The following is a 56,073-nucleotide window of genomic DNA, read 5'->3' as shown; positions in this document are numbered from 1 at the left end:
CCGGCCTGCTCATCTACCTGGCCTATGTGGTAGTGCAGCTGGTGCTGGTCATTGCGGGCCTGGTGATTGGGATCGTTATGCGCAAGTCTCTGACCCTTCGGCCTACCCCCGAGGAGCTGCCCCGGGAGGGTCGGGTCAAGACGGTATACGCCAATGTGGGCTTTATTCTGTTTGTCGTGGTCTGTGTTGTGGTCTTTAGCTTCAACTTATAACATGACATGAAAATGCCTGGAATCCTCGGATTCCAGGCATTTTTTATGGTCTCACAGAGAGACGATACAGCTCGCCCTGCTGGGCCATGAGCGCTTCCCAAGAGCCCTGTTCTATGAGCGCCCCATCCCGAAGGACGAGGATGGAGTCAAAGCGTTTCAGCCGCTCTCCATTCAGGTCGTGGGTGATGGCCAGCAGCCCTACGCCCTCCAGGGCCAGCACCGTGTCCATCAGTGCTCCGGCGGTCTGGGGGTCCAGGGCGGAGGTAATCTCGTCCAGAACCAGGAAGGCGGGATGTCCCGCCAGACACCGGGCCAGGGCTACCCGTTGGGCTTGGCCGCCGGAGAGATTTTTCCCGTTTTCCTCCACAAGAGTCTGGGCTTGCTGTGGAAGCTGTGCCACCCAGTGGGCCAGTTGCACCTGTTGCAGCAGCTGCTTCCAGTCTTCCGGGGAGAGAGAGCGGCCAAGGAGAATGTTGTGCTCCAGAGTGTCCCGGAAGAAGGTGTTGTTCTGACTCTGGTAGCCCACTGCACGGTAGAGAGAATCGGCTTCTATCTGGTCCAGAGGGATACCGTCCAATGTGACGGAGCCCTGGGTGGGGGTGAGAAACCCCAGCAGCAGCTTGGCCAGGGTGCTTTTCCCGCTGCCGCTGGTCCCCACCAGGGCGTACTTTTTGGTACAGTCCAGACGGAGACTCAGGTTTTCCACCAGCGGGGGCCGATGGGGATAGGCGAAGGAGACGCCGTGGAGGGCCAGCTGTCTGGGAGGGTGGGGGAGAAGCTGGACGCCGGGGGTGTCCAGCCCACTTTGCAGCTGCTCCAGATTGGAGTGGAACAGCCGCTTTCCCGTTTGCAGGGCCATCCAATAGCCGGGCAGCACCTCAAAGGGAAACATGACCCCGCCCAACAGCTGGGTGAGGGACATGGTATAGCCCACACTGAGCTTGCCCTGGATGACCAGCACCATGGCCCCAGCCAGCAGGAGCACAAAACTGAGCTGGCTGATGGCGCTGCCCAGGGTGTTCATCTGCTGCCGAACTACTTGGCGGCGGTTGTCCGCACGTTCCACCTGAGTGGCGGCGTTGCCGTAGCGGGCTTCCTGTTCCGGGGCCAGCCCATACAGGCGGATGAGGAGAAAGTTGGCCAGTATCTCCTGGGCCTGGGCCAGATGGGTGCGGTTGGCGTCCAGATATGCCGCCTCGGCCCGGTCGGCGCTGCGCTGGAGGAGTTTGGGCAGGGACAGGGAGACCAGGGCACAGAGCACTGCCAGAGCTGCCAGTTCCCAGCCTGCCGCTGCCAGCACCGCCAAAGAGGCAATCAGGCTCCAGGCGCTGCGGTACAGGTCCAGGGCGTTGCCCAGATAGCCGGAGGAGATGAGAGGGGCGTCGGCGGTGAGCTTGGAGAGATAGACGGCGCTGTCCTGGCCTTGGAGCCGCTCCACCTTTTGGGCCAGAATTTGGTGCAGGTAGTGTTGGCACAGCCTGTTGGTGCAGCGGTGGACCAGGGCCGCCTGTCTGCAAACCGTCCAGTGGTTCAGGGCCAGATCCACCGCCCCCAGGAGGAAGGCGGCCAGACAGGCAAGCCCGAATCGGGCCAGGTCCCCGGAGAGTCCGGTGTCCACCACAGGCTGGAGGGACAGGGCGAAGAGGGAGGAACACAGGGCGGACAGGGGGGCCAGAAGGGCATAACAAACCAAAGCGCCAGGGCCAGCCAGACGCCAAATCGAAGTGCAATTTGTCTTGTTCATATTTGGGGAGTCCTTTCCGAAATTTCCTTAGCGGATGTGGAAAGACTCCCCCTTGTAAATATTCACCGACATGGTGCTCCCTCCTAACAGGATACCCCCGCTGGAGGAGCGGGGGTAATGGTGTGATATCTTCGATGATATTTTACTGCACAGAGGAAGGCAAGTCAATGAGGTTCCGTCAGGGAGAGGGTTACAGTGACGTCCCCGTGGCCCAGAGCCTCCTGCCATCCGGTGAGGTCGGTGACCTGGCCCAGGCGGGTATAGCTCCAGGCGTTGGAGCCGTAAAAGAGGACGATTTGATTTCCTTGGTACAGCACAATGTCCCCGGACTGGGTGGACATGTGGGTGTTGCTGGTGGGGAGGGACTGGCCCAGGCTGCCCACCTTTTCAAAGCCGCCGTAGTCTTCCAGGGAGAGGGTGAGGGGGCCATCGGTGAGCAGGTCCGCCAGGGCCTCGGCGCCCTGGTTGTCCGCAAAGGTGGCGGGGAAGGTGACTCCCTCCACCGTGAGATAGAAGGTGTGCGTGTCCACAGTGGTATCCTCCCTTGGTTCCGGTGAAATGGTAGAGGTGGGACTGGGGTGGGAGGCGGTGGAACAGGCCACCAGACACAGAACCAGCACCACAGCCCACAGGGCATATCCAATCCGCTTCATGGGTTATTGGGCGTCCGAGCCGCAGAGAATCTCGCCCCGGGACTCCGGGTCGTCCCGGATGATCTCTCCCACAGAGGGCACCACAATGCGGCCGGAGCGAGGGTTCTTGATGCTCACCACCGGGGTGAGCACCGTGGCCTCCACCTCACTTTTTTCAAAGGCCAGGTCGGTGTCCTCCATGCGACAGTCCACCAGCTTTAGACCCTTGCAGTAGCACAGAGGCTGGGTGCCGATGATAGTGCAGTGCTCAAAGGTCACGTTTTCACAGTACCAGGCCAGATATTCGCCTTTCACCACGCTGTTGCGCACCACCACGTTTTTGGCGTGCCAGAAGGCGTCCTTGGTGTCAAAACGGCAGTTGTCGAAGATGGCGTCCTCGATATACTGGAAGGAGTATTTGCCCCGGAAGGTCACATCGGTGAAGCGCAGATGGGTGGAGCGCATCATAAAATATTCGCTCTCTGCGGTGCAGTGGTCCATGGTGATGTCGTGGACCGACCAGCCAAACTCCGGGGAGATGATGTCACAGTCCCGCAGGGTCACCTGGCCACACTCCCGCAGCGCCTTGATGCCGTGGAGTTTGGTGTTGGTGATCTCAATATGGTGGGAGTACCACAGGGCCGCCCGGCACATGGGGGTCAGCTCACTGTCCCGAATCACCAGGCCGTCGTCGTGCCAGAAGGGATAGCGCAGGTTGAAAAAGCAGCGCAGGGCCTGGATGTTGGCCCCCTCTTTGAAGGCGCTCTCCCCGTCGGCGGGGCCGTCAAAGGCGCAGTCGGTGACCTGAATGTCCCGCTGGCCGTACAGGGCCCGCTCCTGGTCAAAGGTTTCATGGTGGATGTGTCTCATGGTGTCGTTCCTCCATTTCTAGAACTGGTGTGGGGGTCAGCGGGGCGGCGCTGAATCCGGTAGACCAGATAGTCCAGACACCCAATCTGTTTTTCCATCTGGTGCACTCGGTCCAACAGGGCCGCCCGGTGACGGGACAGAAGCTGTAGCTGCTGGGCGGTGTTTTCCGCCTGTGCGTAGGCCAGGTACTGCTCTACCTGTGGGGCGTCCAGCCCGGCGGCTTTCAGATTCAAGATCAGGTCCTGTGTGGTCATCCCTTGCTCACCTTCCATTTCGATACCCAGTATACCGAGGAAGTTTCTATATATCAAATACTTATACTGAATGATGAGATATAGTTGAAAGCTATGGCTGTGGGTGGTATACTGGGGAAAAAGGAGGCGAGAGGCGTGGAACTGCGGGTGTTACAATATTTCCTGGCGGTGGCAAGAGAGCAGAGCATTTCCGGGGCGGCGGCATCGCTGCACCTCTCCCAGCCCACCCTCTCCACCCAGCTCAAGGCTCTGGAGGAGGAGCTGGGGAAACAGCTGCTCATCCGGGGCACCAAGGGGTCCCGAAAGGTGCTGCTCACCGAAGAGGGGATGATTTTGCGCAAGCGGGCAGAGGAAATTTTGGAGCTGGTGCAGATCACAGAGCGGGAGATCTCCCTGTCCGACGAGGTGGTGGCGGGGGATGTGTACATCGGGGCGGGGGAATCGGATATGATTCGTCTGTTTGCCCGGGCGGCCAAACAGCTTCAGGCCAAGTACCCCGACATCCACTACCACGTGCGCAGCGGCAATGCGGCCTTTGTCCAGGACTACTTGGACCGGGGGCTCATCGACTTCGGCGTGGTCTATGGCCCGGTGGACACCAGTATCTACAGCTCGGTGAAGGTGCCTGTTCATGACACCTGGGGGGTGCTCATGCGCAAGGACGCCCCGCTGGCAGACAAAGAGTATATTCAGCCTCAGGACCTCTGGGATAAACCCCTGATTGTCTCCGCCCAGAAGGCGGACAATTGGTCTCTGACCAAGTGGTTTGAGCGGGACTATGCCAAGCTGAACATCGTGGCCACCTATAATCTGGTGTTCAACGCCTCCCTGATGGTGGAGGAGGGGCTGGGCTATGCCCTGTGCTTTGACCAGCTCATCAACGTCAGCGGGGACAGCCCCCTGTGCTTCCGGCCTCTGTCTCCCACCATGCGGTCGGAGGCGTCTATCATCTGGAAACGCTACCAGGTGTTCTCCAAGGCGTCGGAATGTTTTTTAAAGCAGCTCAAGGGGCTGCTGACAGACCAAGAGACAGAAAACTCCCCGGAAACTGTATGAGTTCCGGGGAGTTTTTTCAGGCACATCGGAGATAAGACGCCTTTTTCTGTTCGTGAACCTTCAGGGCTTTGGTCACACGCAGGACCAGATAACCACCGAAGATGGCGGTGTAGAGGATGATGTCCAGATATTTGTGGGAGAACTGGGGGACAAACAACACCATCACATGGGCGTAAATCAGCCCAAAGAAGAGATAGGCCAGGCGCTGCAACCGTTTCCAGCTGGCGGCGCTCATGCGGCGGCGGACACGGGAGAAGGATGTCACCATGAGAGGAATCATAAGGACGATCATGAGAAGGGAGAGAATGGCTGCCACCAGGGTGGTGGGCCGCATGGTTTCCGGGGCCACAAACAGCATGACAAAATGCCGGATGCCGTACATGAGGTTGTGGCCCAGAGTGAGAATGCAGGCCATAATGGACAGAGGGCCTCGGATGGCCAGCAACTTGCGCACCAGCGGTCTGCGGTGGTCCAGCGCCCCCACATACATCACCACCATGAACAGGGCGGTGGGCAGCGTGCCCCGGGTGAAGAGATTGACGATGTAGGTGTTCACCCACTGGGGGGCCGTGGCCCGAAGGCCCAGGCTGTAGTAGAGCACTTCACCCACCACCAACAGGATGGCCAGGGCGTAGAAGGCACCGGGGCGCTTTCGGATAGCCCCGTGACAGCTCACAGCAAAGAGCAGGGCCAGGGCGATGGATACCAGAATGTAGGGGTACATACCATTCCTCCTTGGGAAAATCTTTGTTTTTAGTGGTTAGCAAAAGCTAACTGAACGAGAGTATACAGTACCCTACCTGGTTTTGTCAACCCTGATTTTCTAAGGAGGTTAGTTTGTCATGCCAGCTTGAAAGAGCCGGAACACCTGTTGAGCGGTGGCGGCCAGGTTGGCCCGGGCGGTGTCCGGCTCCATGGCCTGCTCCAGGGAGCAGGGGCCGGGGAGGATGGGGAAGAAGGCGTCGATGCCCTGGGTGTGACAGGCGGTGGCGTCTGGGGTGACGCAGCCCGCCAGAGCCACCACCGGCTTGTGGTACCGTTTGGCCAGCTGGGCCACTCCCACGGGAGCCTTACCCATGGCGGTCTGGCCATCCAGCCGTCCCTCTCCGGTGATGACCAGGTCGGCATCCCGGATGAAGTCCTCCAGATGGGTTTCTTCCAGCACGATGGAAACCCCAGGCTCCAACGCCCCACGGAGGAAGGTTTGGAAGGCAAAGCCCAGCCCTCCGGCGGCACCGGTGCCCGGTGCGTCGGGGTGGGCGGTGTCTGGGCACACGGCCCGGGCCAGCTGGGCGTAATGGAATAGCCATTGGTCCATATCCTGAATGGTTTCAGGTGTGGCCCCTTTCTGGGGACCGTAGACGGCGCTGCAACCCTGGGGGCCGCACAGAACATTGGTGACATCGCAGGCCACCCGGAACTCACACTGGGCCAGCTGGGGGAGAACTCCGTCGCAGGTGATGCGGGCCAGCTGGGAAAGCCCCTGGGCACCGTGGGGGATGGGGCGGCCCTCCGCGTCGAAAAAGCCGTAGCCCAGGGCCTGGAGCATCCCCACACCGCCGTCGTTGGTGGCGCTGCCTCCGATGCCCACCAGGAAACGGCGGCAGCCCTTGGCGATGGCGTCTCGGATGACCTCCCCCACACCGTAGGTGGTGGTGTACAGGGGATTGCGCTGGAGCTCCGGCACCAGGGTGAGACCCGCAGCCCCGGACATCTCCACCACCGCGGTGCCTGTGGCGGGGAGAATGCCATAAGAGCACACCACGGGAGCACCCAACGGCCCGGTCACGGTCACCTGCTGCCATTGGCCGCCCATGCCGGAGATCAGAGCTTCCACGGTGCCCTCGCCGCCGTCGGCCAGAGGACGGACGGTCACCGATACGCTGGGGTCTGCCTGGGCGATCCCTGCCCGGACGGCTTGGCCCGCCTCCATGGAGGAGAGGCTGCCTTTGAACGAGTCCATGGCCACCACAATGTTCATAAAGAGGCCTCCTAAGCTGGAAATTTTCTTGGGTTCATGATACCACAGGGAGTTTCCCCATACAAGACGAACACCCCCGGAACGAGTGTTCCGGGGGTGTATGGAGCTATTTTGATAGATATTCCGCAAAGGAACAGAGAATCCCTCGGGCGGACCCGTCCATGGTGGCACGTTGACGGGCCACCATGGCATCGCACTGGGCCTGGTCGAACAGAAGGTCCATGGCAACTGCCATGAGCTGGTGGGGGTCCTGACACACTTGGCTCATGCCATGGGTGTGGAAGTATTGGGCATTGCAGGTTTCACAGCCGGGGATAGCTGCTGTATGCAAAATGGGAATGCCGCATACGGCCGCTTCGGTGGAGGAGAGTCCCCCGGGTTTTGTGACAAACAGGTCCGAGGCCCGCATATAGTCTGCCATGTCCTGGGTGTACCCCACGATCACGGTGTTTTTAGGGCGTTTTTCTGTGAGGGCGTTGTACAGCTCTTGGTTGTTGCCGCAGACAACCACCAGAGACACATCCTGACGTTGGGCAACCCCGTCCATCAGTGTCTCTATGGTCTCTCGGATGGTGCCGCCGCCCATGCTTCCTCCTGCCGTCAGGATGTATTTTTTGTGGGGGTCCAGATGCAGGCGTCTGCGGGCCTCCTCCTTGCTCTGGCGGTTGGAAAAGACGGGACTTGTGGGGATACCCAAGGGGTGCAGCTTCTCTAACGGAACGCCTCGGCGCACATAGTCGGAGGCCAGGTCCGGGGCGGGGATGACATAGGCGTCGCAGTTGGTCTCCTCGGTAAAGGGAATGCAGACGTAGTCGGTGGAGACAAAGATGGTTTTGGGAATCTGCAAGTCCCGGTTCTTCATATTGGTGAGGATTTCTGCTGGATACAGGTGGGTGGTAATAATCACGTCATAGGAATGGCTGGCCAGATACTTTTTCATAAATGGAACCATCCGATGATTGACGTGATACACCGGCGACCGGCACGGCAGTTTCCGGTACAGCTCCCCGGCGGTGTAGACGGCGCCAAATAGCCGGGGCGTGTTCTGTACCATGGAGATATAGGCGCCGTTGATTCTCCGGGCAAGGGACTGACTGCGCAGAGTGTAGGGATTGAGCATGACGGCGTGATGGCCTCGTGTGCGCAGTTCTTCCACAATCGCCTTTGCGGCGGAGTCGTGTCCACCTCCGGTGCCACAAGAGAGAATCAGCGCGTCCATACCCATTTCACCTCAATTTGTTCTCTCTGCTCCTTGCTCATATGCAGCCGCAACAGGACCACCCCAGAGATGACCAAAAATCCCATCCAGATGGCGGGAATCTTCACGATGAAAATCATGTGGACCAGGGCACAGAGATAGGCCACCAGGGTGCGGTAAAAGTGGGGGCTGATTTGGAGCACGACAGAAAATAATATGAAATACATGGCCAGCGTCGCCACTGGCTGCCAGATGGGGAGGAGGCCCAGCAGGCAGCCGAAGGTGACGGCAATGCCCTTTCCGCCCTGAAAGCGGTAAAACGCCGGGAAGGCGTGTCCAATCACTGGGGCGGCCAGCACCAGGGCACAGGCAATGGGGTCTGGCTTAGGCCCGGCCAGGAAGGCGAACACGGGGATAAAGCCTTTGAGCAGATCACAGACAAGGGTGAGCACACCGCACCAGAAGCCGCCGTACTGGAAGGCGTTTGCGGTGCCGGGGTTGTGGTCGTTGCTCCGTTCTATGAGGTCTGGCTTGTGGAAAAGCCTGGCGAATATCTGGGCATACAGCACGCTACCCGATAGATACGCCAACAAGGCGTAAAGGATGGTTCTCAAAACAGTCGTCCCTTTCAAACAAAGAATGGATCATGAATTCATAAAAAGGCATTTTACAACGGTCTGCTCCATTTGTCAAACGGACATGTCCACATAAAAGAAGGATCAATAACGAAGGAATAGCATAGAATACATAGAAAAATCCCGGAAACCATATAGTTTCCGGGATTTTGAAAGGATATAGCCAGAAATCAGCGCTTGCTGAACTGCGGAGCGCGACGGGCAGCCTTGAGGCCGTATTTCTTGCGCTCCTTCATACGAGGATCGCGGGTCAGGAAGCCAGCAGCCTTCAGAGAGGCGCGGAACTCGGGGTCCATCTCCAGCAGGGCGCGGGAGATGCCGTGGCGCAGAGCGCCAGCCTGACCGGTGACGCCGCCGCCGGTGACGGTGGCAACCACGTCCACCTTGCCGATGACGCCGGTGGTGTTCAGGGGCTGACGGACCACCATCTTCAGGGTCTCCAGGCCGAAGTACTCCTCGATGTCACGGCCGTTGATGGTGATGGAGCCGGTGCCGTTGGGGAACAGGTGCACACGAGCCACGGAGGACTTCCGACGGCCGGTGCCGTAGTGATAGGGCTTCTTGCTCTTATACATAGTCGGTTACCTCCTTATTCAACAGTCCAAGCCTCGGGCTTCTGAGCCTCGTGCTTGTGAGCGTCGCCACGATAGATCTTCAGGCGGCTCAGAGAGTCCTTGGTGATGATGTTGCGGGGCAGCATGCCGCGCACAGCCACACGCATAGCCAGCTCGGGCTTCTCCTGCATCAGGATGCGGTACTTGGTCTCCTTCAGACCGCCCACGTAGCCGGAGTGGGTGCGGTAGAACTTCTGCTCGCCCTTCTTGCCGGTGAGGACGGCCTTGTCAGCGTTGATGACGATGACGAAGTCGCCGCAGTCGGCGTGGGGGGTGTACTCGGGCTTGTGCTTACCACGCAGCAGGGTAGCGGCGGCGGCAGCGGTCTTGCCCAGAGGCTTGCCGGCAGCATCGAGAATGTACCACTTGCGCTCGATGTTACCCTTGTTTGCCATAAAGGTAGACATATCGGTTTCCTCCATTTATCTTGATTTATTATAAAAAAACACGGGGTTTCCTTCCTTTACAAGAAGGCGCAGGATGTATTATAATACGGGGGTTGCCTGGTGTCAACAAAAAAACATGCTTTTTTTAATTTGTGTTTTATATACTCTTGTATTCTCGTGTATTCTCTTGAATACTCTTAAAATCTCGTTTTCATTTTGCTATTTGGAGGTCAAATAAATGCAGCTGATTTTATCCCATTTGCGCCGTTGTATTGAGGATTATGATATGATTCAGCCCGGAGACCGTATCGCTGTGGGGGTTTCGGGGGGAAAGGACTCCCTGGTGCTGCTCACCGCCATGGCCCGGCTGCAAAAGTTCTACCCCGTGCCCTTTGAACTCCACGCCTTGACGGTGCATCCCGGCGTGCCGGAGATGGACTTCGGCCCGGTGCAAACGCTGTGTGACCAGCTGGAGGTGCCCTATCATATTATCCCGACCCAGATCTTTGACATTATTTTTAATGTACGGAAAGAAAAGAACCCTTGTTCCATGTGCGCCAAGATGCGCCGTGGAGCCCTCCACAATGCCATGGCCGAGTTGGGGCTGAATAAGATTGCCCTGGGCCACCACTACGATGATGCTGTGGAGACCTTCTTCCTCTCCCTCTTCTATGAGGGGCGGCTGTCCTGCTTCCAGCCTGTGACCTATCTGGACCGCATGGGCATCACCCAGATTCGCCCCCTGCTCTACTGCGGGGAGGGGATGGTGCGGGGAGCTGCCAAGCGGCACAACCTGCCCATCGTCCACAACCCCTGTCCGGCGGATGGTAACACCCGCCGCCAGGAGGTGAAGGAGCTGGTGGCGGAGCTGTCCAAGACTTACCCCAATCTGAAAAACTATGTGTTTGGGGCCATGCAGCGTTTGCCCCTGCCCGAGTGGGGGCCCAGAGAGTATCGCCGCCGCCCCTTGGCCGAGGAGCCCACAAAAGAACATTGACCAGAAAAATGCCGTGGTGCTTGGTTGCACCACGGCATTTTGAGTCCATCAGGCTTTTTTGCGTTTCCACACCAGCCAGCCCACGAAAGCCACAACGGTGATACCGCCTAGCCCCAGGCCCAGGGTCAGCCCGGGCGAGGTGTAGCGGAAGGTGACCTGGTGGGTGCCGGGGGTGAGTTCCACGGTGAGGAAGGTGTCCCAGCACACCCCGGTGTCCACCTTTTTCCCGTCCACATAGGCGGTCCAGCCGTCCTCGGCGGGGATGGTGGTGACCAGAGTGGAGGGTGTGTCAGTGGTGGCCTGGAGGGAGACGCGGGAGTTGTTGACTGTGTCCACCTGGGTGTTGTCCAACAGGGCCAGCGCATCCCGGAGGGCGTCCTGGTCCAGCTGCTGCACCAGGGCCTCCCAGTCCAGGTTGGACAGGGTGGTGTTGCAGGCGATGGTTACCTCCAGGGTCTCACCCTCAGCAGGAGTGCCCAGGTAGTGGATGCGCTGCTCCTCATAGGGGGTGAGGGAACAGCGGTGCTCGCCGTCCACAGACAGAGCGGTGAACCCGTTTTGGTCCAGATAGGCGTAGACGGGATTCCCGGTGCCGTGGATGCGAAGGATGATCTGCCCCTCACCCTCTTGTACCTCCAAATCAATGGGGGAGAATACCTCTTGGGTGGACCCGGTGAGCTGGTTGAGCAGATACGTCTGGGTCTCAAAGGGAGTGTACCCACGGGGAAGAATGGTGGAAACCTGTCCCTGAGCGACGTAGGCCAGGGGCAGAGCGTCCGGATTTTTCCATAGGGCCAGACTGCCGCTGTGGCCCGCCTCTTCATAGCCGGGGAACTCCTGGTCGCTGAGGACATAGCGGATGCCCAGCAGGCTGTCGGTGACGGGGGTGGAGCCGTAGTAGACGCTCCACATCCAGCCCTGTGCAAAGCCCAGCTGCTTTAAGAAGGTGTTGACCTGTTTGTTATAAATGCTGCTGTAATGGGTGATACCGGCATAGCCGAAGGAGAGGGGGCTGTTGTCGCCCCGGTCGTAGGTGGCCCCCATGCGGTAGAAGTCGGTGTCCGCCTCCTGGGCCTGTTCCACCAGGGCCTCATTATCCTGGTAGTAGGACACATAGTCGGCGTAGGACTGGCAGTGGAATACCTCCCGAATGTCCAGCATGGTGGTCTGGGTGTTGTAGCCCAGCTCCCAGGCGGTGAGACAGAACAGCACCAGGGTGACCACCGGGGCCAGCCTCCAGGTGGTGAAGGACTTTGGCAGGGCGGCCAACACTTGGCCAGCCAGAACCACCAGGAAGAAGGAGAAGACGAAGCTGTACCGATAGGGGAACCAGTTGGGCATTTTAAAGAGGTGCCACACCTTGTCCAGGGGGGACAGCCACAGAGAGAGCACCAGCACCATCAGCACCGCCCCAGCGGCCAGCTTGTTCCGGCCGGAAATGGCGGGAGAGAAGAAAAAGATCAGGGCCAGCATCAAGATCACTGTGCCGCAGAACAGATAGGGCGGGGCGAAGTTGGTCAGTCCCGCTGACTGGCCGGAGAACAGGCGGCTGGGCAGCTGCCACAGGGGAAAGTTGGTGAGGCTGGAGTAGTCCATGGTGGCGTCCCCCAGCTTTCCGCTGAAAATGGCCAGCAGGGAGGGCACCCACATCCAGGCGGTGACCCCCAGGGCGGCCAGAGCGGAGAGGAGGAAAGACCGGATGTGGCGCAACAGGTCCTTCCACGCAGGGACCTCACACCACTCCCGATAGACCAGCCACACACAGCAGAAGATACCGATCATATAGGAGATGTACCAGGTGGAGACAAAGCACACCACCAAGCTGCCAAAGAACAGCCAGGGCCGCTGTCCTGCCAGAATCCGCTCCAATCCCAGGAGGATGACAGGCAGCCAGATGAGCCCATCCAGCCACATGATGCACAGGGAGTAGGCGGCGGTGTAGGAGCACAGGGCGTAGCAGGTGGAGAGCATGGGGAGAAACAGGGCGCTGTGCCGGAGGTAGGAGCGCAGGAAGATGCAGCAGGTCAGCCCCGCCAGCCCCACCTTCAACACCGTGAGGAACATCAATCCCATGGGCATGTACTCATTGGGGACCAACAGGGTGAGCAGGGACAGGGGGCTGGAGACGTAGTAGGAGAACACCCCGATGTAGGAGGTGCCCAGGGCCTTGGACCAGGAGAAAAACACATCCCTGTGCTTCAAGGCACAGAAGAACTCCACATACTGGGAGGACATGTCGGACATCAGGATGGTGTTATCCCCCCAGGGGGCCAGCCCTAAGCGGGCATAGACCACCAGCAGGAGCAGGGCGGGGATGAGAAAGGCCAGAGCGTATAGCAGGGGCGTGGGCTTGATACGGGATTTCAACAAAATCACCTCTTGTGGTGGAAGTAAGAAAACAGAAAAAGGCCTGTTGCAAAATTGTGATTCTGCAACAGGCCTGGCCATGTCTGTCAATCCCTCCGACCCGGCATACGCCGGGCCACCTCCCTTTACACAAGGGAGGCTTGGGGTCCGGTGCTGCCCTTAGGCCCCCTTGTGTAAAGGGGGCTGTCACCGCAGGTGACTGGGGGATTGTCTGCCCATGCGGTTGGGCAATGGGCGTATGTTGCGACAGGTCTGGAAAGGTCAGCGCCGTCCGCCGCCTCGGCCACCGCCGAAGGAACGGCCTCCACCGCCGCCAAAAGAGCGGCCACCTCCGAACGAACGCCCGCCGCCCCCGAAGGAGCGACCGCCTCCGAAACTGCCGGGGCGGCTGGAGCGTCCACCGCCGAACCCGCCGCTGGGACGGGGACCGCGGAAGGAGGTGGAGGGGCCATGTCCAGGCCGTCCACCCATGGGCCGACCGCCACCCATAGGACGCCCACCCATGGGCGGGTGAGGGTGGTGGTGATGATGGTGATGGGGACGAGGGGGGAACATCCAGAAGGGACGGTACATGTAGTTGGGGCCGTAGTAGCCGCCCCGATACTGGCGGTACCGGGAGCCCTCCCTCAGGGCCAGCACCACAAGTATCAGCAGGAAGATGATTAAGATATCCATAATACCTCCCAAGTTAGGCCAGATAGTGGGTCTGATACCACTGGGTCAGAGCGTCGGAGAGGGAGAGCAGGGCTTGGGTGTAGTCTCCCTTGGCAAAGGGCTCCTCCATATACTCATGGGCGTAGGCGGCGCAGTCGTCGTCGGTGAACAGGTCGGTGAGGCCGCTGCCCTGAATGAGCCAGTAGTTCTCCCCCGAGATGTCCAGCACCACCATAAAGTCGTTGGCGCCCAGGCCCATTTTTTCTGCCTGTTCCATGGCGTAGTTGCCCAAGTCGGCTTTTCCGTAGTTGCAGGTGAGACAGCCGATGACCACACCCATGGAGCTGTCCAGAGAGCGGTTGTTGCTCTCCAACTGCTTGATGCCGGAGGAGCTGAGCACCCCGGCTTGGTCAGAGACGAACCACGGGGCATCTTGGGTGGTGGCAACGTGTCCGCCGCTGCCGGGTCGGCGGGCCAGACCGATGCCCACCGCCAGGATGATCATCATGACGGTGAGTAGGACGGCCACGCCGGTTCGTTTGAATAGTTTCATCCAAGGTCACCCCGGGGATCAGCCCCGCAGTTCCAGCAGCTTCTGCTTCAACTCGCCCTCGATGCGCTGAAGCTCCACCTCTGCCTCCCGGCGCTTCTGTGCGCCCTGGGTCTGGATGTCCATGACCTCGTCCAGGGTGGCGATGAGCTGCTGGTTGGTGTGTTGAAGGGTCTCCAGGTCCACAATGCCCCGCTCGGACTCTCGGGCGGCCTCCACGGTGCCCATGTGAAGCATCTCTGCATTCTTTTGCAGCAGCTGGTTGGTCATATCCGACACAGCGCTCTGGGCTGCGGCGGCCTGACGGGAGTGCTCCAGGCCCAGAGCCAGCACCATCTGGCTCTTCCACAAAGGAATGGTGTTGACCAGAGAGGACTGAATCTTCTCCAGCATCAAGGCGTCGTTGTTCTGAATCATCCGGGTCTGGGGGCCCATCTGGATGGACACCATGCGGGTCAGTTCCAGATCGTGGAGCTTCTTTTCAAAGCGGTTGCACAGATTGGCATAGTCGTTGTACTTCTGGGCTGCCTCCTGGGTTTTGGTCTGGGTGGCAGTCTGCTGGAGCTGGGCCAAGGTCTCGGTGCGGGCCTTGTCCAGAGCCTTCTTGCCCGCCAGGATATACATGGTCAGCTCCTTATAATATTTGGTGTTCAGATCGTACATCTGGTCCAGCATGGCGATGTCCTTCATCAGGGTCAGCTGGTGGTTTTCCAACACCGCCACAATCTTATCCACGTTGGCATCGGCCTTGTCAAAGCTGGCCTTCAGGGCCATGGCCTCCTTTTTCTTCTTCTGGAAGAAGCCGAAGATGCCGCTTTTCTCCTCCTCGCCGAAGGTCTTCAATTCCACCACCAGGGAGGACAGGGCCTGACCCACCTGGCCCAGGTCCTTGGTGCGCACGTTGTTCAGGGCGTTTTCCGAGAAGTCGGCAATGTTCTTCTGAGCGGCAGCGCCGTACTGGAGCACCATGGCGGTGTCGGTGAGGTCAATTTTCTGGGCAAAGTCTTCCACCATCTGCTGCTCCTGGGGGGAGAGCTGAATCTCTGCCATGGCCTCCTGGGGGGCAGGCGTGGGAGCGGCAGGCGCAGCGGGGGCAGAGGAGTCCAGGGTGGGATTCAAGGTGAGGGTGGGGGTGAAATCGGGATGGTCGTTCATGGTACATTCCTCCTACGGATCATTTTTGGGTGTCGTCGGCGGACAGATTCATATCGCCCAGGCCTTCCCGGGCCAGCATCTGTTCCAGTACGTCGATGTCGGTGCTGATGTCCATGGCCTCCTGGCCGTACAGGGCGTCCAGTTGGCGGTCAAAGGCGGTGCAGATGGTGGACATGATGTCCTCAATGCGCCCTTTGGTGCCGTCGATGTTGGCACCCTCCACCCCGGTGGCGTCCATGCGGTCATAGGCGTTGAGCAGTTTCAGGGTGGTGGGGAGATAATAGTTGAGGAAACGGCGGATTTGAGGCAGCTTGTCCGGGCTCTTGGCCACCGCGTCCATGATCTTCTGAGTGGTGTGCTCCAAGCGGTCGATCTGCTGGGAGAGGGTTTGGTCCTGAATGGAGTCGTTGAGTCGGCGCATCTCGGACAGGGCCCGGTCCCGCTCCTGGAGCAGCTGCTGGACCTCGGGGCTGACCGGCTCGGCCTGAGTTTTCTGGGCCTGGGGCTCAGAGGCCTCCTCTTCCGGGTCATCCAGTTCGTAGCCCCGGTCCGGGAAGATGATCTTGCCCAGATAGTACACCGCCGCAGAGGCCAGACCGGCCATAATATAGTGGGTGGGTTTATACAGAGGGGCGGCCAGAGACCACACCAGCCAGGTGCCTCCCACCATATAAATGGGGAGGACGCTTTTTTTGCGAATGAAAGCCACAGCGCACGCTCCTTTCTACCAGCGTGATATTGGCTTTATTGTAACGCACTAAAGTGGAGGTGTCAAGAAAATGCAGCGCAGGTCAAGGCATTGACTTTCCCCATTTGGTGGGTTAAAATGAGAACCTGAATGATAAAATAGGCAGGTGTACAGCCATGATGACCCTAGAAAATTTCAAACAGGCCAGAAAGGTCCTGGAAGGTGTGCTCCACCCCACGGACCTGATTTACAGCACCTTCTTCTCCAAGTCCACCGGCAACCATGTCTACATCAAGCCGGAGAACATGCAGGTGACCGGGGCCTACAAAATCCGGGGCGCTTACTTTAAGTGCTCCACCCTCACCCAGGAGGAGAAGGAGCGGGGGCTGATTACCGCTTCGGCGGGCAACCACGCCCAAGGCGTGGCCTATGCGGCTCAGGCCGCCGGCATTCCCGCCACCATCATCATGCCCACCACCACGCCCCTGGTGAAGGTCAACAACACCAAGGACTACGGCGCCCGTGTTATTTTGCACGGGGAGACCTTTGATGATGCAGCATCTATGGCGACCCTGATGAGCCAGGAGGAGGGGTACACCTATGTACACCCCTTCAACGACCTCACCGTGTCCACAGGCCAGGGCACCATTGCCTATGAGATTTTCAAGGACCTGCCGGATGTGGATGTGATTTTGGTGCCCATCGGCGGCGGCGGTCTGGCCGCTGGCGTGGCCACCCTGGCCAAGCTGCTCAACCCCTCGGTGCAGGTCATCGGCGTAGAGCCCACGGGGGCGGCGTCCATGAAGGCCAGCATTGAGGCCGGGCACGTGGTCACCCTGCCCACCGTGAACACCATTGCCGACGGCGTGGCGGTGAAGACCCCCGGCGACCTGGTGTTCCCCTACATCCAGAAGAACGTGGACGACATCCTCACCATTGGAGATGGAGAGCTGGTGGATGCCTTCCTGGATGTGATGGAGAAGCACAAGATGGTGGTGGAAAATGCAGGTCTGCTCACCATCGCCGCCCTGCGCCATCTGGAGTGCAAGGGCAAGAATGTGGTGTCGGTGCTCTCCGGGGGCAATATGGACGTGATCACCATCTCCTCCCTGGTGCAGCACGGGCTCATCAACCGGGGCCGCATCTTCACCTTCTCGGTACAGCTGCCCGATCGGCCCGGCGAGCTGCTCCGTGTGGCGGAGCTGGTGGCCCGAGAAAACGGCAACATCATCAAGCTGGACCACAACCAGTTTGTCAACATCAACCGTCAGGCTGGTGTGGAGCTGAAGGTGACCCTGGAGGCCTTTGGCCACCAGCACAAGGAGGAGATTCTGTCCTCCCTGGCCAAGGCAGGATATCAGGTGAGCGAAGTGGCCACCTCCTGCGTCTACGAATAACTTCCAATTGCCGTCCGGCAAAGGGGAATCCTTTGCCGGACGGCTATGCCAATGCGGCACACAGTCGACCCGGAGACCGGGCGCGCGTGGGAGATGGGGGGAGAACGCCCGGGCAGCCGACCGCGGTATCCGCTTGTGGTATCCTATGAGGATGGCCCGTGGGCGGTGTGCTCCCCCAACCCCTGAGAGAAGGTAAAAGAATCGGATAAGAAAGACAAAGGTGAAAGAGAACATGGTAAAGATTGCGCCATCCATTTTATCAGCAGATTTTTGCAATCTGGAGCGGGAGATCCAGCGGGTCCAAACCGCCGACCTGCTCCATGTGGATGTGATGGATGGGGCGTTTGTGCCCAACATAACCCTGGGCCTTCCGGTGGTTCGGTCCATCCGCAAGCACACGGACATGCAGTTGGATTTACACTTGATGATCGACAAGCCGGTGCGGTATGTCGCCCAGTTCTGTGAGGCGGGGGCGGATTTGGTGAGTGTTCACTTGGAGTCGGACCACCCTCAGAATATCCAGAAGGCCCTGGATATCATGGGAGAATACGGCGTGAAAAAGGCGGTGGCCCTGCGGCCCATCACCTCCCCGGAGGCCATTCTGCCCTATATTGACCAGCTGGACATGGTGCTGGTGATGACGGTGGAGCCGGGATTTGGCGGCCAGCCCTTTATGGAGTCCCAGTTGAAGACCATCACCCGGGTCCGGGAGATCATCCAGGCCCACAACCCCAGCTGTGACCTGGAGGTGGACGGTGGCATCAACCCTTCTACCGCACGGCTTGTGGTGGAGGCGGGCGCCAACGTGCTGGTGGTGGGCTCTGCGCTGTATGAGGCCCCGGACCTTTCCGCCGCCATGGCAGCGCTGCGGGTGACAGAGTAAGAAGTACAAGATCTGGAGGCAAGAGCATGGATTATTTTCCCCCGGCTTTGGAAAACTTAGTGGAACAATTTGCAAAACTGCCCGGCGTGGGGCGTAAGAGCGCCCAGCGTCTGGCCCTGTACGTGTTGGGCCGCCCGGAGGAGGAGGCAAAGGCCTTTGCCGACGCCATCCTCCAGGCCAAGGGGAGCATCGGCTACTGCCCCAAGTGCCAGAACCTCACCCAGGGGGAGGGGCTGTGCTCCCTGTGTAGTTCGCCCCGGCGGGACCAGCACACCGTGTGTGTGGTGGCCGACCCCAAGGACGTCATCGCCCTGGAGCGGGCCCACGAGTATCAAGGCGTGTACCACGTGCTCCACGGGGTCATCTCCCCCATGAACCACGTGGGCCCCGACGACCTGCGCATCGCTCAGCTGGTGGAGCGGGTGTCTGGGGGAGAGGTGGAGGAGGTCATCATGGCCACCAACCCAGATACGGAGGGGGAGGCCACCGCCATGTACCTCTCCCGGCTGCTCAAGCCCTTCGGGGTGAAGGTCAGCCGTCTGGCTTACGGCATCCCGGTGGGCAGCCACCTGGAGTTTGCCGACGATGCCACATTGATGCGGGCTATGGAGGGCCGCCGAGAAATGTGAGAAGAAAAAGACCGTTGCAGAGGGGTTCTCTGCAACGGTCTTTTTGCGCTTTGGCTGATTATACCTGGTCGTCAGTCTTGACCTCGGGCTTCTCAAAGTCGGTGGCATCGGCGTCGTCCGCCTGGGTCTCTGCTTCTGCCTGGCCAGCGGTGGCCTGGGCATCCTCGGTGGGGGTGTTGCCCACGTACTCCCAGTCGGCGTCCTCGAAGTCGGCCTCGCAGGCGTGCTCCACTTCCTCGTCGGTGAGGTTGCCGGAGGACTTGAGATCGGTAATGCGCTGCTCGTTGACCTGAATCTGAGCCTTGGACCGGGTGATCTTGTCGCACAGATCCGCATAGGCGGCCTCGGGAGCGGAGCCCCGCTCGGCGTAGTACAGACGGCCCAGGTCCATATAGGCCCGACGAATGGCGTCCTGCTCGCTGAGGTTGAGTACCTTGAGCTTGCTGATTTCAGCCAGCTGCTTGGCCTTGGACACGCCGGTGTCGGTGAGCTCCAGGGCCTTGGCCATGCCGCTTTGGGCCAGATCCTTGGCGCGCTCCTTCAGGTCGTTGAGATCGATGTTGATATTCATAACGGTGCCTCCTTATAGGGGATGGTTCCCATAGTCTCTTTGAGGCTATTTTATGCTGAGTTGGACGAAAAAGCAAGGACTTTCTAGGACAGACTCAGTCTTGTTCGTCCACCACATCCTGGACAAGGAAGCGGGGACGGCCTTTGGCCTCCATGTATAGCTTGCCCACATATTCGCCAATTACCCCCAGAGAGAGCAAAATGAGCCCGCCAATGAGCCACACCGAGCAGGATAGGCTGGCCCAGCCCGTGACGGTGTTGCCCGTGACCCAGCGGATGATGTTGTAGAGAATCATAAACAGGGAGACGAGAAAGACGAAAAATCCCAGCCCGGTGATGAGGCGCAGGGGCTTCACCGACAGGGAGGTGATGCCCTCCAGTGCAAAGGCCAGCATTTTTTTCAGCGGATACTTGCTCTCTCCGGCAAACCGCTCGCCCCGCTCGTAGGTGACCACATCGGTGCGGTAGCCGATCATGGGGACGATGCCCCGCAAAAACAGGTTCACTTCCCGGAACTGGGACAGCCCTTCCAGGGCTCGCCGGGACATGAGGCGGTAGTCGGCGTGGTTGAACACCGTCTCCGCCCCCAGGGTGTTCATAAGACGGTAGAAGGCTTCGGCGGTGGTGCGCTTAAAGAAGGTGTCCCGCTCCCGGCTGGAGCGCACACCGTACACGATGTCCACCCCTTCCAAGTACTTGTCCACCATCTCGTCCACGGCGTCAATGTCGTCTTGCAGGTCGGCGTCCATGGAGATGGCCATGTCCGCCCGGTCCTTGGCGTACATCAGACCTGCCAGCAGGGCGTTCTGGTGGCCCCGGTTGCGGCTGAGGTTGAGGCCGGAAAAGAGATGATTTCCGATGTGCAGCCGTTCAATGATCTCCCAGGTTCCGTCCCGGGAGCCGTCGTTGACAAAGAGAATGCGGCTTTTGCGGCTGATGCGGCCGCGATTCATCAGGTATTGCAGCTTGTCCCGCAGCCGCCGCGCGGTTTCGGGCAGCACCTCCTGCTCGTTGTAGCAGGGGACCACCACGTAGAGGGTATTTTGCATGGGAACCCACACCCTTTCCTTGGGATAGACTGAATTAACTGTTATTATAGTCTATCCCACGGTGGTTGGCAAGGACTCTTCGGTGAGCCACTCCCGCAGGTGCCCAATGGCCCGCCGCTCCATGCGGGAAATCTGGACCTGGCTGACCCCTAAAATCCGGGCGGTGCGCTCCTGGGTGAGATTTTTGTAGAAGCGCAGCAGGATGACCTTTCGCTCCCGGTCCGGAAGGGCGTCAATGGCCTGGCGCAGGGCCAGCCGCTCCACCACTTCCTCCTCCATGCCGTCGCAACCCAGAATGGACTCCAGGGTGAAGCCATCCTCTCCCGTCTGGCTCTGGAGGGAGGCCACCGAGAGGGTGGCGGTCTCGGCGGCGGCGATGTCCTCCGGCTCCAGTCCGGTGGCCTGGGCCAGCTCCCCCACGGTGGGGTCCCGGCCCAGGCGGTGGTACAGGTCCTGGCGACACTGGCGCAGGGCCATGGCCCGCTCCTTGATGCCGCGGCTGACCTTCACCGAGCCGTCGTCCCGGAGGAAGCGGCGGATTTCCCCGGCGATCTTAGGCACCGCGTAGGTGGAGAACTGGGTGCCGTAGCTGGTGTCGAACCCCCGCACCGCCTTGAGAAACCCCAGACAGCCCAGCTGGTACAGGTCTTCCGGGTCCACCCCTCGGCCATAGTAGCGGCGGGCCACCGACCAGATGAGGCCGCTGTTTTCCAGCAGCAGCCGCTCACAGGCGTCGTTGTCTCCGCCCCGGGCGGCGTCCAGCAGAGAGAGGGTGTCCAGGGTGTTCATTGCCCTCCACCCACCCGGCGGGCGATGCGGCGGCGCATGGTGACGGTGGTGCCCTTACCCACGGTGGAGCGCACCTTCACCGTGTCCATAAAGCTCTCCATGATGGTAAAGCCCATGCCGGAGCGCTCCTCATTTCCAGTGGTGAATAGAGGTGTGCGGGCCTGCTCCACATCGGGAATGCCCACGCCGCTGTCCTTGATTTGAATTTCCAGCTGGAGGTCCTCCAACAGCCGCATGCGCATGGTGATCTTACCCAGGGTGTTGGGGTAGGCGTGGACAATGGCGTTGGTCACCGCCTCAGACACGGCGGTTTTGATGTCGGCAATTTCGTCCAGGGTGGGGTCCAGCTGGGTGGCAAAGCAGGCCGCCACCGCCCGGGCAAAGCCCTCATTGGCGGACCGGGAGGTGAACACCACGGTGGTCTGATCCAAAGCTTTCACTATGTAGCCCTCCTTATTCCAATGTGATGAGCCGTCCGATGCCGGCGGCGTCCAGCACCCGGCGGGGCTGGGGCGGAATTCCCACCACCCGCAGATTTCCGCCCAGCTGGTCCATCTGTCTGAGGGCACGGAGCAGGACGGCGATGCCGGAGCTGTCCATGAAGGTGACGCTGGACAAATCCAGCACCAGGCGCATGGGCAGGGCAGAAGAGATGGTGTGGTCGATGTTTTCCATAATGGTACGGGCGCTGTGGTGGTCGATCTCGCCGCGGACGGAGATGACGGTGGCCCCGTTTTGCTTGTCAATGGTAATGGGCATGGCTTGTCCTCCTGAACTGAGATTGTTCTCATTATATCCAGCGCAGGACGGGAACCGTGGCGAAGCCTGCCAAAAAGCAAAAAAATTCCGGGGTGTGCCACGCACACCCCGGAATAGGGAAGCAAATGTTTAGTTCATTGCGCTGAGTTGCTCTTCAATCTTGGCAATGAGTACCTTCAGCTTCTCGGCCCGGTCCTTCTCGGCGGCCACCACGTGCTCGGGGGCCTTGTTTAGGAAGCCGGGGTTGGACAGTTTGCCTTCCAGGCCCTTGAGCTCACCCTGCTTCTTGCCCAGGTCCTTCTCCAGGCGGGCCTTCTCCTTGGCCAGGTCCACCAGCTCAGCCAGAGGCATATACAGCTTGGCCATGTGGGTGATGTCGCACACCATGCCGGCGGTGTCGGTGAGGTCCTCCTGCTGGACGGTGACAGAGGAGCACCAGGCCAGACGCTTCAGGTGGGCCTCGCCGGAGGCGAAGATGTCCGCCTCGTTGGTGACGATGGTGAGAGCGGCCTTCTTGGAGGGGGGCACGTTCATCTCGGAGCGGCGGGCACGGATGGCACGGATAACATCCATGACGGCCTCCATGGACTCCTTGGCCTTCACGTCGCTCCAGGCGGGATCGGCCTTGGGCCAGGACTGGAGCATGAGGAAGTCGCCCTGGTGGGGCAGAGCCTGCCAGATCTCCTCGGTGATGAAGGGCATGAAGGGGTGGAGAAGCTTGAGGGTCTCGGTGAGCACGTACACCAGCACCTGCTGGGCCTGCACCTTGGCGGCCTCGTCCTCGCCCTGCAGGCGGGCCTTGGTCAGCTCGATATACCAGTCGCAGTAGTCGCTCCAGATAAAGTCGTAGACCTTGGCGGAGGCTACGCCCAGCTCATAGGCCTCCATGTTCTCGGTCACTTCATTGATGACCTCGCCCAGGCGGCAGAGGATCCACTTGTCCTCCGGCTCCAGGGTGTCGGGCAGCTGGTTCTCGGTGATGGTCAGGTTCATCATCACGAAGCGGCTGGCGTTCCAAATCTTGTTGGCAAAGTTGCGCATGGCCTCGCACTTCTCCACGTAGAAGCGCATGTCGTTGCCGGGGCTGTTGCCGGTGATGAGGTTGAAGCGCAGGGCGTCGGCGCCGTACTTCTCCGCCATCTCCAGGGGGTCAATGCCGTTGCCCAGGCTCTTGGACATCTTGCGACCCTTGTCATCCCGCACCAGGCCGTGGATGAACACGGTGTGGAAGGGGGTCTTGCCGGTGTGGGCGCAGCCGGAGAAGATCATCCGGGCCACCCAGAAGAAGATGATGTCGTAGCCGGTGACCAGCACGTCGGTGGGGTAGAAGTACTTGAAGTCCTCGCTGTTCTCATCCGGCCAGCCCAGGGTGGAGAAGGGCCACAGGGCGGAGGAGAACCAGGTGTCCAGCACGTCCTCTTCCTGAGTGATGTGTTTGGAGTGGCAGTGCTCGCACTCGGTGGGATCGGTCTCAGACACAGTGATGTGGCCGCACTCCGAGCAGGTCCAGGCGGGGATTTGGTGGCCCCACCACAGTTGACGGGAGATACACCAGTCGTGGACGTTCTCCATCCAGTTGGTGTAGGTTTTGGTGAAGCGCTCGGGGACGAACTTGGTCTCGCCGTCCCGCACCACCCGCAGGGCCTCCTCGGCCAGGGGGCCCATCTTCACAAACCACTGGGCGGAGATGATGGGCTCCACGTCGGTGCCGCAGCGGTAGCAGGTGCCCACGTTGTGCTGGTGATCCTCGATCTTCTCCAGCAGGCCCAGTGCGTCCAGGTCGGCCACGATGGCCTTCCGGGCCTCGTAGCGCTCGAGCCCCTGGTACTTGCCGCCGTTTTCATTGACCACGCCGTGGTCATCCAGCACCCGGATGGACTCCAGGTTGCACCGCAGACCCACCTCGAAGTCGTTGGGGTCGTGGGCGGGGGTCATCTTCACGCAGCCGGTGCCGAACTCCATGTCCACATACTCGTCGGCCACAATGGGAATTTCACGGTTGACCAGAGGCAGCAGACACTTTTTGCCGATGAGGTCCTTGTACCGCTCGTCGTTGGGGTTGACGGCCACGCCGGTGTCGCCCAGCATGGTCTCAGGCCGGGTGGTGGCCACGATGACATAGCGGCCCTCCTCGCCTACGATGGGGTAGCGCAGGTGCCACAGGTGGCCGGGCTTGTCCTGATACTCCACCTCAGCGTCAGACAGAGCGGTGACGCAGTGAGGGCACCAGTTGACGATGCGGCTTCCCTTGTAAATGAGGCCCTTCTTGTACAGGGAGACAAACACATGGCGCACGGCCTTGGACAGGCCCTCGTCCATGGTGAACCGGGAGCGGTCCCAGTCACAGGAGGCGCCCATCTTCTTCTGCTGGGCCACGATGCGGTTGCCGTACTGGTGCTTCCAGTCCCACACCCGCTCCAGGAACTTCTCACGGCCCAGGTCGTGGCGGGACAGGCCCTCTTTCTTGCGCAGTTCCTCCTCCACCTTGATCTGGGTGGCGATGCCGGCGTGGTCGGTGCCGGGCACCCACAGGGCGGCGTAGCCCTGCATCCGCTTGAAACGAATGAGAATGTCCTGGAGGGTGCAGTCCATGGCGTGGCCCATGTGCAGCTGTCCGGTGACGTTGGGGGGCGGCATGACGATGGTGAAGGGCTTCTTGTCCGGGTCACGGTGCCCGGCAAAGCAGCCGTTCTTCTCCCACATCTCGTAGATGCGGCCCTCTACCTCCTGGGGTTCATAGACCTTGGGCAGTTCTTTCTTCATAACAACACTCCTTATTTGTCATGGGGCAAAAAAAGTTCGCCCCAAGTCGTAGACTCAGGGCGAACTGGAAATGTCCGCGGTACCACCTGAATTCGGACCGGATATACACAGCCCGCACTCTTTTCCCACTGACGTAGGGACACGGCGGCATTTACTCCTTACGTTCAACGCCGCAGCTCCGGGACCACCTTCCCCACGCCCTCTGCCATGCCTTGCACCAAACCGGCATCTCTCTGAACCAGAAGCGGGTGGGTACTCCTTCCCATCACAGCCATTGTACCGTAACAGTATATGCAAAATCGGCAGCGTTGTCAAGGAAAAGCAGGTGGGACGGTGTCATGGTCTAAAGATGAGTTCACTGCGTCATTTAGCCACTCTAACAAGTTATCAGGTCCGTTATCTGCAAACCATCTTCTGACTTTGGAATTGATAGAGAAGTCCTTCTGGAGTTTCTTGCTTATAGTTTGAATTTCATCGTCAGAAAAATGGTTTTCATCGCTATCAATGATTACGGTAATGATGGTATTTCCGTTTTTCTTACTTAGGGACAACTCATATGAGACATATTCACGCCCTAATGTTTCTCTGCTTATTAACAGTATAGTAATTTTAGTCTTCTGGATTTCTTCACATACCCAGTTTTTCACTACTTCTGGATCAGTGCCCTTCTCATTTTCTCGCACAGCGGTAAAGATTCCTAGTTTATCTTGATTGATTATGTTTGTGATTTGTCGTGCAATCTCATGATCTCTTCTATAGTGATAACTGATAAAGACTCCTATGCCGTACTTTGCCATACTTGCTACTAATTGGTCACTCAATTTCTGCTCGTGTTGAACTCTATGTTGTTTTAGAACATCAATGATTCCATCCACTAAATCTTCTACGGAGTTTTCTTTGGCAAGAAAATTTTTTAAATCTTCGTTCAGTTCCCCACGTTTTACCATCTCGTCATAAATCCTTTTAGCCTCGAAACCTGTCTGCTGGACAGGAACAATAAATTCCTCGAGTTTTTTTGCGATTTCATATTCCAAGTGAATGCCAGTTGACACTGTGTCAGTTGCCTCGCCTTCCTGCATGTTTCCTGATTCAAGTTCGGCATGTTCATTATATCCGAAAAGAATGAGTATACTGCTACATTGTTCTATAAGTCTTGTCCTAATTTCATCTTTTAATTCATTTTCAACGCCAAGTAAGCTACTAATATGCATATCAGTTTTGGTGATATCTGCATTTAAAGGATTACGCCGATTGCTTGATAATACGCCAGACAAAATATAGTTTCCAACACCCGCACCAAAACCAGTGTAGATTTCAAAACCGTTATCAACTAACTTTTTTCCCAACGATGTAAGAAATTCCTCGGGAGGGCTTAGCTTAGATGTATGAAGAACTTTTGGATAAAAAGATCCATAGTTTGATAGGTCGTCTGGGTTGATTCCACCTGATATAAATACGTTATTGGAAATATATTTGTTATATAAATATTGCAGCATTAACGTTATTTGTTCAAAATCATCCACCAATATGGTGAAAATTCCTGATTTTGCCATGTCGTCTATGCGGAATTTCTGGTAGTTCCGGTCCTGTATATATTTGTCTACAGATTCCTCAGTTAGCTTATTTTGTTCGTTTAAATAATCCCAGAGTTGGACTTTTCGCATAAAGCAATAATGGGATGAAAGCAATTTGCTGTTGAGCATATTTTTTGACATACTAATAATTCTTTCTAAATTTGGATCATTGAAGCTAAAACCGATAAAAAGAAAGGTGCGGCGTATGAGTTCGACTGATAATAATTTTGTAAATAATGGACGCTTTTCATCGTACTCATGATAATCTTTTTTTGTTAGAACAACATCATCAGGATACTTTTTATCTCCATGCATTTTATAAACCACAACTTCACATCTAGGGTTATGGTATTTAAACGACTCCTGATTGACAACGGTATCAACTACTTTTCCACGGCGGACTAATTCACTCTCTATGATATCGTCATAATTAGTTGTCCAGTACTCACGAATAGGAAGTTTAGTTAGCCATTCAACATTCTTGTTGTTTTTTGGAACCTTAGAGAACTCATTAAATATAGTATTGTTTAATCCTTGGCGTCCATATTGATTATCATAATATTGCGCGAGTTCGGTTAAATCTACGTTTGTGTCCAGGCGCAACTGATTACGAATTGGCTCCAACAATTTCCTCCAATCGACATAGCCGGAGGCGACCGATAATCCAGCGCCAGCAAACACAGACACATAACCTAATTTCATTTTTTCTGCAAGATCATCAAGATGCTTTATGTTTTGTTCCATAATCTGAGTAAATGTATCTGCTTGTATTTTCTCTTTGTATCCCATATTCCACCTCGTGTATTTTCTACCATAAGCAAAATGTCTGATGAGTTATTGTACAAAATAAAAATGTTTATTTGTCGGCAATCTTGTGAGATGTATAAACATCCGAATAGCTGTGGCTTTGATGTATATAGTTGAGATAAAAAGATATACAATATATATTATATCGTAAAATATCATGATGGACAAGATGTTTTGCTTGAGAAGAACTAAAATATGGTTATTAGTAGTTGTAAATGCCTCCGCCTGATTCAGGCGGAGGCATAAGACTCATTGGTCCAGCCGTGGCAGACATAAGAGGGCGTTCCCGGACAGGTCGCTGAGGATGTAGTGGCCCTGGGTGGCGTAGAGTAGCCGGTCTCCGTATTGTATCACCTGGCTGCCCTGGGTGGTGAAGAGCGGGTTTCCATCCCGGTCCAACACCAGGGAGTTGGCGGCGATATTTTCAGCATGGCCACTATTATAAGTGAACAGGGAGGGGGTGTCGATGTCACCATAGGTGAGGAAGTAGGGGGTGAAGTCTTCGCCGGAGAGGAGAATATTTCCGTTCCAATCGGCGAGCCGGAAGGATTCGGGGGTGGTGTCATAGAACAGCAGCACCCGGTCTCCGTTTATGTCCACCCGGGTACAGTCCTCTCCCACATCAAACGTGTGGGAGTCCCCGTGGTCGGGGTAGATGGTGAGGGTGGTCCCCTCCAGCTGAAACCGGCCACCTACGAAATAGCCGCCTCCATCCGGGAAATCAGCGGGCTGAAAGTCGGCGGGGGCCTGGTGATATACCGTGCCGTCCCGCAGGTCCAGATAGACATCCAAGGTCGTTGTACTCTCATCGGTGGACCAGGCCATATAGGGCCAGTCCATGGTGGGGTAGAGGGTGGGGAGGCTCACGTTCTCACTGAGGTGGAAGGGGGATTGGGTGCCATCGGGCGACACCATCACCAAATCGCCTGTCTGGGAGATCATAAGGGCGCCCAGCTCATAGGAGCATAAGAGCCCCTGAAAGATCTGCCCCGTGTACCAGCTGCCGTCGGAGGCGGCCAGGCCCAGCTGGGTCTGGGTTTGGTCTTTGGTGGTCAGCAATAGCATGTCAGGAGAAGAGGTGCCCGTCCAGGGCATGGGTGTGCTCCTCAAATTCATGGCATCGTCGAACACCGGGTCGGTGACGATGACACCGTCTCGGGTGGCCAGTCCATACAGCCAGTTGCCCTCGGCATTGGTGTGGACACGGCCACCGATGTAGGGCACCAGGGAGCCGTACTCCTCCGAGGGGATGAGATGGTCGGTATAGCTCTCATAGCACCGCTGGGCATTGGGAGTGTCGATGGGCTCCAGCCTCTCCCAGTGGGTGGTGATGGCGTAGCCGGAACCGTCCTCTTCCTTCTGGCTTACAGAGGCACAGCCCTCCAGCAGTCGCTGTCCTTGGGTACTGAGTAGCCAGTGGTACAGGGCATAGGTGGGGGTGTCCGGGTCCTGCTGGGCAGACATAACCACATAGTAGGTGGTGCTCAGGGGGTAGGTGTGGTCACTGACGGTCTGGGCAGAGGGGGACACGCCGTTTACCTCCACCACCTTCAACCCCGGAACCTCCGCCAGGTCCTGGGTGTGGCGGTAGAGGGTGTAGCCGATGGCATTGGGGGAGTAGTCAAAACTCTTCTGCCCTTCCTCCATCCCAGTCATGTAGTCGGTGTAGTCCGTGGGGAATTCGGTCATCTCCTGTCCATCCATCACCAAGCGGTCCATCAGGGCCTGACTTCCGGTGTCGGTGAGACTTTGGAAGGGGAGAATCTCTGCATCCTCACCGCCTACCTCCTTCCAGTTGGTGATGGTTCCGGTATAGATGTCCCGGAGCTGGTCGATGGTGAGGGAATCCACCGGGTTGTCGGCGTGGACCACAAACACCAGTCCGTCGGTGGCCAGCTCCTCCATTTGAATGTCGCACCCCTCCTGTCCCAACTGGTCCAGAATCTCCTGCGGAGGGTCGGAGACCAGAAGCAGATTACTCTTTCCAGACTGGAGCCGTTGAAAGGCCTGGTCTGTGCCGGAGAAGTTGGTCAGGTTCAGGGGCATCAGGGGAAACTCATCCAGCATCACCCCGGCCAGACTTTGGGCCAGGGGGACGGTCTCGGCAGAGCCGTCCAGACGGGGAAAGTTCTCCCAGGTGAAGGTGAGGGGTTTTGGAGTAGGGGTGGGAGCGGGCGTGGCCTGGAGATTGAGAGACTTGCAGGCAGACAGGGAAAACAGCAGGGCTACGGAGAGTAGGGCGGCAGTGTTCCGGGGCTTCATAGGCACCTCCTTGGGAAACTTGATGGGTTATTACCTATACTATACCACACCTGGAGCATAAGAAAAGCCCCCGCCTCATAGGGAGGCAGGGGCTTTAAGAGGAGTAGAAGGTTACTTCATCAGGGAGCACACCAGCTGGGTGTAAGCGGCGGCATCCTCAATGGGCAGGCCTGCAATGAGCAGGGCCTGGTGGTAGAGCACCTGCACGTAGGTGGCGGCCTTCTCTTTGTCGCCGCTGTCCACAGCGGTGCGCAGAGCGGCAAAGGCGTCGGAGTTGGGGTTGAGCTCCAGCACGCGCTCCGCCTTCATCGTGCCGGCCTGGGCGCCCTCCATGCGGGAGAAATACTTCTCCATCTCCAGGGACATGGGGCCGTCGGCGGTCATGCACACAGGGGCGGACTTGAGGATCTTGGAGATGCGGGCCTCCTTGATCTTGTCCCCCAGGGTCTCCTTGACGAAGTCCAGCACAGCTTTGCTCTCTTCGGCCTGCTTCTCCTGCTGGGCCTTCTCCTCGTCGGTCTCAGGCAGGGCGTCGGGGTCGGACACGGACTTGATTTTCTTGCCGTCCACCTCGGCCAGAGCCTGCATGACAAACTCGTCCACCTCTTCGGTGAGGCAGAGAATCTCGAAGCCACGGTCGGCCACACGCTCCACCTGGGGCAGGGAGGCGGCTTGGGCGGCGGAGTCAGCGCAGACGTAGTAGATATACTCCTGGCCCTCCTTCATCCGCTCCACATACTCCGCCAGAGAGGTGAGCTTGTCCGAGGCGGTGGACCCGAACAGCAGCAGATCCCGCAGCAGGTCCTTCTTGGCTCCGTACTGGTCCACCACGCTGTACTTGAGCTGGCGGCCAAAGGCAGCCCAGAACTTCTCGTAGGTCTCCCGGTCGTCCTTCATCATCTTGGCCAGCTCGTTTTTGATCTTCTTCTCCAGAGCGGTGGCGATGATCTTCAGCTGACGAGTGTGCTGGAGCATCTCACGGGAGATGTTCAGAGAGAAGTCGGGGGAGTCCACCACGCCCTTGACGAAGCGGAAGCAGTCGGGGAGCAGATCGGCGCACTTGTCCATGATGAGCACGCCGGAGGAGTACAGCTGCAGCCCCTTCTCATACTCCCGGGTGTAGAAGTCAAAGGGAGTCTGGCCGGGGATGAACAGCAGGGCCTTGTAGGTGACGGTGCCTTCCGAGGAGGTGGTGATGGTGGCCAGGGGAGCCTGCCAGTCCATGAATTTCTCCTGATAGAAGCGGTCGTACTCCTCCTGCTCCACCTTGGAGCGGGGACGCTGCCACAGAGGCACCATGGAGTTGATGGTCTTCTCCTCCTGCACCGTCTCCCACTCGGGCTTGTAGTCCTCGGGGGCGTCGGCGGGCTTCTCCTTCATGCGGTAGTCCTCCACCACCATGCGGATGGGGTGGCGGATGTAGTCGGAGTACTTCTTGATGAGGCTCTGGAGATAGTTGCTGTCCAGATACTCGTCGTAGTTCTCCTCCTCGGTGTTGTCCTTGATGGTCATAATGACCTGGGTGCCCCAGCCCTCCATCTCACAGGGGGTGATGGTGTAGCCGTCCACGCCGGAGGACTCCCAGCGGTAGGCCTGCTGCTCACCAAAGCGGCGGGTGAGCACGGTGACCTGTTTGGCCACCATAAAGGCGGAGTAGAACCCCACGCCAAACTGGCCGATGATGTCGGCGGCGTTGTCCTTGCCCATCTCCTGCTTGAACTGCAGAGAGCCGCTGCGGGCGATGGTGCCCAGGTTGTTCTCCAGCTCCTCCTGGGTCATGCCGATGCCGTTATCGGTGACGGTGAGGGTGCGGTGCTCTTTGTCTGGTGTCACAGTGATGGTAAAGTCAGAAGGCTTTACATCAATGCTGCCATCGCTGAGGGCCAGATAGGCCAGCTTATCAATGGCGTCGCTGGCGTTGGAAATGATCTCACGCAGGAAGATCTCTTTGTGGGTATAAATGGAATTGATCATCAGGTCCATCAGCCGTTTGGACTCGGCTTGAAACTGTTTTTTCTCCATGAGTGGTACACCTCGAATTGCATGTTTTAGCACTCGTACTGATCGAGTGCTAACTGTACTATAATACTTACTCCCATGTTTTGCAAGGGGTGTAACAAAAAATTCACAAACTTTATCAGAATAGTAGCCCCTGAACGGGAGAGACTATGGGCAAAGAGGAGAAAATCCGGCAGAAACAAAATTTAGGTTGCCATGGGGTGGGGGCAATGCTATAATATATGCGCATTAAAGCAAAGTTGTACGTTCTATCCAAGGGATAGAATTCTTCCATATAGATAGCCCCCATTTCAGGGAGCGATTACCAACCCGGCCAGGCTGGGGACGCTATGAGGTGTCTTTTTTGAAAAAATATTTCATTCACGGCGGTAGACCGCTGTACGGCAAAGTCGAGATCAGCGGGGCCAAGAATGCCGCTGTCGGTATCATTCCCGCTGCTCTGTTGGTCAATGGCGTGTGCCGCATTGGCAACCTGCCTCAGATCAGCGATGTGACCTTGATGCTCAATATTCTCCAGGAACTGGGGGCCAACGTGCGCACCATCAACCGTTCTACGGTGGAGGTGGACTGCACCGCCATCCATAACAGCCCGGTGGCCTATGAGTCCGGGCGTAAAATCCGTGCCAGCTATTACCTGCTTGGCGCGCTTTTGGGGCGTTTTGGCCAGGCAGAAGTGCCTCTGCCCGGCGGCTGTGACTTTGGCGGCCGACCCATCGACCAGCACCTGAAGGGTCTGCGGGCCCTGGGGGCGGACGTGGAAGTGAAAAACGGCTTTATGTGCGCCAAGGTGCCCGACGGACGGCTCAAGGGCAGCCACATCTACCTGGACGTGGTCACCGTGGGCGCCACCATGAACGTGATGCTGGCCGCCACTCTGGCCGATGGGCTCACGGTCATCGAAAACGCCGCCAAGGAGCCTCACATCGTGGACCTGGCCAACTTCCTCAACTCCATGGGCGCTCAGATCACCGGCGCCGGCACCGATGTCATCAAGGTGCGGGGCGTGGAGCACCTCCACGGGGGCGAATACTCCATCATTCCCGACCAGATCGAGGCGGGCACCTATATGGCCGCTGTGGCCGCCGCAGGCGGTGAGGTGCGGGTGAATAACATCATCCCCAAGCACATGGAGTGCATCACCGCCAAGCTGCTGGAGATGGGCGTCGAGGTGGAAGAGGACGGCGATAGCCTCATTGTCCGCCGCAATGGCCCTCTGCACCGGGCCAACATCAAGACCATGCCCTATCCCGGCTTTCCCACCGACATGCAGCCCCAGATCGCCGCCGTCCTCTGTCTGGCAGAGGGCACCAGCGTCATCACCGAGGGCGTGTGGGATAACCGATTCCGCTATACCGAGGAGTTCCGCCGCATGGGCGCCAAGATTCAGGTGGACGGCAAGATCGCCATCATTGAGGGCGTGCCTCAGCTCATGGCCGCCCCGGTGGAGGCCTGTGACCTGCGGGCTGGCGCCGCTCTGGTGGTGGCTGCTCTGGCCGCTCAAGGCGTCTCTGAGGTGGGCAACATCCGCCATGTGGAGCGGGGCTACGAGGACATCGTGGCCAAACTCACCGGCATTGGGGCCCAGATCGAAGTGGTGGACCTGCCTGATCCCCAGGTGGAGAACGCCAACGCAGCGGGCTAAACATCAAAGATACACATGGACTGCGGCAGTCCCGACAAGGGGCTGCCGCTTTTTGTGGGGAGGGAGAGAAGTTTGTTGAAGTTTGCCACCGTGGCCAGCGGCTCCTCTGGCAACTGCTCGGTCATCACCGACGGCAGCACCCATATCCTCATTGACGCCGGGGTATCCGCCCGGCGCATCACCACCGGGCTCAAGAGCCTGGGCATTCAGCCGGGGGAGCTGTCCGCCATTCTCATTACCCACGAGCACAGCGACCACATCAGCGGCATCCCGGTGCTGTGCCGCCAGCTGGATGTGGAGCTGTACACCGCCGAGGGGACAGCCCGGGAGATCTGCCGAAAGAATCCGGAGTTGCAGCCCCGGTTCCGGGTCTTTGACCCCGGAGAGCGGTTTGCCCTGGGGGACCTGGTAGTGGGCAGCTTTCCCGTCAGCCACGACTGTGTCAGCCCCGTGGGCTACACTGTGACCCGGGGAGACCGGAAGCTCACCTTCTGTACCGACCTGGGTGTGGTGACCCAGCCGGTACTGGAGGCGGTACAGGGGGCCAGCACCCTGGTGGCGGAGTATAACTACGACCCGGAGATGCTGCGCACAGGCCCCTACCCGGAATACTTAAAAAGCCGCATTGCAGGGCAGCGGGGCCACCTGTCCAATCAGGTGGGAGCCCAGCTCACCCGCTGGGCGGTGGAGCGAGGCACCCGGCAAGTGGTGCTGGCCCATCTGTCCAAGGAGAACAACCAGCCCGCCACCGCCAAACTGGCGGCCCAGGCGGGGATTGGAGAGCAGCAGGTGGAGCTGTGCGTAGCGCCCCGCAGCGAGGCCTCGGCGTGGATGGAGGTGTGAGGACATGGTGAGTGTACATATCATCTGCGTGGGCAAGATGAAGGAGAAGTTTTACCTGGAGGCAGCGGCGGAATATGCCAAGCGTCTGGGCGGATACTGCCGCCTCACCGTCACCGAGCTGCCCGAGGAGCGGCTGCCGGACCGCCCCACCCAGGCCCAAATCCAAGCCGCTTTGGAGCGAGAGGGGGCGGCGATTCTTGCTAAACTGCCCAAGGGCGGCAAGGTGGTGGCCATGTGCATTGAGGGCAAGACCATGGACAGCCCACAGCTGGCCCAGCAGGTAAGCCGCTGGATGGTGGAGGGAGCCTCTGACCTCACCTTCCTGGTGGGCGGTTCCTTCGGCATGAGCCAGACGGTGAAGGACAAGGCCCATCTGCGCCTGTCCATGTCCCCCATGACTTTCCCTCACCACCTGGCCCGGGTGATGCTGCTGGAGCAGATTTACCGGGCATTTAAGATCCAAGAGGGGTCTGGATACCATAAATAACTTCTCAAAAATGCTAGCATTTTTGAGAGGATTACAGCCCGCTGCATGCATCCTTGGGTCAAAGGGCGACCCAAGACCACACTGGCGGGCTCCAGAGGTGTTTTTCCCGATGCGCATGTCCCCGGGAAAAACGGATTTTGATTGATTTTCCCGCCTTGAGGGCGGGAAAATTCTGTTTCAGAGCTTTTTTATACAATGATAAGCGATTCTTCTTGCATTGGCATGGAGTGTTTGCGTGTTTGCGCCGTGCGGTCTTGAGGCCGCACGGTTTTTGCTTCAAATTTCTTAGAAAAATTTCATAAAAACTGTTGACAAAACGGGATGGTCATAGTACAATACAGACAAGAAGAAAGGAAAGGTGAGTCCGATGTACTAACCGGAACCGACTACTTCAGTAAACATATCGCGATATGAAAAATATGAAGGAAGAGGGTAACACACATCCAGACTTCAATGATTGGGTTGCGCAAAGTGAAGTGAAACTCGGAAAGTTCCAAACAGGCTTGAGTAAGCAGAAGACACGTAGGAGAATCCCCTGATGCCAGTGGCAGACAAGGCGGAAACCAAGGTGTGAGCGTTTGCAGAAACCATGAGTTCGTCATTTCTCTTCGGAATCCAAGGTCAAAAAATCCAAAGAAAGAGTAGGTAGCGTCCATTGGAAATTTCTAGCCAGAAGTAAGCCCCCAGCTGCGATTTGGGACAGCTGGGGGCTTGGTGTATTTTGGAGAGAAATTCAGATAAATCCAGGGGGCGAATGGTGTCGAAGTTTGTGGAGCAATGTGCATTGCAAAAATGGCTGTATTCCAGTATACTATTTCATAGTATGCATTGTATTGTGTGGAAAGTGCTATGAGGTGATAACATGTTTGCAAAGGATATCGGAATTGACCTGGGTACAGCCAGTGTGTTGGTATATATCAAAGATAAGGGCATCGTGCTGCGGGAGCCCTCCGTGGTGGCCCTGGACAAGAATACTGGGAAGCTGTTGAAGGTGGGTACCGACGCTCAGAACATGCTGGGCCGTACCCCCGGCAACATTGTGGCCATCCGTCCCCTGCGGGAGGGCGTCATCTCCGACTACGATATGACCGAGCGGATGCTCCGGGAGTTCATCCGCAAGGTGGCCCCCATCCGTCTGTTCAAGCCCCGTGTGGTGATCTGCGTGCCCTCCGGCATCACCGAGGTAGAGGAGCGCGCCGTCATCGACGCCGGCATCCAGGCTGGTGCCCGCCGGGTGTACCTCATTGAGGAGCCTCTGGCCGCTGCCATCGGCGCTGGCATCGACATCACCCAGCCCGACGGCCACATGGTGGTGGACATCGGCGGAGGCACCGCTGACATCGCCGTCATCTCCCTGTCCGGCATTGTGGAGTCCGCTTCCATCAAGGTGGCTGGCGACTCCTTCAGCGAGGCAGTGGTGAAGTACATTCGCAAGCGCCACAATGTGCTCATTGGCGACCGTACCGCCGAGGAGTTGAAGATGAAGATCGGCTGTGTCTTCCCCCGGCCTGAGGAGGTCAGCATGGAGATCAAGGGCCGTTGCCTGATGACCGGCCTGCCCCGGGTGTTCACCGTCACCTCCAGCGAGATGATCGAGGCCTTCGAGGAGCCCTGCGCCCGCATTCTGGAGGCGGTGCACGGGGTGCTGGAGCGTACGCCCCCCGAGTTGGTGGCGGACATCTCCACCAACGGCATTGTCATGACCGGCGGCGGCTCTCTGGTGTGGGGCTTTGACAAGCTCATCGAATCCCACACCGGCATCGAGACCTATGTGGCCGACGACGCCATTTCCTGCGTGGCCCTGGGTACCGGCCGCAGCCTGGACTGGGTGGGTGAGATGCAGGATGGCACCATGAACATCTCCCGCAGCCGTCAGATGCTGTAAAAAAACAAAAGATGTTTGCTTTCTGGACCTGTTGCAACATGTACTGTTGCAACAGGTCCTCAGACTGTCGAAAAACTTCCAAAACGCACCCGCATCTGGTAAAATGGTATCAGATGTGGGGGTGTGCTTTATGGAGCAATGGAGAAAAGATTCCCGAAAAGAAGCCGTGGTGACAGATTTGGAAGCATTGGTGCCCCAAGATCATTTGCTTCGGAAAGTGGAAAAGGTCATGGACTATGAGTGGTTGTATGAGAAACTGGATCCATACTACTGCCATGACAACGGGAGACCGGGTATAGACCCCGTCGTGCTAATTAAAATGGCTCTGATTCAGCATTTGTTTGGGATTCCTTCGTTGCGGCAGACATACCGAGAGATTATTGTGAATCTGGCCTATCGTTGGTTTCTTGGTTATGGACTGTTGGAAGAGATTCCTCACTTTTCAACGGTGAGTTATGCCTTTTGCCATAGGTTCCCAGAAGACTTGACCATCGAAATTTTCGAGCACATTCTGAACAAAGCGCTGAATAACCGCATGGTAGACCCCCGAACCGTGTTTATTGACGGGACACACATTAAGGCCAGTGCGAACAAGAAGAAGTACCAAAAAGAACAGGTGGCCAAAGCTGCCAAGGTATACGCTGAACAGCTCCGGGAGGAAGTAAATGCTGAGCGTGAAAAGTTGGGGAAAACGCCTATCGAAGAGAAAGATGACCACGATGATGATGATACCTCTGGGGGCGAGATGGCAGAAAAGACGGTATCAACCACAGACCCAGATGCAGGGATGTTTATCAAAGGGGAACACGAACGGCAGTTTGCATACGAAGCGCACACGGCTTGCGACAAACATGGATTTATACTTGGGGTGGAAGTAACCGCAGGGAATGTTCATGATAGCGTGGCTTGGGATGCGGTATATGACGATATAACAAGTAGATTTGAATGTGCGAAGTACCTAGCAATGGATGCAGCGTATAAAACACCGTGGATTGCCAAGAAGATTCTGGAGGATGGGAGAATTCCCATTATGCCCTATACCCGATACAAGGGAGCAAAAGAACGGTACAAGCCCTGGGAGTATGAGCACGATCCTGTAACAGACAGCTTCATTTGCCCTCAAGGTGGTGTATTACGGCACACCACAACAGACAAGGAAGGAAAGCGCACTTACCGCACTACTCCGTCCAAGTGCAAGTCCTGTCCTTGCAAATTCAAATGTGGAGCCAACGAAAAAGGGCAGAAGGTGATGACCACACATATCTGGCAGGAATATCTGGATATTGTGGAGGCTATCCGGAAAACCGAAAAGGGCAAGAAAATCTATGCCCAACGAAAAGAAACCATTGAGCGTGTTTTTGCAGACGCAAAGGAGAAACACGCCATGCGTTATACGCATCACAGAGGTCTAGCCGCCGTTACCAGGTGGGTTAGGCTTAAATATGCTGCCATGAATCTGAAAAAGCTGGCAAATTGGAGTTGGAGGAACTCCAATTTGCGCATCATATTTGCCGTTGTTTCCCCAAATATGACCAGAACCCCTGTTTTTGCTTCATGAAAACAGGGGTTCTTCGACAGTCTGTGGACCTGTTGCAACATGTACTGTTGCAACAGGTCCTTTCTGCTTGATAGCTCCAAATCCGGTGAGCGCTGGAGCTAGGTCAGCCGTCCAAGGAAGTAGGACATTAAACAGGAGACAGGCTGACAGGCCAGAACCGGGATTGACGCAGCTTCCCGCCTTGAGCCCTATGGAAATCAAGAGAATATCCTAGTTTCCTCGCAAAATTTACAAACTCTCTTAGGGGGTGCAGTTTAATGCATAACCAGCAAGATGCGCTGTGTGCGACATGGAGTAGCGCTCTTGCGTTCCATATGGAAGAATGCTAGAATGTGTTGGGCGCATCCCTAGAAATGGTATAGGAGGATACATATGGAGAGAGAAAAAAGGGAAGTTCAAGTGAAACTTAAAATTCCCATCAAGGTTCTGATTGTAGCTGTGGTTGTAGCAATCGTTGTAGGAATTACAATTACCAAGATAATGCTTACACCTGGGGAAAAAACGCCGGAAGTGATTACAGTTTCCACCTTACAGGAGATTATTAATGTAAGCGAATTGTCCACATATACGGCGGTCTACAATGGTATTGCGCAGGTCATGAATGAGAACAAGCCGGAAGATACGGACTACTATGTGTCTTATGAAGCCAATGTTTACGCTGGAATCAATTTTGATGATATCCAGATTGAGGTCAATGAAGAGGAAAAGAAGATTCAAATTAGAATCCCAAAGGTGAGTATCACCAAGGTGGATGTGGACATTGCATCCATGGATTTTATCTTCTACAACAACAAGGCCAACACTTCCACGGTTTCTCAGGAGGCGTACAAGGCATGTCTGAAAGACGCACAACAAGAAAGTCAGGAGCAAGAGGCTATTTATGAATTGGCAAGACAAAATGCATGTAAAGTGCTGACAGCACTGGTGCGGCCGATTGTGGAACAGGTGGATGCTGGTTTCCAACTGTCTGTGGAATAAGGGGGAGGAGAAGCATGAAAAAATTGAGATCGACTCTCATTTGTGTGATGGCATTGCTTTCTCTGACGGCATGCGGAAAGGCAGGGATGAATTCTGAATCTATGGAGCCAAAAACATCGCAGATGAAGGCCATCTGTGAACTGGCAGTCATGGATTGCTACTACCACAATGTAGCAAAATTCACAGAAGAGGATGCGGAAGGCTTCTTGCTGTGGAAAAAGATAAGAATTTCTGGATTGAATACAGCGGGGTAGTTACTCTGGGAATTGATGCTTCCCTGGTGAAGGTTGAGGTGAGCGGTAGTGAAGTTTCAATCACCATTCCCAGTGCCAGTGTGTTGAATTGCACGGTAGATTCCTCCTCTTTGACCGAAGACTCGTTCATCGTGGCAAAAAATTCTGCAAAAATCCAGGCCGAAGATGAAGTTTATGCTTTTGAGGCTGCCCAGACATACCTTGAGCAGGCTGCCGCTGACGACACAGCCCTACTCGCAAGTGCGCAGCAACGGGCTCAAGAATTATTGGAAGAGTATATTACCAACATTGGAAAAGCAGTGGGGCAGGAATACACTATAAAGTGGATATATTTGGATGATTCCTCGGAATCAATAGATACAGAGCAGACTCCGGCTGAGGAACCTGAAACATGAAGTGGCACTAAAGATGGAAAAGAGATGCGTCTTGTGAATAGTAAGGCGCATCTCTTTTGCTATGTTTGGGAAAGAAATCGACGGAGCACAGAGGGTGTATTATCCTCCGGGTGGTCCAGTACATAATCCAGTAGCATCCTCTGGGCTCGTCCAATGTCCCGCCCCGCCAACCCCATGGATGCCAGATCTCGCCCGGATAGGGCCAGTTCCTTGGCACTGAGACAGGGCCTTTGGGCCAATACCTGGTCCAGCAGTTCCCTGGGGGCCTCATGGCCCTGTACCTGAGCCATGGCAGCCCCTGCTTCACAGGCAGGAACACCATACCGGGCCAGGGCGTGCCGCCAGCCGGAGGCGTCTTGAGGCAGACCCACCCGAAATAGGGTGAGGCCACGGGACAGGGGCACGATCAGCTTTTTGTCCCGGATGAGGCGCTGGAGCAGGGGGAGCGGGTCGTGGCCACTCTCTGCCATCAAGGAGGCCAGCCCTGCCCAGCGGGGCAGAGGCTCGCGGGGAAGGCCTGAGAGAGGCGAGGCGTCCACCTCCGGGCCGCTGAGAAGCCCAGAGGAGAAGAAGAGCTTGGCCCAGTGGGGAGTGGGAGCACACAGGGTTTTCTCCACCTCGGGGCGGATGCGCTCAGCAGGCAGGTGGTGAGGCTGGGGGCCCAGCTCCTTCAGGGCATGGACCAGTTCCGGGTCCAGGGTAAAGTCCAGCTGAGCGGCGAAGCGGATAGCCCGAAACATGCGCAGCCGGTCCTCCTGGAACCGCTGCATGGGGTCTCCCACGCAGCGAATGACCCGGCTCTCCAGGTCTGCCTGTCCACCAAAGGGGTCGATGACCGTGCCGTCTGGAGCCAGAGCCATGGCGTTGACGGTGAAGTCCCGGCGGGACAGGTCGTCGGTGAGGGAGGAGACAAAGGACACGGCATCGGGGCGGCGGCCGTCCCGGTACCCGCCCTCACACCGGAAGGTGGTTACCTCCAGCCTCTGCCCATCCAGCACCACCGTCACAGTGCCGTAGTCGATGCCCGTGGGGACGGTGTGGGGAAAAAGGCTCTGGACTTGTGGGGGGAGGGCGGAGGTGCAGATATCCCAGTCCTGGGGCGTGCGGGCCAGCAGCAGGTCCCGGACGCAGCCGCCCACGGGGTAAGCTTCAAACCCAGCCTGCCACAGAGTGCGGCAGCAGTGGGCGACGGCAGGGGGGAGGGGGTTGGGGTAATTCATGGTGTGCTCCTTTCCTTGTGGAAAAACGGAAAAAAGGGAAGAATCCGGTTGCCATTCTCCATGGCGCATAGTATAATATAATGGTTTTGAGTATATAGTACCAGAAGAATTAGGATAATTTTATTATATGGGGTGTGCATATGTCAGTCAATAACATCCATGAGTATATCAAACCGGGAAAGCGGGCCCATCTGGTGGGCATTGGCGGTGTTTCCATGGCCTCTCTGGCCGAGGTGCTGCTGGGCAACGGAGTCATCATCACGGGTTCCGATCGGCAGGAGAGCGCCACCGTGGCACATCTGCGCAGCTTGGGCATCCCGGTGACCATTGGCCATCTGCCTGAGAGTGTGGAGGGGGCGGACTGCGTGGTGCGCACCGCCGCCGTACACAACGACAACCCGGAGATTGCCGCTGCTCTGTCCGCTGGCATCCCCGTGTTCGAGCGGGCCCAGGCCTGGGGCGCCATCATGACGGGGTATAAGAACGCCCTGTGTATCTCCGGTACCCACGGCAAGACCACCACCACTTCCATCTGCACCCACATCTTCATGGCCGCCCAGCTGGACCCCACGGTGATGATTGGCGGCACGCTGCCCCTGCTGAAGGCCGGGCACCGGGTGGGCCAGGGTGACACCATCATTCTGGAGTCCTGCGAGTACTGCAACTCCTTCCTCTCCTTCCGCCCCACGGTGGCGGTGATTTTGAACATTGAGGCCGACCACCTGGACTTCTTCAAGGACCTGGACGATGTGGAACACTCCTTCCGGGCCTTTGCCGATCTGGTGCCGGACGGTGGGTACATCGTGGCCAACTGTGAGGATGCCAACACCATGAAGGCGCTGGAGGGGGAGACCCGCCCCATGATTACCTTTGGTGTGGAGAAGGGCGACGTGCACGCCGAAAACCTGGAGATGAACCACGGCTTTGCCACCTTCGACGTGGTGTACCGGGATCAGGTGTATGCCCACGTGGAGCTGTCCATTCCCGGTATGCACAACGTGAAAAACGTGCTGGCGGCCTCTGCTGCCGCTGCGGTGCTGGGGGTTCCCGGCTGGGCTGTGGAGCAGGGCATGCGGGACTTCCGTCTGCCTGGACGCCGCTTTGAGTACAAGGGAGACTACAACGGGGCAGAGGTGTGTGATGACTACGCTCACCACCCCGGCGAGCTGGAGGTGCTGCTGGACTCGGCCAAGAGTCTGGGGCACAAGCGGGTCATCTGTGCCTTCCAGCCCCATACCTATACCCGTACCCACGAACTCTTTGACGACTTTGTGCGGGTGCTGAAAAAGCCGGATATCACCCTGTTGGCGGAGATCTACGCTGCCCGGGAGACCAACGATTTGGGCATCTCTTCGGCGGACCTGGCTGCCCAGATTCCCGGCAGTATCTTCTGCCCCACTCTGGAGGATGTGACCGCCAAGCTCCGGGAGCTGGCTCAGCCCGGCGACCTGATTCTCACGGTAGGCGCTGGCGACATTTACCGGGCCGGTGAGATGCTGGTGGCAACCGAGAAGTAAATCAACATAGGAAACGGCGTAGGAAGCGTTTGAGGGCTTCCTACGCCGTTTTGTTATGCATGGGTGGGGAGGAAGAGCAGGGTGTCCAGCAGTTGCTGGAAAATGCCCCACACGGTGAGGCGGGCCACTCCGGTGGAGGCCACCAGGTCCACCCGTTCATGTTCCTCGCCGTCCAGATACACAATCATCTCGCCCAGCTTCTGCCCCTCATCCACCGGGGCGGAGACCTCCTCCGGCAGATGGACCTGGGTGGTGACAGCGGCGCTCTGGCTCTGGTGGGTGAGGATGGTACAGTCGTGGTCCAGTACGGGCTGCACCGTGTCCTGCTCCCCCAACAGCACCGAGATGGGGGGAAGTACCTGCTCGGGATAGACTTGGGTGAGGGAGTAGTTGGCAAAGCCGTAGTTGAGCAGGGCAGCGGCGCTGTCAAAGCGGTCAGAGGGGGTGGCGGCGTGCATCACCACGGCGATGAGCTCCATGCCGTCCCGCTCTGCTGTGGCGGACAGGCAGTAGAGAGCGGTGTCGGTAGAGCCGGTTTTCAGCCCTGTGGCCCCGGGATAGGAGTAGATGAGCCGGTTGGTGTTGGTCAGCTGAAATGCACCGTCCCGGAGGGTGTCCATCCAGATGGTGGTGTACTCCCGCAGCTGGGGGTGATTCAAAATCAGCTCCCGGCTCATGAGGGCGATGTCGTAGGCGGAGGACACGTGGCCTTCGGCGGGGAGTCCGGTACAGTTGCAAAAGACGGTGGACTCCATGCCCAGCTCTTTGGCCCTCTCGTTCATGCGTTGGACAAAGGCGGTCTCGCTGCCGGACACCGCTTCCGCCAGAGCTACGGCGCAGTCATTGGCAGACGCCACAGCCACCGCCTTCACCATCTCGCTGACGGTGAGCTGCTCCCCCTCCTTCAGCCAGATCTGGGAGCCGCCCATGGAGCAGGCGTAGGGGGAGGCGGTGATCACGTCATCCCAGGAGAGCGTCCCGGCGTCGATGGCCTCCATCACCAGCAGCAGGGTCATCACCTTGGTCACCGAGGCGGGCTCGTAGACAGCGTGGGCATCCTGCTCAAAGAGCACCTCTCCGGCGCTTTTCTCCATGAGAATGGCGGAGGGGGCCGTGATATCCACCTCAGCGGCCCGGGCATGGGTGGGCAGCAGGCACAGCAGTACCAGAGACAGGGCGAGTACGGCTTTCATGGTGTCAATCCCTCATTTCCTGTATTGGTAAGACCAGCCTATGAGGGAGCCGAGTGGACTATTCATGTCATGGAAATAAAAAAGAAGGACACAACTTCCGTTGTGTCCTTCTGGTGCGGATGACGGGACTCGAACCCGTACGGCCGTGGGCCACTAGCACCTCAAGCTAGCCAGTCTACCAGTTCCAGCACATCCGCATAACTCAAGCTTGTTTATTATAGCGCAGACCTCCCTTTTTGTCAACCTAAAAAAGTTGTCGTTTTTTTAAAAATATCTGTTGACAAACAAGGAGACCCGTGGTAATATATCTCTTGTCGCTACGAGCGATACACCGCTTGCGCGAGTGGTGGAATTGGTAGACTCGCTGGCTTCAGGTGCCAGTGCTCGCAAGGGCGTGCGGGTTCGACTCCCGCCTCGCGCACCAGAAGGACACGACCAAGTCGTGTCCTTCTTTTTTGTTTTCCTTGTAAGAAAATCTGCGGGGGAAGAAGCATGACCAGAGGCCAATCGCTGGGCCAAAGGTCCGATGCAGAAAATGAAAAGAAATTGAAAAAAGGTGTTGACAGATGCCCACTTCCGTGGTATTATTACCTCCGTTGCTGAGGCAACCAAGCCACTTGCGCGAGTGGTGGAATTGGTAGACTCGCTGGCTTCAGGTGCCAGTGCTCGCAAGGGCGTGCGGGTTCGACTCCCGCCTCGCGCACCAAAAGGACACACGTTGGACGTGTGTCCTTTTTTTGTGGAATACTTCCTAATCATGGAATATATGTCTGCGTACTCCTGTTCAAAAGGGAAGAAATGGTGCGTATGCCTTGCAAACCATGGGAAAAGGGAGTAGAATAGACCAAGATTTGCAAAAGCAAGTCTGTTACATTCACTTGGATAGATGAAGTGAAAGGAGGAAATTAAGATGGCGAGAGTGACAGCGGCTCAGAAGAAGACCGTGACCGAGCCCAAGGTTGAAGCCTCTTTGGAGAAGAAGGTTGTGGAGCAGCCTGTGAAGAAGACCACCCGTACCGCCGCCCCCAAGAAGGTGGAGCTGGCTTACGTGCAGTTTGCCGGCAAGGAGTGGGATATGGCTGAGGTTGTGAAGAAGGCCAAGGAAGATTACCTGGCCCAGGGCAACAAGGCTACCTCCATGAAGAAGTTCTGCGTGTACGTCAAGCCCGAAGAGGGTCTGGCTTACTATGTGGTCAACGACACCGAGACCGGCAGCGTGGAGCTCTGAGATTGAGGCAACACAAGCGTCAAAAACAGCGAGGTCAGGAAATCCCGAAGGGGTTTCTCGACCTCGCTGTTTTTCTATCCAAAGGGAACAGGCCGCAGGCTTTGAAGTCGGCGATCATCACGTCATTGGTCAGGGGGAAGATGACGGTAGAGGCGAAAAAGAGGATGAGGAAGATGATGCACTGGGGCACCGCCACCAGGGACACCACCGCGCCCAGGCTGCAGGCGAAGATGGCGGCGGTGAACAGGTCCAGGATGGACTTGGAGATCAAAATGGTGTGGTCTCCCGTCATGCCGGACACGATGGAGCCATAGATGCCGGTGCCGCTGGCGCAGAAGAGCACGATGATGGTCACCAGGGTGGCGGTAAACTCCTCCTCGCTGAGCTTGCTGTTGTTGTGGATGAACCGGGACACAACCTTCTGCATGGCCACGGCGCCACGGTTGATGTTGTCCCCCCAGATGGATGGCAAGACCGATGGCGGTGCCGATGATGAGGGAAAAGATCACCGCAGGCATGTTCTGCATCAGCACAATGGAGCTGATGCCCATACCCATGGAGCAGCAGCCGAAGATCATGTTGATACGGTCTTTGAAGTCGTCTTTCAAAAGCCCTCCGGCCACGGCCCCCACAAGGCCGCCTACCACCACGGACAGGGCGTTGATCATCACGCCAATTGGCATAGGTTCTCTCTCCTTTCTAGATGGAAGCGCAGGTTAGAACAGATCAGGCACCCACTTCTTGGGGTCCAGCTCCTTGAACTTGGAGCGCTGGAAGCGGTGCTTCTGATCGAAGGGAAAGGTGGTGCGCCTATTCCCAAAAACGATGGAGAATTTTTGGTGTGGGGAGTTGCATGAGAGGTGTCAGACGTAGTAAAATTCATAAGATAAGAGTGAAAACGAGGGGGAATGGACATGACCATGGCACAGATCCAACACTTTCTGGACATCGTGAATTGGGGTGGGTTTTCTGCAGCGGCCAGCGAGACGTTTATCTCCCAGTCCTCCCTCTCAAACAGATCAAGTCCCTGGAATCCGAGCTCAACGTCCAGCTGTTTGACCGCACCAACAACAAAATTGCCCTCACCCCTGGCGGCACCGCGTTTCTGGAATATGCCAGAAGGCTCAATGATACCTATAAGGCCATGCTTCAGGACATGGAGCAGTATAGCAGCGCCAAGAAGACCATTTCCATGGGAATTTTGCCTCTGGAGCAGGGATACCGCTGCTAGACCACGGAAAGCTGGATTTCGCCGTGGTGCGTATGGATGAGCTGGACCCGGAGGTGTACGAGTTCCACCCCATCTACCGGGACAAGCTGGTGCTGGTGTACCGGAATACCCAGGAGGGAATTCCCGCGGAGGAATGCGTCTCCCTCTCTCAGCTCTCCCAACTGCCCTTTGTGCTCATGAGCGACGAGTCGGTGCTGCACAACCTGTGTGTCCGACAGTTCCACCGGGAGAATTTCCATCCTTCGGTAATCTACACCGCCGCCCGGCACCGGTACCTGCTCAGCCTGGTAAACTCGGGGCTGGGAGTGACCATCCTGCCCAAGGCCCTGGTGAATACCGACCTGTTTCCAGATCTGTGCTGCAAGGACCTCAGCGGGGACATGGAGTCCCTCATCGGAGTGGTGCGGCTCAAGCACGCCCACCTGTCCGCCGGGGCGGAGCACCTCTATGAGTTCTTTGCACAGCAGGGCATACTGACCCAGGAACCATGAAAGGACGAGACACAGACATGAAACGGCTTATTGTAGCAATCAGCGGCGCCACGGGGGTGCAGATGGGGGCCAGACTGTTGGAGGTGCTCCACCACATGCCCCAGGTGGAGACCCACCTGGTCATCAGCCGAGGTGCAGAGGTGATCTTCCAGCGGGAGACCTCCATAGACTTGGAAGAGTTGAAGAAGCTGGCGGACTATACCTATGACGTGGACAATCTGGCGGCCGCCATTTCCGGCGGCTCCTACCGCACCGACGGGATGATCATCCTCCCGTGCAGCATGAAGACCCTCTCGGGACTGGCCAACGCCTATGACGAGGACCTCATTGTGCGGGCAGCGCCCCCTGTGCCGTCCGTCTGACCCTCTCCACCACCCAGGGGCGGGGCCTGTGCGGCTTTCTCACTGGGGGTGTGGCCCATGTGGGGGGCGTGGCCTACGCCGTGCCTCGGCCCAAGTCCTCGGGAGAGGGGCTCACGGCGGACCTCAGCACCATCTGCGGCCCCGGACACAAGGATGTGTATGCCGCCCAGACGGTGGCAAAGCAGCTGTGCCTGGCCACCAACGAGACGATGTGCATCTGTGCCGGGCTGCATCTGGACCACGCCAGCCAGGCGCAAATTAAAGAGATGATGGACAACTGTGCCCAGGCTGCCCAACAGGCGGCGGAGGCGTACAAGAAGATGGGAGGCCAGTGATATGGAAGACCTGCTGATTTGTGTAGACCCCCTGGACGTGCCGGTGAGTACCATGGGGAAGGAGGAGTGCCACCGGAGGGGGCTGCTCCACCGGGCGTTCTCCATCTTTTTGTATGACGGGGAGCGGGTGCTCCTCCAGCGCCGGGCCCTCCACAAGTACCACTCCGGCGGGCTGTGGGCCAACTCCTGCTGCTCCCATCCTCGGGATGGGGAGACGCTGGAGAAGGCGGTGCAGCGCAGGCTCATGGATGAGCTGGGGGTGTCCTGCCCCTGCCGGGAGGTGGGCAGTTTCGTCTACCGCCACCAGTTCGCCCCGGACCTGTACGAGTATGAGTATGACCATGTGTTTGTGGGGACCTATTCCGGACCGGTGACCCCCAATCCGGAGGAAATTATGGAGACCCGGTGGTACACCAAGGAGGAGATTCTCTCCCTCCTCATCCAAGACCCCGCCCGCTTTGCCCCTTGGTTTATCACCGCCTTTCCCATGGCCATTAAGGATATGGAGTAAAAGAAGATCTGCGGCGCATTTTGCGCCGCAGATCTTTGTCATTTCAGGAACCGTTTCAAAAGGTTGAATTTGGAGGGGGTGTAGGGGTGGTAGCGCAGAGGCACGTCCACGTGCTGGCCGCCCACCAGGATGCTCTTGTAATGGGTGAAGGTGTCAAAGCTGGCCTTGCCGTGGTAGGCGCCCATGCCGCTGTGGCCCACCCCGCCGAAGGGTAGGTAGGGGGTGGCCAGGTGCAGAATGGTGTCGTTGAAGCAGCCGCCGCCGAAGGACAGGCGGGAGGTCACCAACTCCTGCATCGCCCGGCTTCGGGAGAACAGGTACAGGGCCAGGGGCTTCTCCCGGCTGGAGACAAAGTCCACCACCTCCTGGGGCGTGGTGTAGGAGAGAATGGGGAGGACAGGGCCGAAAATTTCCTCCTGCATCACCGGAGACTGGGGGTCTACCTGGTCCAGCAGGGTGGGGGCGATCTTGCCGTCTCGGGCCTGGCCGCCCAAGAGGATGGTCTGACCCTCCAGCAGTCCCAGAATGCGGCGGTAGTGCTTGTCATTGACGATCTTGCCGTACTCGGGGTTGGACAGAGGGTCGTCCCCCAGAGCGTCGTGGAGGGCCTTTTTCAGCTGCTCCACCAGCTGCTCCTTTACACGCTCCTGAACCAGCACATAGTCCGGGGCCACACAGGTCTGTCCGGCGTTGAGAAATTTTCCGAATACGATGCGCTTGGCGGCCAGAGCCAGGTCGGCGGTCTCGTCCACAATGCAGGGGCTCTTGCCGCCCAGCTCCAGGGTCACGGGGATGAGGTTCTGGGCGGCCCGGCGCATCACCTCTTTGCCCACGGTGACCCCGCCGGTGAAGAAGATGTAGTCCACCCGCTGGTCCAGAAGGGCGGAGTTCTCCGCCCGGCCTCCCTCCACCACCGCCACATACTGGGGGTCAAAGGTGGCGGCCACGAGTTGGGAGAGCACCTTGGAGGTGGCGGGGGTATAGGCGGAGGGCTTGAGGATGACGCAGTTGCCTGCGGCGATGGCCCCCAGCACCGGAGTTAGAGACAGCATAAAGGGATAGTTCCAGGGGGACATCACCAGCACCACTCCGTAGGGCTGGGGGTAGCGGCGGCTCTTGGCGGGGAACAGGGTCATGGGAGTGTGGACTGTCCGGGGCTTGGCCCAGCGGCGCAGGTGGGAGCGGAGGTAGGACAGCTCCTCCAGCACTTGCCCAATCTCACAGAAATAGCTCTCGTAGGGGTGTTTGCCCAAATCCGCCTGGAGGGCCGCCTCAATGTCCGGCTGCATGGCCAGAATGTTGCGGCGTAGACGGTTCAGGGCGTCCAGACGGGCGGCCACGGGCAGGGTGGCACCAGAGCGGAAGTGGGCGTGTTGATTGGAAACCAGGGTGGAAATATCCATGGGGTGTTGAACTCCTTTTAACATTGGGGGAAGTGGATGGCATCGGGGGACAGGGTGGCGCAGGTGTCCATGGCCAGGTCCAGATTCTCCTCCATGTGTTCCACCTCTCGACTGAAGGCGCAGCAGAGGGCAATTTCCTCCGCCTGACTGAGGGTTTCTCGCTCTGCCCACTGGGTGAGGAATAGGTGGTAGAGTAGAATCGTGCTGCACGAGATAAAGGCTGCCCGTCCATAGAGTTGGTCATCGTTGACAGTTTTATGCCAGTGACGGAAGAGAAGATACTCCGCCACGTTGGTGAGGTGGCGCTGCCACTGGGGGAACTGGCCCTCGAAGCGGCGGCACAGGTCCCGGTACTCCGCCTCGGTCAGGCCCTCCAGCTGCTGGCAGCACTGACCCAGACGCTGGGGCCAGGTGGGGCGCAGGGGATCCAGAGAGGAGAAGAACCGACACAGGGTCTGGACGAATTCTTTCCCGTTCCCGGTGGAGGAGAGGGGGCGGAGGGAGAGGACGGCCTGGGACATGGCCGGGTAGTCCTCGCAGTCAATGGCGTCCTGTAGTGTATCCGCCAAATACAGCACCCCTTGCAGGCGTTCCCAGAGGGTGTACTGCGGCTCCTCCATCCCGTTCAGGACCGCTTGCCGGGTGGTCTCCAGTCCGGCGAGCAGCTGGGGCGGAATGTCGGGGAAGGGCTGGTCCGGGTGGCCGTCATCCACCTCCTCCACCTGGAACGCGGGGCTCTCCAGCAGCAGCCGGGCCACCTCGGGGCAGGACATGGCCAGGGAGGCCTCGGTGAGGTTGCCGTACTCCTCGATGAATCGGGGATAGGCGGCGCAGTGGTCGCACAGATGGGACTCCCCCCACTCCTTTTGAATGGCGCATAGCCCGTCCGGGGTGATCATGGTACAAAAGCCCCGATGGTCCAGACGGAAGCAGGTGTCCCCCTCCTCGTCGGTGGTGAGACTCTCCTGGAGGCGCTGGGCCAGAGAGGCGGGGGCGGTTTGATAGTCGGAAAGGGTCTCCTCATCCAGGACAATGTCCCAGTCCCGGCAGCAGGTGTCGGGACAGGCACCGCCCAGGCAGCGGAAACCGGGATAATAGTTGGGGTGACGATGGAGCACAGTAATTCCTCCTTTGGGTGACAGTATAGCCAAATGGGCGGGGAAAAGCAAGGACCCGGCACAGAAAGAATTCCGTGCCGGGTCATAGGGGTGTGTGCCACGTCAGTCGTCCCGCTCAGATTCATATTTCAGAACCTGACCGGTGGTGGCGTTGATTTCGTACTCATACTCCATGTTGCCTACATGGAAGGAAATCTCATAGCGGGCCACGCCATCGTCGTGGTCCAGCTCATTTTCCAGCCGGGAGACCTGAGAGGCGTCCACTCCGGCATGCTTGCAAGCGGCCTGGAGGGCGGCGTCATAGCCGATGTAGGCCCCGCTGGAGTTGCCTTGGCTTTGGTTCTGATTCTGGTTCTGGTTCTGATTGGTGGAGTTGTTGGAACCAGAGCGGTGGGCGTAGTGGTCGCAGGTGTCCTGCTCGAACTTTACCACATCGCCCGTGGTGGCGTTGATCTCGTAGTCGTACTCCACGCCAGAAGAGCAGAACTCAATTTCGTAGTAGGTCACGCCGTCGTCCTCGTCCAGCTTCACGGTGAGGGACTGGGCGGCACTCTGGTCCACCTTGGCATGGGACAGAGCGGCGGCCGTGGCGGCGGACTCGCCGATGAAGGTGGTGTTGCCCTGAGCGCCGGTGTTACCGGAACTGGTGTGCCAGGTGTGGTCGCAGGGCTCCTGCTCGTTCTTCACCACACTGCCGTCCATGGCGTTGATGTCGTACTCATACTCGGTGCCACCGCTGCAAAAGTCCAGCTCGTACACCATGACGCCCTTGGACCAACCAAACTCGGTGCTCAGTCCCTGTACGTCGCTGGTGGCGATGCCGGCGTGGTCGCAGGCGGCCTGCAAGGCGGCGTCCTGGCCGATGTAGGCCTGATCGCTGGTGGAGCCGGTCTGGGACACCCCGGTGGTAGTCAGGTTGCGGGAGGAGGCGATGAGGGAGATCTCGCTCATGGACAGGGGAGCCAGGGACTCAAAGGTGAGGGTGCTGTCCTGGGCGATGACCTCCTGGATGAGGCTGGCCTTTCCGGCGGAGATGTTGTACTGCTGGGCCAGCTGGGCCAGGTCGTCGTCCACAGTGACGGTCTGGGTGAGGATGGCCCCGGACTGGAAGGCGCCGGAGATGGTGGTGGTGAGCTCGTTCTGGAGCTGGGTGGCGGTGTCGGCGTCAGCGTTCTCCACCGATACCAGAATGGCGTTCTCCAGCTCGTCCAGATACCCCTTCTGGAGGCAGGCGCCGATGATGGCGTTGACGGCAGTCTCCAGATTGGTGCCCTCCAGCTCCATGCCGCCCATGATGTCCTTGGCGTCATCGTTGAGAGGGGTGGCAGTGGTGACAGTCTCCTTGTTGTTGACGGACAGGGCGATGCTGGGGTTGATGTCCAGGGTCACCACCGAGTCGGCGGCACTTGCCTGTTGGAAACGGGAGATGCCGAAGATGCTGCCGGCCACAATGGCCAGGGCGGCTGCGGCGGAGAGGGGAGCGATCCAGCGGCGCTTATTAGAATTGTTTTTCATAGAGATCACAGTTCCTTTCTGTTCCTCGCAGGCGGAAAGGATGGCATCCAACTGATCGGGGGCAGCGTGGGTGGCCGCCTGTTGAATTCGCTTGTGAATTTCCTCGTGGGTCATCTCAGTCTGCCTCCTTCCATGCGGCGTTAAGCTTTTTAATGGAACGATGGTACTTGGAAAGAACTGTGGGTAAGGGCAGGGACAACAGCTGGGCGATCTCCCGGTGCTTGAGCCCTGTGAGGGCGTGAAGGGTGACGATCTGCCGCTCCTGGTCATCTAGAAGAGAGAGCAGGGAGTCTAAGGTGAGCAGGTCGTCCTGGTCCACCATGGGATTGTGGGAGAGTCGGGCCAGATGTGCCTCCTCCAGGGGGAGGGTGTGGGACTGCTCCCGCAGTCGGGACAGGGCCAGATTGCGGGTGATGGTGATGATCCAGGCCATGGGCTTTCCCTGGGAGCGGTAGGACCCGGCGCTGTGATAGAGTTGGATAAAGGTGTCCTGGGTAATGTCCTCTGCATGGTCCACGTCTTTCAGTACCGACAGAGCAAAACCGTATACGGCGGCCTTGGTGGTTTGGTAGAGGCTGGCCAGGGCCTCTTTGTCTCCCTGGGCCATCCGTGTGATGAGATCATCCAGCTGGTGGCTGTCGTGCCCGGAGCGCTCAACGGGCAGAGCCGATGTGAATAATATCATGGTTTCACCTCTGTTCATCTATATAACGCAGGAGAGGACCGGAATATTGCGTGTGCCTCAAAAATTTTTTTGAATAATTTCTTCCGCCACTTTGATGCCATCCACGGCGGCGGAGGTGATGCCTCCGGCGTACCCGGCCCCCTCGCCGCAGGGGTAGATGCCCCGCACGGAGACGGACTGGTAATCTTGGCTTCGGACCATGCGCACAGGGGAGGAGGAGCGGGTCTCCACCCCGGTGAGAACCGCCTCAGGGGTGGCAAAGCCCTTGAGCTTTCGGTCAAAGAGGGGGAGGGCTTGGCGCAGGGTGTCCAGTACATAGTCGGGGAGCGCGCCCTCCAAGCTGCCCCATACCACCCCGGGCCGATAGGAGGGGAGAATGGAGCGGGGCCCAGAGGAGGGCTGTCCGGCCAGGAAATCCCCCACGGTCTGGGCGGGAGCCATGGGATTGCCGCCACCGTAGGCCCAGGCGGCCTCTTCCCACTGTTCTTGGAATCGTACCCCGGCCAGGGGGTCGTCCCCGGGGAAGTCGTCGGGGCCCACGCCCACCAGGAAACCGCCGTTGATGTTCTCCTGGTCCCGGGCCCGCAGGGACATGCCGTTGGTGACCACTTGCCCGTCTTGGCTGGCGGAGGCCACCACCTGTCCGCCGGGGCAGACGCAGAAGGTAAAGGCGGAGCGGCCATTGGGCAGGTGACAGGACAGCTTGTAGTCGGCAGCAGGCAGCTTGTCCCAGCTGGGGCCGAACTGGGCCTGACTCACCGCCTCCTGCTTGTGTTCAATGCGTACCCCGATGGCGAAGTTCTTCTGCTCCATGGCCAGCCCGCTGTCTAGGAGCATGGCGAAGGTGTCCCGGGCGGAGTGGCCGGGAGCCAGTACCAGGGTGTCGCAGGGGAGGGTGTAGACCTCACTGTCGTGGGTGATCTCCACGGCGGTGATGGCGCCGTCCTGAATGTGCAGCCCGGTGAGCTGATGGCCAAAGCGCACTTCAGCGCCCAGAGAGATCAGCTCCTCTCGCATGGACTTCACCACCTGGCGGAGAATGTCGGTGCCGATGTGGGGCTTGTGGGACCACTGAATGTCCTCCGGGGCCCCGTGCTGGACAAAGGTGCGGAACACATGGGCGATGCGGGGGTCGTTGATGCCAGTGGTGAGTTTGCCGTCGGAGAAGGTGCCGGCGCCTCCCTCGCCAAACTGTACGTTGGAGCGGGAGTCCAGCTTCCCGGTGGACCAGTACGCCTCCACCGCCTGGGTGCGCTGGTCCACGTCGCCGCCGCGCTCCAGCACGATAGGTTTCAATCCAGCCCGGGCCAGGGTCAGGGCGGCAAACAGTCCGGCGGGGCCGGTGCCCACCACCACTGGGGGGAGGGAAGAGGTGCGGCCCAGGGGCGGCAGGGTGTAGGGCTTCTCCTCCCACAGGGTGACCCCCTTGGGGTGACGCTTTAACACCGCCTGCTGGTTGGACACCTGTACCCGCACCGAGCAGACGTAGTGCACGTCCTGCTTTTTTCTCGCGTCAATGGACTGGCGGGTGAGCACCACCTGGGACAGGTCCTTCGACGATACCCCCAGGTGCTTGGCCATTTTCTTATATAAGGTTGTCTGGTCTGCGTCAATGGGCAGACGGAGATTGGTGACATGCAGCATATTACAACACCTTAGAACCGTTGATAACCAACTGGAATTTCAGAGAGAAGAACTCGGCGGCCTTGCGGCACAGGAGCATGCGGGAGAGGAAGATCTCGAAGTAGTCCATTACCGCACAGATCTCGGTGTCAATGGTGATGGACAGGGTCAGGGTCTTGGCCTGAGAATCCAGGGTCAGATCGGACTTCTCCACGGCATAGTTGACCCGGTCGTGGATGTCAAAGTTGATGGTGTCCTGGTTGCGCACCCGGCTGCGGCGTACGTCGCTCTTATCTGCCAGAATGAGAGCTGCGGCCACGGCGTTGACCGGATAAGCGGTGTGCTCGTCGTGGTTGCCGATGGCGGTGATGACCACTGCCACGTCGGCAGGCTCCATGCCCATCTTATCCAGAATGCGGAAGGCCATGACAGCGCCGCTCTGGGCGTGGTCCACTCGGTTGATGACGTTGCCGATGTCGTGCATGAATCCGGCGATCTTGGCCAGCTCAATGTGCCGTTCATCGTAGCCCAGGTCCTGTAACAGCTGGGCGGCGGTCATGGCACACTTGGTGACGTGGGCAAAGGAGTGCTCAGTGTAGCCCAGGGCCACCAGAGAGGCGTCTGCCTGGGTGATATAGGTGCGGATTTCGGGGTTGTTGCGCACCGCTTCAAAATCAATCTTCATTGGAAATCTCCCGTAAGTCGTAGGGGGTGGTTTGATAGACGTAGTAGTTCAGCCAGTTGGTGTACAGCAGCTGTCCGGCGGACCGCCAGTTGACAATGGGGGCCTGGTTGGGGTCGTCCTGGGGGAAGTAGTGGGCGGGGACGGCGATGTCCAGGCCACGGTCCACATCCCGGAAGTACTCCCGGGCCAGGGTGTCCTCGTCGTACTCCGGGTGGGCGAAGATGAAGAAGCGGCGGTTGTCCATGCTCTTCACGCCGAAGACCCCTGCCTCGTCGGATACCGCCAGCAGCTCCAGCTCGGGGATGGCCTGGAGGTCCTCCAGGTGCACCTCGGTGTATCGGGAGTGGGGGGCATAGAAGCGGTCGTCAAAGCCTCGGAACAGGGGGGACTGCTTGCGGATGATCTGATGCTGATAGATGCCAAACAGCTTGTGGGGCAGGGTGTGCTTTTGAATGTGGTAGTGATAGTATAGACCGGCCTGAGCGCCCCAGCAGATGTGGAAGGTGGAGTGCACATGGGTGCGAGTCCACTCCATGATCTGACACAGCTCCTCCCAGTAGTCCACTTCCTCGAAGTCCAGGTTCTCCACCGGGGCTCCGGTGATGATCATGCCGTCATAGTGGTTGTTGCGGATTTGATCGAAGGTGGTATAGAAGGAGTCCAGGTGATGGCTGTCGGTATTCTGAGAGACATGGCTGCTGGTCTTGAGCAGCTGTACATTGATCTGTAAGGGGGTGTTGGACAGCTTGCGCAGCAGTTGCGTCTCGGTGACGATCTTCGTGGGCATAAGATTCAGAATCAAAAGATTCAAAGGTCGGATGTCTTGGTGGAGAGCACGGTGCTCTGTCATCACGAAGATATTCTCGCCCTCCAATACACTGGTAGCAGGCAGGGAGTCGGGAATACGAATGGGCATAGGGATACCTCCGCTCTTACATTATATAGTAGATATAGCAAACCTACGATACCACAGGAGGGCGGGAAAAGCAAACGATAAAAAAGTTGAAAAAAGGTGTTGACAAATGAGAGAAGAGCTGGTATAGTATCTAAACGTGCCCCGGACGAAACAAAACAACGCCAAACAGCTTCGAAAAAAGTTGAAAAAGGTGTTGACAAGTTGAAAACCGCGTGGTACAATAAAAACCCGCTGATGAAGCGGTTTGTACCTTGTAAATTAAACAATGAGAAACACGAAAAGCACCAGAAGGACACAAGAGTCCTTCATGGAAACTGGTAACACAGTGAAATGAAGGGTCTCATCAATTCATATCTTTGAAGTTAAGAGATTAGCTTCAATAAAATTGATTTAAGCGGTGAAAACCGTTTAGATACCATTTTATTGAGAGTTTGATCCTGGCTCAGGATGAACGCTGGCGGCGTGCTTAACACATGCAAGTCGAACGAGAATCAACGGATTGAG

55 protein-coding genes, 3 tRNA genes, 1 rRNA gene, 1 pseudogene and 1 other annotated feature (1 of these 61 only partly in view) are annotated in these 56,073 nt (G+C 58.0%); of the genes and pseudogenes, 24 read left to right on the top strand and 36 right to left on the bottom strand.

Annotation, left to right across the window (positions count from 1 at the left end; genetic code table 11):
• Positions 1-212, top strand: the 3' end of a protein-coding gene (locus tag B5F12_RS04450; RefSeq protein WP_087230912.1) for a type II CAAX endopeptidase family protein. 775 nt of this gene lie to the left of the window's left edge; the window shows 212 of its 987 coding nt (coding positions 776-987); its start codon lies beyond the left edge, outside the window; the stop codon is at positions 210-212.
• Between the two features lie 43 nt (positions 213-255).
• On the opposite strand, the gene B5F12_RS04445 is transcribed toward B5F12_RS04450, so the two are convergent.
• The 4 genes from B5F12_RS04445 to B5F12_RS04430 form a co-directional block, all read right to left on the bottom strand.
• Complete coding sequence (locus B5F12_RS04445) at positions 256-1,956, bottom strand: ABC transporter ATP-binding protein (protein ID WP_087230909.1); 1,701 nt, start codon at positions 1,954-1,956, stop codon at positions 256-258.
• Positions 1,957-2,120: 164 nt separating this feature from the next.
• Positions 2,121-2,609 (bottom strand): cyclophilin-like fold protein, encoded by a 489-nt coding sequence (locus B5F12_RS04440; RefSeq protein WP_087230905.1) that lies wholly within the window; start codon positions 2,607-2,609, stop codon positions 2,121-2,123.
• A gap of 3 nt (positions 2,610-2,612) precedes the next feature.
• A complete protein-coding gene (locus tag B5F12_RS04435) occupies positions 2,613-3,458 on the bottom strand; it encodes a DUF3737 family protein (RefSeq protein WP_087230902.1) in 846 nt (281 codons plus the stop codon).
• The gene (locus B5F12_RS04430) at positions 3,455-3,712 is read right to left on the bottom strand and encodes a hypothetical protein (RefSeq protein WP_087230899.1); all 258 of its coding nucleotides are present in this window, start codon (positions 3,710-3,712) and stop codon (positions 3,455-3,457) included. The genes B5F12_RS04435 and B5F12_RS04430 overlap by 4 nt, the downstream gene beginning before the upstream one ends.
• A 135-nt stretch (positions 3,713-3,847) precedes the next feature.
• On the opposite strand from B5F12_RS04430, the gene B5F12_RS04425 reads away from it, so the two are divergent.
• The gene (locus tag B5F12_RS04425) at positions 3,848-4,768 is read left to right on the top strand and encodes a LysR family transcriptional regulator (protein WP_087230896.1); all 921 of its coding nucleotides are present in this window, start codon (positions 3,848-3,850) and stop codon (positions 4,766-4,768) included.
• A gap of 16 nt (positions 4,769-4,784) precedes the next feature.
• Here B5F12_RS04425 and B5F12_RS04420 read toward each other — a convergent pair whose 3' ends face one another.
• The 6 genes from B5F12_RS04420 to rplM all read right to left on the bottom strand — a co-directional run bounded on the left by B5F12_RS04420 (position 4,785) and on the right by rplM (position 9,603).
• A complete protein-coding gene (locus tag B5F12_RS04420) occupies positions 4,785-5,492 on the bottom strand; it encodes a ferric reductase-like transmembrane domain-containing protein (protein ID WP_087230893.1) in 708 nt (235 codons plus the stop codon).
• Between the two features lie 108 nt (positions 5,493-5,600).
• A complete protein-coding gene (locus tag B5F12_RS04415; RefSeq protein WP_087230890.1) occupies positions 5,601-6,749 on the bottom strand; it encodes a glycerate kinase in 1,149 nt (382 codons plus the stop codon).
• A gap of 106 nt (positions 6,750-6,855) precedes the next feature.
• Positions 6,856-7,968: a glycosyltransferase gene (locus B5F12_RS04410; protein WP_158096749.1), complete on the bottom strand. Its 1,113-nt coding sequence runs from the start codon at positions 7,966-7,968 to the stop codon at positions 6,856-6,858.
• Entirely contained in the window at positions 7,956-8,561 is a 606-nt protein-coding gene (locus B5F12_RS04405) for a glycerol-3-phosphate acyltransferase (RefSeq protein WP_158096748.1), read from the bottom strand. The genes B5F12_RS04410 and B5F12_RS04405 overlap by 13 nt, the downstream gene beginning before the upstream one ends.
• A gap of 191 nt (positions 8,562-8,752) precedes the next feature.
• Entirely contained in the window at positions 8,753-9,157 is a 405-nt protein-coding gene (rpsI, locus tag B5F12_RS04400; protein ID WP_087230881.1) for a 30S ribosomal protein S9, read from the bottom strand.
• A gap of 14 nt (positions 9,158-9,171) precedes the next feature.
• Positions 9,172-9,603 (bottom strand): 50S ribosomal protein L13, encoded by a 432-nt coding sequence (gene rplM, locus B5F12_RS04395; protein ID WP_087230877.1) that lies wholly within the window; start codon positions 9,601-9,603, stop codon positions 9,172-9,174.
• A gap of 217 nt (positions 9,604-9,820) precedes the next feature.
• Between rplM and B5F12_RS04390 the strand changes: the two genes are divergently transcribed.
• Positions 9,821-10,579 carry a tRNA 2-thiocytidine biosynthesis TtcA family protein gene (locus B5F12_RS04390; protein ID WP_087230874.1) on the top strand — a complete coding sequence of 253 codons (759 nt, stop codon included), beginning with the start codon at positions 9,821-9,823 and terminating at the stop codon, positions 10,577-10,579.
• 48 nt (positions 10,580-10,627) lie between these two features.
• On the opposite strand, the gene B5F12_RS04385 is transcribed toward B5F12_RS04390, so the two are convergent.
• From B5F12_RS04385 to B5F12_RS04365, 5 genes are all read right to left on the bottom strand, one after another.
• Positions 10,628-12,946 carry a YfhO family protein gene (locus tag B5F12_RS04385; RefSeq protein ID WP_158096747.1) on the bottom strand — a complete coding sequence of 773 codons (2,319 nt, stop codon included), beginning with the start codon at positions 12,944-12,946 and terminating at the stop codon, positions 10,628-10,630.
• A 261-nt stretch (positions 12,947-13,207) separates the two neighbouring features.
• Positions 13,208-13,621: a hypothetical protein gene (locus B5F12_RS11990; protein ID WP_204221476.1), complete on the bottom strand. Its 414-nt coding sequence runs from the start codon at positions 13,619-13,621 to the stop codon at positions 13,208-13,210.
• A 13-nt stretch (positions 13,622-13,634) separates the two neighbouring features.
• Positions 13,635-14,153 (bottom strand): TPM domain-containing protein, encoded by a 519-nt coding sequence (locus B5F12_RS04375; protein WP_087230869.1) that lies wholly within the window; start codon positions 14,151-14,153, stop codon positions 13,635-13,637.
• A gap of 18 nt (positions 14,154-14,171) precedes the next feature.
• Positions 14,172-15,305: a toxic anion resistance protein gene (locus tag B5F12_RS04370; RefSeq protein ID WP_087230866.1), complete on the bottom strand. Its 1,134-nt coding sequence runs from the start codon at positions 15,303-15,305 to the stop codon at positions 14,172-14,174.
• A 19-nt stretch (positions 15,306-15,324) separates the two neighbouring features.
• Positions 15,325-16,014, bottom strand: a complete 690-nt coding sequence (locus B5F12_RS04365; protein WP_242954889.1) for a 5-bromo-4-chloroindolyl phosphate hydrolysis family protein — start codon at positions 16,012-16,014, stop codon at positions 15,325-15,327.
• Positions 16,015-16,169: 155 nt separating this feature from the next.
• On the opposite strand from B5F12_RS04365, the gene ilvA reads away from it, so the two are divergent.
• The 3 genes from ilvA (at position 16,170) to recR (ending at position 18,902) form a co-directional block, all read left to right on the top strand.
• A complete protein-coding gene (gene ilvA / locus B5F12_RS04360) occupies positions 16,170-17,390 on the top strand; it encodes a threonine ammonia-lyase (protein ID WP_087230863.1) in 1,221 nt (406 codons plus the stop codon).
• Between the two features lie 232 nt (positions 17,391-17,622).
• A complete protein-coding gene (rpe, locus tag B5F12_RS04355; RefSeq protein ID WP_087230860.1) occupies positions 17,623-18,273 on the top strand; it encodes a ribulose-phosphate 3-epimerase in 651 nt (216 codons plus the stop codon).
• A gap of 26 nt (positions 18,274-18,299) precedes the next feature.
• On the top strand, positions 18,300-18,902 hold the full coding sequence (gene recR / locus B5F12_RS04350) for a recombination mediator RecR (RefSeq protein ID WP_087230857.1): 603 nt from the start codon (positions 18,300-18,302) through the stop codon (positions 18,900-18,902).
• 58 nt (positions 18,903-18,960) lie between these two features.
• On the opposite strand, the gene B5F12_RS04345 is transcribed toward recR, so the two are convergent.
• The 9 genes from B5F12_RS04345 to htpG form a co-directional block, all read right to left on the bottom strand.
• Positions 18,961-19,473, bottom strand: coding sequence for a hypothetical protein (locus B5F12_RS04345; RefSeq protein ID WP_087230854.1), 513 nt, complete (start codon positions 19,471-19,473; stop codon positions 18,961-18,963).
• Between the two features lie 94 nt (positions 19,474-19,567).
• Positions 19,568-20,521, bottom strand: coding sequence for a glycosyltransferase family 2 protein (locus tag B5F12_RS04340; protein WP_087230851.1), 954 nt, complete (start codon positions 20,519-20,521; stop codon positions 19,568-19,570).
• A gap of 51 nt (positions 20,522-20,572) precedes the next feature.
• Positions 20,573-21,310 carry a sigma-70 family RNA polymerase sigma factor gene (locus B5F12_RS04335; RefSeq protein ID WP_087230848.1) on the bottom strand — a complete coding sequence of 246 codons (738 nt, stop codon included), beginning with the start codon at positions 21,308-21,310 and terminating at the stop codon, positions 20,573-20,575.
• Positions 21,307-21,750 carry an anti-sigma F factor gene (gene spoIIAB / locus B5F12_RS04330; protein WP_087230845.1) on the bottom strand — a complete coding sequence of 148 codons (444 nt, stop codon included), beginning with the start codon at positions 21,748-21,750 and terminating at the stop codon, positions 21,307-21,309. The genes B5F12_RS04335 and spoIIAB overlap by 4 nt, the downstream gene beginning before the upstream one ends.
• Positions 21,751-21,763: 13 nt before the next feature.
• Positions 21,764-22,069 carry an STAS domain-containing protein gene (locus B5F12_RS04325; protein WP_087230842.1) on the bottom strand — a complete coding sequence of 102 codons (306 nt, stop codon included), beginning with the start codon at positions 22,067-22,069 and terminating at the stop codon, positions 21,764-21,766.
• Positions 22,070-22,198: 129 nt separating this feature from the next.
• Entirely contained in the window at positions 22,199-24,832 is a 2,634-nt protein-coding gene (locus B5F12_RS04320) for a valine--tRNA ligase (RefSeq protein ID WP_087230839.1), read from the bottom strand.
• Between the two features lie 52 nt (positions 24,833-24,884).
• Positions 24,885-25,110, bottom strand: a binding site (T-box leader).
• Between the two features lie 33 nt (positions 25,111-25,143).
• Complete coding sequence (locus tag B5F12_RS04315) at positions 25,144-27,195, bottom strand: SIR2 family protein (protein WP_087230836.1); 2,052 nt, start codon at positions 27,193-27,195, stop codon at positions 25,144-25,146.
• 267 nt (positions 27,196-27,462) lie between these two features.
• Positions 27,463-29,475 carry a substrate-binding domain-containing protein gene (locus B5F12_RS04310; protein WP_087230833.1) on the bottom strand — a complete coding sequence of 671 codons (2,013 nt, stop codon included), beginning with the start codon at positions 29,473-29,475 and terminating at the stop codon, positions 27,463-27,465.
• A 111-nt stretch (positions 29,476-29,586) separates the two neighbouring features.
• Positions 29,587-31,497 carry a molecular chaperone HtpG gene (gene htpG / locus B5F12_RS04305; RefSeq protein WP_087230830.1) on the bottom strand — a complete coding sequence of 637 codons (1,911 nt, stop codon included), beginning with the start codon at positions 31,495-31,497 and terminating at the stop codon, positions 29,587-29,589.
• 340 nt (positions 31,498-31,837) lie between these two features.
• Here htpG and B5F12_RS04300 point away from each other — a divergent pair, with 340 nt between their 5' ends.
• The 8 genes from B5F12_RS04300 to B5F12_RS04270 all read left to right on the top strand — a co-directional run bounded on the left by B5F12_RS04300 (position 31,838) and on the right by B5F12_RS04270 (position 39,536).
• Positions 31,838-33,136 (top strand): UDP-N-acetylglucosamine 1-carboxyvinyltransferase, encoded by a 1,299-nt coding sequence (locus tag B5F12_RS04300; RefSeq protein ID WP_087230827.1) that lies wholly within the window; start codon positions 31,838-31,840, stop codon positions 33,134-33,136.
• Between the two features lie 72 nt (positions 33,137-33,208).
• Positions 33,209-33,979, top strand: a complete 771-nt coding sequence (locus B5F12_RS04295) for an MBL fold metallo-hydrolase (protein WP_242954888.1) — start codon at positions 33,209-33,211, stop codon at positions 33,977-33,979.
• Positions 33,980-33,983: 4 nt separating this feature from the next.
• Positions 33,984-34,466, top strand: a complete 483-nt coding sequence (rlmH, locus tag B5F12_RS04290) for a 23S rRNA (pseudouridine(1915)-N(3))-methyltransferase RlmH (RefSeq protein ID WP_087230821.1) — start codon at positions 33,984-33,986, stop codon at positions 34,464-34,466.
• 862 nt (positions 34,467-35,328) lie between these two features.
• Positions 35,329-36,351: a rod shape-determining protein MreB gene (mreB, locus tag B5F12_RS04285; protein ID WP_087230817.1), complete on the top strand. Its 1,023-nt coding sequence runs from the start codon at positions 35,329-35,331 to the stop codon at positions 36,349-36,351.
• A 130-nt stretch (positions 36,352-36,481) separates the two neighbouring features.
• Positions 36,482-37,909, top strand: a complete 1,428-nt coding sequence (locus tag B5F12_RS04280; RefSeq protein ID WP_242954887.1) for an IS1182 family transposase — start codon at positions 36,482-36,484, stop codon at positions 37,907-37,909.
• 372 nt (positions 37,910-38,281) lie between these two features.
• Positions 38,282-38,887 carry a DUF4230 domain-containing protein gene (locus tag B5F12_RS04275; protein WP_087230814.1) on the top strand — a complete coding sequence of 202 codons (606 nt, stop codon included), beginning with the start codon at positions 38,282-38,284 and terminating at the stop codon, positions 38,885-38,887.
• A gap of 14 nt (positions 38,888-38,901) precedes the next feature.
• Positions 38,902-39,141 carry a hypothetical protein gene (locus B5F12_RS11845; protein ID WP_158096746.1) on the top strand — a complete coding sequence of 80 codons (240 nt, stop codon included), beginning with the start codon at positions 38,902-38,904 and terminating at the stop codon, positions 39,139-39,141.
• A complete protein-coding gene (locus tag B5F12_RS04270) occupies positions 39,099-39,536 on the top strand; it encodes a DUF4230 domain-containing protein (RefSeq protein ID WP_158096745.1) in 438 nt (145 codons plus the stop codon). The genes B5F12_RS11845 and B5F12_RS04270 overlap by 43 nt, the downstream gene beginning before the upstream one ends.
• A gap of 59 nt (positions 39,537-39,595) precedes the next feature.
• On the opposite strand, the gene B5F12_RS04265 is transcribed toward B5F12_RS04270, so the two are convergent.
• Positions 39,596-40,756, bottom strand: a complete 1,161-nt coding sequence (locus tag B5F12_RS04265) for a tRNA nucleotidyltransferase (protein WP_158096744.1) — start codon at positions 40,754-40,756, stop codon at positions 39,596-39,598.
• Positions 40,757-40,896: 140 nt separating this feature from the next.
• Here B5F12_RS04265 and murC point away from each other — a divergent pair, with 140 nt between their 5' ends.
• Positions 40,897-42,273: a UDP-N-acetylmuramate--L-alanine ligase gene (gene murC, locus B5F12_RS04260; protein ID WP_087230804.1), complete on the top strand. Its 1,377-nt coding sequence runs from the start codon at positions 40,897-40,899 to the stop codon at positions 42,271-42,273.
• Between the two features lie 53 nt (positions 42,274-42,326).
• Here the strand turns inward: murC and B5F12_RS04255 are convergent, their stop codons facing one another.
• Together B5F12_RS04255 and B5F12_RS04250 are read right to left on the bottom strand one after the other, a co-directional pair.
• On the bottom strand, positions 42,327-43,466 hold the full coding sequence (locus B5F12_RS04255; protein WP_087230801.1) for a D-alanyl-D-alanine carboxypeptidase family protein: 1,140 nt from the start codon (positions 43,464-43,466) through the stop codon (positions 42,327-42,329).
• Between the two features lie 111 nt (positions 43,467-43,577).
• A tRNA-Leu gene (locus tag B5F12_RS04250) sits at positions 43,578-43,663 on the bottom strand.
• Positions 43,664-43,803: 140 nt separating this feature from the next.
• Between B5F12_RS04250 and B5F12_RS04245 the strand changes: the two genes are divergently transcribed.
• The 3 genes from B5F12_RS04245 (at position 43,804) to B5F12_RS04235 (ending at position 44,694) form a co-directional block, all read left to right on the top strand.
• Positions 43,804-43,890 (top strand) — tRNA-Leu (locus B5F12_RS04245).
• Positions 43,891-44,085: 195 nt separating this feature from the next.
• A tRNA-Leu gene (locus B5F12_RS04240) sits at positions 44,086-44,172 on the top strand.
• Positions 44,173-44,376: 204 nt separating this feature from the next.
• Complete coding sequence (locus tag B5F12_RS04235) at positions 44,377-44,694, top strand: DUF6465 family protein (protein WP_087230798.1); 318 nt, start codon at positions 44,377-44,379, stop codon at positions 44,692-44,694.
• A gap of 34 nt (positions 44,695-44,728) precedes the next feature.
• On the opposite strand, the gene B5F12_RS12325 is transcribed toward B5F12_RS04235, so the two are convergent.
• Both B5F12_RS12325 and B5F12_RS12320 read right to left on the bottom strand, forming a co-directional pair.
• Positions 44,729-45,166 carry a DUF554 family protein gene (locus B5F12_RS12325; protein ID WP_343286309.1) on the bottom strand — a complete coding sequence of 146 codons (438 nt, stop codon included), beginning with the start codon at positions 45,164-45,166 and terminating at the stop codon, positions 44,729-44,731.
• A 43-nt stretch (positions 45,167-45,209) separates the two neighbouring features.
• Positions 45,210-45,362: pseudogene (locus tag B5F12_RS12320) on the bottom strand (DUF554 family protein); the annotation flags it as partial.
• A gap of 287 nt (positions 45,363-45,649) precedes the next feature.
• Here B5F12_RS12320 and B5F12_RS04225 point away from each other — a divergent pair.
• From B5F12_RS04225 to idi, 5 genes are read left to right on the top strand one after another with little or no spacing between them, the layout of a single operon-like run.
• The gene (locus B5F12_RS04225; RefSeq protein WP_087230790.1) at positions 45,650-45,925 is read left to right on the top strand and encodes a LysR family transcriptional regulator; all 276 of its coding nucleotides are present in this window, start codon (positions 45,650-45,652) and stop codon (positions 45,923-45,925) included.
• Between the two features lie 32 nt (positions 45,926-45,957).
• Positions 45,958-46,416, top strand: a complete 459-nt coding sequence (locus tag B5F12_RS04220; RefSeq protein ID WP_087230788.1) for a LysR family transcriptional regulator substrate-binding protein — start codon at positions 45,958-45,960, stop codon at positions 46,414-46,416.
• Positions 46,417-46,433: 17 nt separating this feature from the next.
• Positions 46,434-46,778: a UbiX family flavin prenyltransferase gene (locus tag B5F12_RS04215; protein ID WP_158096743.1), complete on the top strand. Its 345-nt coding sequence runs from the start codon at positions 46,434-46,436 to the stop codon at positions 46,776-46,778.
• 50 nt (positions 46,779-46,828) lie between these two features.
• Positions 46,829-47,113, top strand: coding sequence for a hypothetical protein (locus B5F12_RS04210; protein ID WP_143482330.1), 285 nt, complete (start codon positions 46,829-46,831; stop codon positions 47,111-47,113).
• Position 47,114: 1 nt separating this feature from the next.
• Entirely contained in the window at positions 47,115-47,624 is a 510-nt protein-coding gene (gene idi, locus B5F12_RS04205) for an isopentenyl-diphosphate Delta-isomerase (protein ID WP_087230779.1), read from the top strand.
• 38 nt (positions 47,625-47,662) lie between these two features.
• Here idi and B5F12_RS04200 read toward each other — a convergent pair whose 3' ends face one another.
• From B5F12_RS04200 to metA, 7 genes are all read right to left on the bottom strand, one after another.
• Positions 47,663-49,027 carry an aldehyde dehydrogenase gene (locus B5F12_RS04200; RefSeq protein WP_087230776.1) on the bottom strand — a complete coding sequence of 455 codons (1,365 nt, stop codon included), beginning with the start codon at positions 49,025-49,027 and terminating at the stop codon, positions 47,663-47,665.
• Between the two features lie 17 nt (positions 49,028-49,044).
• The gene (gene fliB, locus B5F12_RS04195) at positions 49,045-50,145 is read right to left on the bottom strand and encodes a flagellin lysine-N-methylase (protein WP_087230773.1); all 1,101 of its coding nucleotides are present in this window, start codon (positions 50,143-50,145) and stop codon (positions 49,045-49,047) included.
• Between the two features lie 102 nt (positions 50,146-50,247).
• On the bottom strand, positions 50,248-51,774 hold the full coding sequence (locus B5F12_RS04190) for a PepSY domain-containing protein (protein ID WP_087230770.1): 1,527 nt from the start codon (positions 51,772-51,774) through the stop codon (positions 50,248-50,250).
• 1 nt (position 51,775) lies between these two features.
• Positions 51,776-52,345 carry an RNA polymerase sigma factor gene (locus B5F12_RS04185; protein ID WP_087230767.1) on the bottom strand — a complete coding sequence of 190 codons (570 nt, stop codon included), beginning with the start codon at positions 52,343-52,345 and terminating at the stop codon, positions 51,776-51,778.
• 57 nt (positions 52,346-52,402) lie between these two features.
• Positions 52,403-53,989, bottom strand: coding sequence for an FAD-dependent protein (locus B5F12_RS04180; protein ID WP_087230763.1), 1,587 nt, complete (start codon positions 53,987-53,989; stop codon positions 52,403-52,405).
• A gap of 1 nt (position 53,990) precedes the next feature.
• Positions 53,991-54,653 carry an HD domain-containing protein gene (locus B5F12_RS04175; protein WP_087230760.1) on the bottom strand — a complete coding sequence of 221 codons (663 nt, stop codon included), beginning with the start codon at positions 54,651-54,653 and terminating at the stop codon, positions 53,991-53,993.
• Positions 54,643-55,569 (bottom strand): homoserine O-succinyltransferase, encoded by a 927-nt coding sequence (gene metA / locus B5F12_RS04170; protein WP_087230757.1) that lies wholly within the window; start codon positions 55,567-55,569, stop codon positions 54,643-54,645. The genes B5F12_RS04175 and metA overlap by 11 nt, the downstream gene beginning before the upstream one ends.
• Positions 55,570-55,988: 419 nt before the next feature.
• Between metA and B5F12_RS04165 the strand changes: the two genes are divergently transcribed.
• A 16S ribosomal RNA gene (locus tag B5F12_RS04165) occupies positions 55,989-56,073 on the top strand; the annotation flags it as partial.

Source organism: Pseudoflavonifractor sp. An176 (assembly GCF_002160435.1).
In the GTDB taxonomy this organism is placed as follows: domain Bacteria; phylum Bacillota; class Clostridia; order Oscillospirales; family Oscillospiraceae; genus Enterenecus; species Enterenecus faecium.
This window is presented reverse-complemented; position numbering and strand designations above follow the sequence as displayed.

Excerpts from the sequence above, each read along its gene's own strand:
- B5F12_RS04445 (WP_087230909.1), bottom strand. The coding sequence starts at position 1,956 with ATGAACAAGACAAATTGCACTTCGATTTGGCGTCTGGCTGGCCCTGGC.
- B5F12_RS04440 (WP_087230905.1), bottom strand. The coding sequence starts at position 2,609 with ATGAAGCGGATTGGATATGCCCTGTGGGCTGTGGTGCTGGTTCTGTGT.
- B5F12_RS04435 (WP_087230902.1), bottom strand. The coding sequence starts at position 3,458 with ATGAGACACATCCACCATGAAACCTTTGACCAGGAGCGGGCCCTGTAC.
- B5F12_RS04430 (WP_087230899.1), bottom strand. The coding sequence starts at position 3,712 with ATGACCACACAGGACCTGATCTTGAATCTGAAAGCCGCCGGGCTGGAC.
- B5F12_RS04420 (WP_087230893.1), bottom strand. The coding sequence starts at position 5,492 with ATGTACCCCTACATTCTGGTATCCATCGCCCTGGCCCTGCTCTTTGCT.
- B5F12_RS04415 (WP_087230890.1), bottom strand. The coding sequence starts at position 6,749 with ATGAACATTGTGGTGGCCATGGACTCGTTCAAAGGCAGCCTCTCCTCC.
- B5F12_RS04410 (WP_158096749.1), bottom strand. The coding sequence starts at position 7,968 with ATGGACGCGCTGATTCTCTCTTGTGGCACCGGAGGTGGACACGACTCC.
- rpsI (WP_087230881.1), bottom strand. The coding sequence starts at position 9,157 with ATGTATAAGAGCAAGAAGCCCTATCACTACGGCACCGGCCGTCGGAAG.
- rplM (WP_087230877.1), bottom strand. The coding sequence starts at position 9,603 with ATGTCTACCTTTATGGCAAACAAGGGTAACATCGAGCGCAAGTGGTAC.
- B5F12_RS04390 (WP_087230874.1), top strand. The coding sequence starts at position 9,821 with ATGCAGCTGATTTTATCCCATTTGCGCCGTTGTATTGAGGATTATGAT.
- B5F12_RS11990 (WP_204221476.1), bottom strand. The coding sequence starts at position 13,621 with ATGGATATCTTAATCATCTTCCTGCTGATACTTGTGGTGCTGGCCCTG.
- B5F12_RS04375 (WP_087230869.1), bottom strand. The coding sequence starts at position 14,153 with ATGAAACTATTCAAACGAACCGGCGTGGCCGTCCTACTCACCGTCATG.
- B5F12_RS04370 (WP_087230866.1), bottom strand. The coding sequence starts at position 15,305 with ATGAACGACCATCCCGATTTCACCCCCACCCTCACCTTGAATCCCACC.
- ilvA (WP_087230863.1), top strand. The coding sequence starts at position 16,170 with ATGATGACCCTAGAAAATTTCAAACAGGCCAGAAAGGTCCTGGAAGGT.
- rpe (WP_087230860.1), top strand. The coding sequence starts at position 17,623 with ATGGTAAAGATTGCGCCATCCATTTTATCAGCAGATTTTTGCAATCTG.
- recR (WP_087230857.1), top strand. The coding sequence starts at position 18,300 with ATGGATTATTTTCCCCCGGCTTTGGAAAACTTAGTGGAACAATTTGCA.
- B5F12_RS04345 (WP_087230854.1), bottom strand. The coding sequence starts at position 19,473 with ATGAATATCAACATCGATCTCAACGACCTGAAGGAGCGCGCCAAGGAT.
- B5F12_RS04340 (WP_087230851.1), bottom strand. The coding sequence starts at position 20,521 with ATGCAAAATACCCTCTACGTGGTGGTCCCCTGCTACAACGAGCAGGAG.
- B5F12_RS04335 (WP_087230848.1), bottom strand. The coding sequence starts at position 21,310 with ATGAACACCCTGGACACCCTCTCTCTGCTGGACGCCGCCCGGGGCGGA.
- B5F12_RS04325 (WP_087230842.1), bottom strand. The coding sequence starts at position 22,069 with ATGCCCATTACCATTGACAAGCAAAACGGGGCCACCGTCATCTCCGTC.
- B5F12_RS04320 (WP_087230839.1), bottom strand. The coding sequence starts at position 24,832 with ATGAAGAAAGAACTGCCCAAGGTCTATGAACCCCAGGAGGTAGAGGGC.
- B5F12_RS04315 (WP_087230836.1), bottom strand. The coding sequence starts at position 27,195 with ATGGGATACAAAGAGAAAATACAAGCAGATACATTTACTCAGATTATG.
- B5F12_RS04310 (WP_087230833.1), bottom strand. The coding sequence starts at position 29,475 with ATGAAGCCCCGGAACACTGCCGCCCTACTCTCCGTAGCCCTGCTGTTT.
- htpG (WP_087230830.1), bottom strand. The coding sequence starts at position 31,497 with ATGGAGAAAAAACAGTTTCAAGCCGAGTCCAAACGGCTGATGGACCTG.
- rlmH (WP_087230821.1), top strand. The coding sequence starts at position 33,984 with ATGGTGAGTGTACATATCATCTGCGTGGGCAAGATGAAGGAGAAGTTT.
- mreB (WP_087230817.1), top strand. The coding sequence starts at position 35,329 with ATGTTTGCAAAGGATATCGGAATTGACCTGGGTACAGCCAGTGTGTTG.
- B5F12_RS04280 (WP_242954887.1), top strand. The coding sequence starts at position 36,482 with ATGGAGCAATGGAGAAAAGATTCCCGAAAAGAAGCCGTGGTGACAGAT.
- B5F12_RS04275 (WP_087230814.1), top strand. The coding sequence starts at position 38,282 with ATGGAGAGAGAAAAAAGGGAAGTTCAAGTGAAACTTAAAATTCCCATC.
- B5F12_RS11845 (WP_158096746.1), top strand. The coding sequence starts at position 38,902 with ATGAAAAAATTGAGATCGACTCTCATTTGTGTGATGGCATTGCTTTCT.
- B5F12_RS04265 (WP_158096744.1), bottom strand. The coding sequence starts at position 40,756 with ATGAATTACCCCAACCCCCTCCCCCCTGCCGTCGCCCACTGCTGCCGC.
- murC (WP_087230804.1), top strand. The coding sequence starts at position 40,897 with ATGTCAGTCAATAACATCCATGAGTATATCAAACCGGGAAAGCGGGCC.
- B5F12_RS04255 (WP_087230801.1), bottom strand. The coding sequence starts at position 43,466 with ATGAAAGCCGTACTCGCCCTGTCTCTGGTACTGCTGTGCCTGCTGCCC.
- B5F12_RS04235 (WP_087230798.1), top strand. The coding sequence starts at position 44,377 with ATGGCGAGAGTGACAGCGGCTCAGAAGAAGACCGTGACCGAGCCCAAG.
- B5F12_RS04220 (WP_087230788.1), top strand. The coding sequence starts at position 45,958 with ATGGATGAGCTGGACCCGGAGGTGTACGAGTTCCACCCCATCTACCGG.
- B5F12_RS04215 (WP_158096743.1), top strand. The coding sequence starts at position 46,434 with ATGAAACGGCTTATTGTAGCAATCAGCGGCGCCACGGGGGTGCAGATG.
- idi (WP_087230779.1), top strand. The coding sequence starts at position 47,115 with ATGGAAGACCTGCTGATTTGTGTAGACCCCCTGGACGTGCCGGTGAGT.
- B5F12_RS04200 (WP_087230776.1), bottom strand. The coding sequence starts at position 49,027 with ATGGATATTTCCACCCTGGTTTCCAATCAACACGCCCACTTCCGCTCT.
- B5F12_RS04190 (WP_087230770.1), bottom strand. The coding sequence starts at position 51,774 with ATGACCCACGAGGAAATTCACAAGCGAATTCAACAGGCGGCCACCCAC.
- B5F12_RS04185 (WP_087230767.1), bottom strand. The coding sequence starts at position 52,345 with ATGATATTATTCACATCGGCTCTGCCCGTTGAGCGCTCCGGGCACGAC.
- B5F12_RS04180 (WP_087230763.1), bottom strand. The coding sequence starts at position 53,989 with ATGCTGCATGTCACCAATCTCCGTCTGCCCATTGACGCAGACCAGACA.
- B5F12_RS04175 (WP_087230760.1), bottom strand. The coding sequence starts at position 54,653 with ATGAAGATTGATTTTGAAGCGGTGCGCAACAACCCCGAAATCCGCACC.
- metA (WP_087230757.1), bottom strand. The coding sequence starts at position 55,569 with ATGCCCATTCGTATTCCCGACTCCCTGCCTGCTACCAGTGTATTGGAG.